Here is a 55152-nt window from a genome sequence, read left to right on the forward strand (position 1 = left end):
TGGTTACGCCATGATCCTGCCGCGCTACCGCATCGCCGCTTCGCATATCCCTGGCGCCGGCAAGGGCCTGTTCCTGGACGAGGCGGTGCGTGCCGGCAGCATCGTCACCGCGCCCGACGCGATCGACCGCACGTTCCGCCACGCCGAGCTCGACGCGCCGGAACTGGCCAGGCTGAAATACGCCAGCGCGCGCTGGTTCGAGGACCGCTACACCGTGTCGCCGGACTGGCCCGACGAGTGCTACATCAACCACAGCTTCCGGCCCAACGGGCTGTGGCACCTCGGCTTCGTGTTCGCGCTGGCCGACCTGCCCGCCGGCAGCGAGATCACCGTGGACTACCGCCACCTGCTGCCGCCCGGCGAGGCGGAGGATTTTACGGATGCGGCCACTGGTGAGAGAATAGTCGGCTTGTCCTGGACGGAAAGCCTCGCTTCGAGCACCCGCGCACTCGCCGCCCTGCTCGACGGCACGCAGCTTGCTTCTGATTTGGCATGATCGACATACCCACCCTTGAGACGGCGCGCCTGCGCCTGACCGCGCTCACCGAGCGCCATTTCGACGACTACGCCGCGATGCTGGCCGACCCCGCCAGCACCCGCTGGATCGGCGACGGCCAGCCGCTGGACCGCACCAACGCCTGGCGCTCGCTGGCGATGCTGCTGGGCCACTGGCAGCTGCGCGGTTGCGGCATGTGGGCGCTGGAACTGAAAGGCACCGGCGAATTCGTGGGCCGCGCGGGCCTCATGTACCCCGAGGGCTGGCCCGACCTGGAACTGGGCTGGATGCTCAAGCCCGAACACCGCCACCACGGCTACGCCACCGAGGCGGGCGCGGCGGTGCTCGATTTCGCCTGGAATCACCTGCACGCGCTGCGCGTGATCAGCCTGGTGCGCGTTGGCAACGAGGCCTCCGACCGCGTGGCCGGGCGCCTCGGCGGCGAGCATATCGAGGACATGGATTTCTACGGCAGCGACACCCACGTGTTCGCCTACTACCCGCCGCATCGGGAGAGCCGGCGCGTGGCTTGCGGCTGATTCGACCTTTGCCGGTGTGCGATGCCTCATGCTTCCGGGGGCGTCTTGCGCGCCTCGCGATCGGGCTCGCCTGTGGTGGAGGTTTTTGGGTGCCTGGCGCTCCGGACCAAGCGGTTTCGGGCGCCTGCCGGCGACCGAGTTACCTCTCTTTGCTGGCCCACGCCGCCGCAGGAGCGGCGGCGAACGGCGAAGCCGGCCCGTAGGGCGGAGGGCAGGATGCCCGGAGTCAAGAGAGGTAACCCAGAGAAATGGCCTGGTTCGATCCGCCGGAACTACTAGCAGGCTGTGTCGAGGGCTTTGGAACCGCTCCCGCCTATGCGATAGACGTGGCGGCCACCCCGCGACGTATCTGGGAACTGAGGGGGCAAAGCCTCGCGGCGCGTAGCGCCGCTTTGGCTTTGCCCGGCTCTCGCTTTCGCTTCGCTCTGGCCGTTGCGGTTGCTTCTGTGCGCTGGGAGCGCGCTGCTGTTCGGGGCCCCTGGGCGGCGGTGAGGTGGGGACGACAAGGCCGCGCAGCGGACATCGCCATGGAAGGCGATGCCTTTTCGCGCGGGCAGGAGCCCGCTCGAAAAGCCCGGCCACACCTCACGCACTCGCAGGGCAGGATGCCCGGAGAGCGCCGCCCCGGGGTGGCCTTTCTCTTTGGTGACTTTCTCTTTGGCCACGCAAAGAGAAAGTCACTCGGCCGCCGGCAGGCGGTCGAAACCGCGTTGTTCCTAGCGGAAGGCGGACGAAATCGCCGTCTCTGGCAACAGGCGGACGAAACCGCTCAGCCACTTGCGCAAGCGACGCAAGAAAGCCTCACCGCGTGCGCGCCAACCGCGCCAGCGCAAACAACCGCGCGACGCGCATCCACGCCATCGCCAGCACGATCAGCTGGCTGAGCAGCAGGCCCAGCCAGAAGCCGCCATCCACCGCCGTGGTATGGATGCGCGCGATACCCAGCGCCGCCGCGATCGCCAGACCCGTCGCGCTCACCACCAGGTAGAACAGCAGGGTCTTCAGCGGCCGGCGCAGCAGCTGCATGAAGCCGCGGCCGAACGCCCGGGTTGCCGAGCGCAGGCCGGCATCGGCGATGAAGGCCGCACGGGCGGATTCCACGATCGCCTGCGCTAGCGCGAACACTGCCAGCAGCGCCCAGTTCACGCCATGCGCCCAGGCATCAGCCTGCGACTCCAGCACCGCCTGCGCGGCGCGGCGCTCGGCCAGGTGCATGCCTGCGCCGGCCGCTGCAGCCACCACGGCATACGGCAGCAGCGACCACAGCATCACGCGGAACATGCGGCCGTACTCGATCCAGCCGTTCTGCAGCAGGGCGCCGAAACCCGGGATGCGCGCGGCGCGCCCGCTGCCCACCGCCATGCCGTCGAGGAAGGGCGACAGGAGCAGCGTGAGCAGCAGCCCCAGCAGCGCGGCCCCGCCCAGCCAGGCGGTGTGCCCGGACAGCGCCCCCAGCGTGTCGCCGAACATCAGCGGATCGAAGCGGCGTGCCCAGGCGCCGGCGTGCACCGAGTGATCGAGCAGCCCGCCAAGCGTGCGCCACAGCGGCAGCGCCACCACGCTGGCCGGCAGCAGCATCAGCAGCAGCCACAACAGCAGCAGACGCCATTGCAGGGCGGCGCCCATCGCGGAGAACAGGGCGCCGAAGCCGGCGCGTGGGGCAGTCGTCCTGGCCATCATCACAGCGTCACCAGCGTCGAGTAGAGGGCTTGCAGCACCGCGGCCACGTCGGCCGTCCAGCGGCGCGAGGCGGCGCCGTCCGGCTTGGTCGCGTAGCTGTCGTTGAGCTTGTCGGCGTCGAGATAGGCTTGCCGCCCGGGATCGAGCTCGGCGGAAACCACCTTGCTCGGCCTGGTGAAGTCGAAGCGTGCCCAGCGGCGGTCGTCGTTCCAGCGCACGTCCTCATGGCTGCCGTCGGCAAAGGTGACGTGCAGCGTCTCCGGCACGCGGGCGCCGTCGCGCAGCACCGTCACCGTGCTGTGCCAGGGAAACGGTCCGCCGCTGCCGGGCTTCGCGCCGGGATGGGCCTTCTTCCAATCCGCGCGCTGCCTGGCAACCTGCTTGTCCAGCGCCCGCTGGTCGACCTCCTCCCGCTTGCCGTCCTGCCAGCTCACGCCGGCCTGGGGCAGCACTTCCTGCACGTCGATATCGGCCACACGGTCGTCGATGTGCCGGGTGCCGTACACCTCCTGATCGAAGATCGCGTTCACCGCCTTCGCATCCCCCGAACCGTCGATCAGCGCCTGGCGCAGGTCGGCCACCGAGGGATGGCGGAAGTGCCAGCGCCGGTAGTAGAGCCGGATGGCCTTTTCCATCGCCGGCTCGCCGATGCGCTGCTCCAGGTCGTGCATCGCGGTGGCGGTGCGCGCGTAGACCGTGCCGTAGCTCGAGCTGGAGAGCCGGTCCCAGCTGTTCTGCGCCAGCGGATCCTCGGGCCGCCGCAGTTCGGCACCGAGTCGCTCCATCTGGAACCCGCTCATCGCCGGCGCGATGCCCAGCCATTTCATGAGCGGCGAGGCGACCACGAGATCTTCATGGCGCGCACGCATCATGCGGTCGTCCCAGAACTCGTTCATGCCCTCGTCGAGCATCGGCTCCTCGAACTCGTTCGAGGCGAGGATGCCGTAGAAGTAGCCGTGGCCGAATTCGTGGATGTTCACGAAGTCGCTCATGTACTGGCTGGTGGTGCCCGGCTCCACCTTCTTGTAGCCCTCGGAGGTGAAGAAGGTGGGGTACTCCATGCCGCCCGCCTCCTGCGCGTTGTACGGCGGGATCACCGCGGTCACGGTGCGGTACGGGTACGGCGCGATGGTCTGCGAGAAATAGCCCAGCGAATCGATGGTGGATTTCAGCGTGGGTGCGGCGCTGGCCGCGTATTCGGGCGGATAGATCACCCGCACGGCTACCGTCGGGCTGCCCGCGCCGGTGTAAGTGCCATCCAGCGTCCTGTAGCCCTTCGCGGCCGCCCAGGCGAAGTCGTGCACGTCACCCTGCACGTAGTGGTACGTGGTGCGGCCGTTCGCTGTCTGCGGCGCGCCCTGCAGCCGGCCCACGGCGCCCACGGTGTAGTCGCTGGGCACGTCGAGGCGCACGTCGTAGCTGCCGAAATCGGCGTAGAACTCGCTGTTGAAGTGGAACTCGTGCACGTTCCAGCGCACCGTGGTGGCGCCACGCTCGCCGGGCAGCTCCAGCACGCCGATCTTGGGGAACCACTGGCCGACCAGGTTGAAGTCGCCCCACCAGCCGGTGCGTTCCACCACGCGCGGCAGCTGGCTGAGGAAACCGATGTCCAGCGCCAGCGTGCCGCCCGCGGGCACCGGCCGGGCAAGGTCGATGCGCACCACGGTGTGGTCGGTGGCCGGACCGCCGTCGGGATGCACGAAGCTCCATTCCAGCGCCGTGCCGTCCTGTGCCACCTGCTGCAGGCGGATCCAGCCCCACTGGCCCCGCTTCAGCACCGCGTTGCCGCGCGAGCGGCCGTGCGCGGTGAGCACCTTGCGTTCGGTGAACCAGGTGCTGCCGTCGTTCTCGAAGGCGTTGAGGTAGAGGTGGAAGTAGACGTGGCTGACCGCGCGGTCGCTGCGGTTGCGCCAGGTCATGTGCTCCTTGCCGGCCACCTGGTGCTTGGCGGCGTCGAGGCTGGCATCGATGGCGTAGCTCACCACGCGGTCGGAGAGCGTCGCTTCCTTGCCGGTGCGCTCGCCGCCCCAGGCATCGGGCGCGCTGGGCGTGGTGACGGTGGTCCGGTGCGCCGGTGCGAACGGGATGGGCGCCGGCGAAGCCGATGCCGTGGCGGCAACCGCCGGTGCCGCCACGCTCCTCGCCACGGCCGGTGCCTGCTGCGCGAAACCCGTACCGGCTCCGCACCAACCCATGGCCAATGCGGCGAGCCACAGCCCGCACCTGTTCCTGCTCGATCCCATTTGCGCTCCCCCACGCATTGATCTTCCCAGACTGCGCTCCGACCCGGCTTGTCGTCATAGGCCAGAGGTCATATATCGGGGGCATCCACCCCACTAAGCTGCCGGACTGGCGCTACGTGGCAAGCTGCACGGCATCCCCGCGAAGAATCCCGAACCGCATGCGCATTCTCCTAGCCGAAGACGACCCCTCCATCGCCGAAGGCATCTGCGCGTCGCTGCGCCACAGCAGCCACGCGGTCGACCACGTGGCCAGCGGCCAGTTGGCCGATGCCGCGCTGCGCGACCACGACTACGACCTGCTGGTGCTGGATCTCGGCCTGCCGCAGCTGGACGGCAGCGAAGTGCTGCGCCGGCTGCGCACCCGCGGCGCCGGCGTGCCGGTGCTGGTGGTGACTGCGCGCGACGGGCTGGACGAGCGCATCCGCGTGCTCGACCTCGGCGCCGACGACTACCTGGTGAAGCCGTTCGCGCTCACCGAGTTCGAGGCGCGGGTGCGCGCGCTGCTGCGCCGTTCCAGCAGCCGGGGCGTGCCCGAGCTGAAACTCGGCCGGTTGCGCCTGGACCTGCCCGGCCACCGCGCCTGGCTGGACGAAGAACCGCTGGAACTCACCGCGCGCGAATTCGGCCTGCTGGAGGCGCTGGCGCTGCGCGCCGACCGCGTCACCAGCCGCGCCCAGCTGATCGAGGCGCTGTGCAGCTGGGACGAGGAGCTCACCGACAACGGCCTGGACATCGCGATCCACCGCCTGCGCCGCAAGCTGGAAGGCAGCGGCACCGGCGTGCGCACGATCCGCGGCCTCGGCTACCTGCTGGAAGAAACCGCCGAGGACGGCAAGCACGCATGAACCACGCCCCTGCCCGCCGCCCCAGCCTGCGCCGCCGACTGCTGGGTTTCCTGCTGATCCCGGTGGCGATCCTGCTGGTGCTGGACATCCTGCTCACCTACGGCGTGGCGCTCGGCTACTCCAACCACGTGCACGACCGCGACCTCGGCAACGACGCGCTGACGCTGGCCAAGATGATGGGCAACGAGCAGCTGGGCGGCGAGCTGACCCCGCAGGCGCGCTTCCTGCTGCAGTACGACCCCAGCGGCGACAGCTACTTCAGCGTGGTCAGCCCCCGGCACGGCCTGCTGGCCGGCAACGGCCACCTGCCGCGGCCGGCGCGGGTGCCGGCCGTGGGCGCCCCGCCCGAGCTGTTCGACACCCACCTGGACCACCGCCCGTTGCGTGCGGTCACACTGAGTACCGCGTCGAGCAACCATCCCGACGACACCCTGATCATCACCGTCGCCGAGACCCTGCACGACCGCCACGTGCAGGCGCGCAACATCCTGCTGCTGGCGATCCTCACCCAGGCGCTGCTGATCGTCTGCGTGCTGTCGCTGGTGTGGTTCGGCGTCACCCACGGCCTGCGCGTGCTCGATCCGCTCACCCTGCGCCTGGCCCGCCGCAACCACGAGCTGACGCCGATCGGCGGGCCGGACGTGCCGCAGGAGATCCTGCCGCTGACCCGCACCATCGACGCGCTGTTCGCCCGCCTGCGCGGCATGCTGGCGCTGCACGACCGTTTCATCGCCGACGCCGCGCACCAGCTGCGCACCCCGCTGACCGGGCTCAGCCTGCATGTGGAACGCGCACTGGCCGACCCCGATCCCGCGAACGTGCACGACGCGCTCACCCACATCCGTCGGCTCACCCAGCGCGTCGCGCGCACCACCGCGCAACTGCTGGCGCTGACCCGCGCGCAGGCGCCGTCGACCGACGCGGTCGAGCACCTGCCGCTGGAACTCACCCGGCTGATCCCCGAGGCGGTGGCGCAGCGCGTGCACGAGGCGTTGGCGGCCGGCGTGGATCTCGGCTACCAGGGGCCTGAGCAGGCGCTAAGCATCGACGGTCATGCTGCCAGCCTGCACGACCTCCTGGACAACCTCATCGACAACAGCATCCGCTATGCCGGCCGCGGCAGCACCGTCACCGTGAGCCTGGAGGCGCGGCCCGACGGTGGCGCCAACCTGCTGGTCGAGGACAACGGCCCCGGCGTGCCGCCCGCGCTGCTGCCGCGGCTCAGCGAGCGATTCTTCCGCGCTCCGGGAACCAACGAGGAAGGCAGCGGTCTGGGGCTGGCGATCGTGCAGCGCATCGCCGAACGCCACCGCGCCGAGGTGATCTACCGGCTCGGCGAGGAGCGCGGCCTGTGCGTGGAGGTGCGTTTCCCGCCACCGCGGGTCCGCGATGCCGTGCCGCGTCCCGAAACCGCAGCCGTTCGCTGACAGCCCCGGCGCTTGGCCTGTATCCTTGCGCGGACACGCACGGTCGCCATCCGCGCCTCCACCATTCACCGTTTCCCCTGACCTGACCGTGGCCCTGATCCCCATCGACAACAAAGGATGTCGCTCCGGCTTCGCGACCCGCGGTGGCCGGCATGACTGAGGCAGGCTCCGGACTGTACCGTCGCTGGCGTGCGACCCTGCTCGGCGCGGCGGTCGCGCTCGCCGGCTGCTCGGTGGCGATGCCGAAGCTGGACCCGCCGATCCCGGCGCAGTGGCAGCACGCGATGGCGGCCCAGGCGGCCGCGCCCACCGACCTGCACAGCTGGTGGCGCGCCTTCGACGATTCCGCGCTGAACGCGCTGGTCGACCAGGCCCTGGCGCACAACCTGGACGTGGCGCAGGCGGTCGAGCGGCTGCGTGCCTCGCGCATCCTGCAGCGCCACGAAGGAGCGCACTACCTGCCGTCCCTGCACGCGCGCACCGAGCAGACGATCGACCCGGACGCCAGCGCCTCTTACCTGGTCACCGGCTTCGATGCCAGCTGGGAATTCGGGCTGTTCGGCCGGGCCCAGGGTACCCGCCGCGAGGCGCAGGGCGCACTCGACGCCAGCATGGCCGACCTGCAGGCGGCGCGCGTGTCGCTGGTGGCCGAGGTGGTGCGCAACTGGATCGAACTCCGCACCGCCCAGCGGCAAGAGCAACTGCTGCAGCGGGTCGGCGAGATACGCGGCCACCAGCTCGACCTGCTCAAGGTGCGCCAGCGCCTGCAACTGGCGCCGCCCGGCGCGGTGGACCAGGCGGCAGCGGCGGCGGCGCAGGCCGAAGCCGCGCTGGCCGCACCGCGCCAGGCCGCCAATGCCGCCGCGCAGCGCCTGGCCGTGCTGCTGGGCCGCAACCGCCCCGATCCCGCCTGGCAGCAACCCGGTCCGCAGCCGCGACTCGGTGCGTGGCAACTGCCAGGCACGCCGGCCGAATTGCTGCGCACCCGCCCCGAGATCGCCCGCGCCGAAGCCGACGTGCTGCGTGCCGCCGGCGAACTGGGCGTGGCGCATGCCGACCGCTTTCCCAGCGTGGGCCTCGGCGCCTCGATGATCTGGGCCACCGACCTCAACAACAACAAGAAGCACACCGTCTCCAACGGTCTGATCTCGGTGGGGCCGCTGTTCGACATGCCGCTGTTCGACTGGGGCCTGCGCGCCGCCGCCGAGCACGCCAAGTCGCATGAGCTGAAGGCCGCCGTGCTGGCCTATCGGCAAGCCGTGCTGCAGGGTGTTTCCGAGGTGGAAACCGCACTGGGCACGCTGCAGCAGCAACAGCAGCGCGAACGGCGCAGCCTCGAGGCCTGGCAGGCGCTGCAACGCGTCGACGGCGCCCTGCAGACCCGGGTGACGCTGAAGCTGGACAGCCCGCTGGCGCTGGCCGACGGCCGGATCGCCGCCGACCAGGCCGCGCTCGAACTGGCCGACGCGCGCGCCAGCCGCAGCCTCGCCTATGTGGCGTTGTTCAAGGCGCTGGGCGGCGCGCCGCTGCCGGCGGACGAAGCGCCGGCCGCACCGGACGGCAAGGCCACCGGGGCGGCACACTGATGGTGGCCCTGGCGCGCAAGACGCTGGTCTACGAATGGCGGCGCTTCCTGCCCGCCATGCTGGCGGTGGGCTTCGCCGGCCTGCTGCAGCTGCTGCAGCTGGCACTGGTGCTGGGCATCTTCGGCGCCACCAGCGTCTACATCACTGGCTCCTCCGCCGACGTGTGGATCGGCTTCCCCGGCACCCAGAGCGTCGGCTCCGGCCGCTCGATCGACGCCAACGTGGAATCGCGGGTGCTGATGGATCCCGCGGTGACGCGGGTCGAACCCTACGTCTGGGTGGACGGCGACTGGCGCGGCGCCGGCGATACCGGCGGCGTGTCGGTGTTCGTCTCCGGCATCGATCCGTCTGCCGACGGCCTGATGTTCGCCAAGGTACTGCCGCCCGGGCTGCGCGCACGCCTGGCCGAGCCCGACGCGGTGATCGTGGATCGCGCCGACCTCGACAAGCTGGGCGTGGCGCTGGGCCAGACCGCCACCGTCAACGGCCACCGCGTGCGCGTGGTGGGCGTCAGCAGCGGCCTGCGCGGCCTCGGCGGCATCAACGTGATCACCTCGCTGGACACCGCGCGAACGCTCGACACCGACGCCGCTGACAACGGCCCCACCTACTTCGTCGCCAGGCTGCGCGATCCCCAGCAGGCCGAAGCGGTGGCGCAGCGCCTGCGCGGCAGCAACGCGTTCGGCCCCTACACCACCTGGAGCGCCACCGACTTCGCGAACCGTTCGGTGCGTTACTGGCTGTTCGACACCGGTGCCGGCGCGGGCGTGCTGTTCCTCGCAGGCATCGTGTTCCTGGTCGGCGCGGTGATCACCAGCCAGACCCTGGTCGGCGCGGTGCAGGGCTCGGTGCGCGAATACGCCACGCTCAACGCGCTGGGCGTGGGCGTGGGCGCGCTGCGCAAGGTGGTGCTGGAACAGGCGTTCTGGGTGGGTGCGCTGGGCCTGCTCGGCGCGACCGCGCTCGGCGTGCTGCTGCTGCTGCTGGCGCGCAGCCAGGACGTGCCGGTGGTGCTGGGACCGCTGGCCGCGATCGCCTGCATTGCGCTGGTGATGGGCCAGGCTGCGGTTTCGGGCATGGCGGCCATGCGCAGCATGCGTCGCATCGATCCGGCCACCCTGCTGAGATGAGCACGATGGCCCACTCCCCCGCCACGACGCCGCGCGTCCCGATCCTGCGGGCCGAGGCGGTGTGCAAGGCCTTCGATTCCGGCCGGCAGCACACGCGGGTGCTGGATCACCTCTCGCTGAGCATCGATCCCGGCGAGCTGACCCTGATCTCCGGCCCGTCCGGCTGCGGCAAGAGCACCCTGCTCGCGGTCCTCAGCGGCCTGCAGAAGGTGGACAGCGGCCGCGTGCACGCACTGGGCAGCGAGCTGGGCCAGCTCGACCTGCACGCGCTGGAACACTTCCGCCTGCAGCACACCGGCTTCGTGTTCCAGGGCTTCAACCTGTTCCCCGCGCTCACCGCGCTGGAGCAGGTGGAGCTGCCGCTCAACCACATGGGCCTGTCGAAGCAGGAGGCCCGCGAACGGGCGCGCCACTCGCTGGAAGAGGTGGGCCTGTCCCATCGCATCAAGCTGCGTCCCTCGGAACTGTCCGGCGGCGAGAAACAGCGCGTGGCGATCGCCCGTGCGCTGGCCAAGGAACCGGAGCTGCTGTTCGCCGACGAGCCGACCAGCGCGCTGGACTCCGCCAACGGCCAGATCATCATCGACATCCTGCACACCATCGCCCACACCCATGGCACCACGGTGCTGTGCGTGAGCCACGACCCCCGCCTGGTCGCCCACGCCGACCGCGTGCTGGCAATGGAAGATGGCCGCATCCTCAGCGACCGGCGCCCCGGCGGCGCCCCCAAGGAAACCCCGCCATGACGCCGACCGCCTACCGTCCGTCTTCGTCCGCGCGCCTGGTGGCGCTGCTGCGGCCCGCCGGATGCGCGCTGGCCGCCGCGCTGCTGCTCGCTGCCTGCTCGAAGCATGCGGAGCCGGCTCCCACGAGTGCCGCCGCCAGCAACTACGCCGCGGTGGCGCGCGGCCGCGTGGACATCGAGGGTGGACTGCTCTCGCTGGCGATGCCGCGCGAAGGCGTGCTGGCCAGCGTCGCCGTGCACGAAGGCGAGACGGTGAAGCAGGGCCAACTGCTGGCCGCGCTGGACACCCGCCCCGCCCGGCTGGCAGTGGACGCCGCCCAGGCGCAGCTGGAGCAGACGCAGGCCCAGCTCAGGCTGCTCGCCATCAAGCAGGCCGCCGCCAAGCTGCGCGCGCAGCGCCTCGCCGCCGCCGCCGCCGCGGGCGCGGGCGACGGCCAGAGCGCGGACGACGCCCGCGAAGCCAGCAACCAGCTCGACGCCGAATACGGCGCCGACCAGGCCGCGGTGGACATGGCCGCGCAGAAGCTGGCCGAGGCGAAATACGAGCTGGCGCAGCGCAGCCTGCGCGCCCCGTTCGACGCGGTAGTGGTGCACGTGGCGGCGCAGCCCGGTGCCAGCGTGTCGCCCACCTCCGGCGCGCTGTTCACCCTGCTGCCGGACAAGCCGCGCATCGTGCGCGCCGAGCTCAACGAGAGCTTCGTCGCCGCCGTGCATCCGGGCATGCGCGCCGAGGTGGTCGCCAACGACGACGCCGAGAACGGCCACTGGAGCGCCCACGTGCTGCGCATCGGCCAGGTCTACGGCCCGGCCACGCTGGAAAACGACCCGCAGATCCGCGCCAACGCGCGCACGGTGGAATGCGTGCTGGCCTTCGACCAGCCCGAGCAGCAGTTGCGCATCGGGCAGCGGGTGATCGTGCGGTTCCTGCCTGGCGGCGCGCGCTGATTCGCTCCGCGCTTCTGGGATAGGGGAGGCCTTGTCGCACGCGACAAGACGGCTTTAGGCGCCTGCCCGCAAGGGACAGAGCTGTTTCGAGCGCCTGCCGTTAGGAACAATGCGGTTTCGGACGCCTGCCGGCGCCCGAGTCCCTTCTCTTTGCTGGCCCACGCCACCGCAGGAGCGGTGGCGAACGGCGAAGCTGGCCCGAAGGGCGGAGGGCAGGATGCCCGGAGTCAAGAGAAGGAACAAGAGAAATGGCCTGATTCAATCCGCCGGAACTACAAGCCCGCTGTGTCGAGGGCTTTGGAACTGCTCCCGCCTATGCGATTGACGTGGCGGCCACGCCGCGACGTATCTGGGAACTGAGGGGGGGGGGCAAAGCCTCGCGGCGCTTTGCGCCGCTTTGGCTTTGCTCTCGCTTTGCTCTGGCCTTGCTGTCGCTTCGCTCTGGCGGTTGCCGTTGCTTCTGCGCGCTGGGAGCGCGCTGCTGTTCGGGGCCCCTGGGCGGCGGTGAGGCGGGGACGAAGAGGCCGCGCAGCGGGCGCTGCCATGGAGGGCAGCGCCTTTTCGCGCGGGCAGGAGCCCGCTCGAAAAGCCCGGCCCCGCCCCACGCACTCGGAGGGCAGGATGCCCGCAGAGCGCCGCCCCGGGGTGGCCTTTCTCTTTGGCGACTTTCTCTTTGGCCACGCAAAGAGAAAGTCACTCGGCCACCGGCAGGTGGACGAAACCGCCTTGTTCCTGGCGGCAGGTGGACGAAACCGCTCTGTCCCTTGCGGGCGCTCGAAGCCGCTTTTGTCCCCGTGCGGCAGGCGGACGAACCGGCCCTGTCGCTGGCGATAAGCAGACGGAAGACTCCCGCGCCCCTGGCCGAAAGACTGAGGAAACCGCCCCCCACGAACATGCATATCTGAAAAGCCGCCGATGCGGCTCGCATCGTCTCGGGTATCGCGCGTGATCCAGCAAACCGATTTCTTCTTCGAAGGCGGCCGCAGCGGGGTGCTGCTGATCCACGGTCTCACCGGCACGCCGATGGAGATGAAGCTGCTCGGCAAGGGGCTGAACCGTGCCGGCTACACCGTGCACGGCATGCAGCTGGCCGGCCATTGCGGCGACACCGAGGACCTGCTCGCCACCGGCTGGCGCGACTGGTACTCCAGCGTGGAGCAGGCCGCCGATGCGCTGCGCGAAAAGGTCGACCATCTGTTCGTGGGCGGCCTGTCGATGGGCGCCCTGCTCTCGCTCAAGCTCGCCGCCGACCGTCCCGACCAGATCGCCGGCGTGGGCGTGTACGGTGCCACGTTCCGTTACGATGGCTGGAGCATCCCCAAGCTGGCGCGCATGTCCTTCATGCTGCCGCTGCTGAAGAAGCTCGGCATCGGGCGCAACCGCAGCTTCATGGAGCAGCCGCCCTACGGCATCCGCGACGAGCGCCTGCGTGCGCAGGTCAGCAGCGCGATGCTGGGCGGCGACAGCGCCGCCGCCGGCCTGCCTGGCAACCCCTGGTATTCGCTGGCCGAGATGTACCGCCTGTCGGCCACCGTGCGCCGCCAGCTCGCGCAGGTCACCGCACCCTGCCTGGTGGCGCATGCCAGCGAGGACGACGTGGCCAGCATCAGGAACGCCGAACTGGTGGTGCGCGAGGTCAGCGCGCCGGTTGAGCTGCTGCTGCTGGACGACAGCTACCACATGATCACCATCGACCGCGACCGCCGCACCCTGGTCGAGCGCTCCGCCGCGTTCTTCGACCGCATCGCCGCGGCCGACCTCCCGCAACGCGTCGCAGCCTGACATGCCGACGGGCTCCATCTCCCCGCTCGTCGCGCTGCTGTGGGTGCTCAATGTGGTGCTCGACACCGGCGGCCAGCTCGCGTTCAAGGCGGCAGCCGGCGACAAGGACGCGGGCGACGGCTTCGCCCGCTGGAAGCACATGGCCTCGCGCCCCTGGCTGTGGCTGGGCATAGCCAGCTACGTGATCGAATTCCTGGTGTGGATCGCCTTCCTCTCGCTGGTGCCGCTGTCCGAAGGCGTGCTGCTGGGCTCGATCAACATCGTGGCGATCATGGTGGCCGGACGCTTCCTGTTCGGCGAGAAACTCACCCGCCTGCGCGTGGCCGGCATCCTGCTGGTGACGCTGGGCGTGGCGATCGTGGGGGTGGCCGGATGAAGCGCGGCTGGTTCTATCTCATCGGCTTCGCGCTGCTGATGGGCTTCGACACCCTGGCGCAGATCAGCTTCAAGTACGCCGGTACCCGCGCGCTGCCGGTCACGGCGGATGTGGCCTGGCTGCTGCGGGTGTTCGGCGCTCCGTGGATCTACGGCGCCATCGTCGGCTACGTGGGTGCCTTCTTCACGTGGATGAGCCTGCTCAAGCACGCGCCGATCGGCCCCGCTTTCGCCGCGTCGCACCTGGAAGTGGTCTCGGTGATGCTGCTGTCGGTGTGGCTGTTCGACGAGCACCTCACCCTGCCGCGCGTGCTGGGCGCCGTCGCCATCGTCGCCGGCATCGTGTGCCTCGGCTTCGCCGAAAGCCGCGAGCACGAGCCCGAAGCGGAAGGCGGCCAGGCGCAGGCCTGAACCTGCACCTCGCCACGCGCATGCTGCCCCGCCGCCGTCACGAACTGCCGCCGACCGCCGGCCTGCCGCTGCAGCTGGCGGACCTGCTCCCCGGCGCGCCGACGCTGGCCGCCGACGTCGCCGCGCAACTGGGCACGCCGCCGCTGCAACTCGCCTGCTCCGGCACTGCCGCGCTGCTGATCGCACTGGCCGCGCTGCACGAACTCAAACCCGCGCGGCATCGCGTGGTGATGCCCGCCTACACCTGCCCGCTGGTGCCGCTGGCCGTGCGCCAGGCTGGGCTGGAACCCGTGCCCTGCGACCTGCGCCCCGACCACTACGACATGGAGCCGCATGCGCTGCGTGCCGCCTGCGACGAGCGCACGCTGGCGATCCTGCCCACCCATCTCGCCGGTCGCGTCGCGGACGTGGACGACGCGCTGGCCGTGGCCAACAACGTGGGCGCCTACGTGATCGAGGATGCGGCGCAGGCGCTGGGCGCACGGCGCGACGGCAGCAGCGTGGGCCTCGCCGGCGACCTCGGCTTCTTCAGCCTCGCCGCGGGCAAGGGCCTCTCCATCTACGAAGGCGGCCTGCTCGCCGCGCGCGATCCCGATCTGCGCGAACGGCTCGCGCGCACCGCCGCGCGCATCGCGAAACCCAGCCCGAGCTGGGAACTGCGCCGCAGCGCGGAGCTGCTGGGCTATGCGGCGCTGTATCGCCCGCATGGCCTGCGCCTGGCCTACGGCAACCCGCTGCGTCGCGCGCTGCGCCGCGGCGATCCGGTGGCCGCGGTCGGCGACGACTTCGCCCTGCCGCTGCCGCTGCATGCGGTGGGCCGCTGGCGCCAGGCCGTGGGCGCGCATGCCGCCCGGCGCCTGCCCGCCTTCATCGAGCAATGCGGCGTCCGCGCCCGGCGCCATCTGCCGCGCCTGCGCGCGATCCCCGGCGTCGCCGTGCTGGACGATCCCGCCGGGGCGCACGGCACCTGGCCGTTCTTCTTCCTGCTGTTGCGCGACCAGCGGCACCGCGACGCCGCGCTGGAGCAGCTGTGGCAGGCGGGCTACGGCGTCAGCCGCCTGTTCATCCACGCCCTGCCCGACTACGCCTACCTCGACGGCATCGTGCCGAAGGCCGACGTGCCGAACGCCCGCGACTTCGCCGCGCGCAGCCTCAGCATCGGCAACAGCGCGTGGCTCGCCGATGCGGACATTGACGCGGTCTGCGGTGTGCTCGAAGCCGTCGCCTGAGGCTTCGTGCCCGTGCAAGCGGGCACGACGTCAACGAACCGCCATCGCACGGGCAGGATTCAACCGCCGCGCTCCGCGATCGCATCGAGCAGCTGCAGGTTCAGGGCATGCTGCTGCGCCTGCCAGCCGGCGAGCCTGGCGGTGTCGATCTCGGGCTGCTCGTCCATCGCGGAGAGCTTGCGTTTCCACCAGGTCTCATAGCGGTAGTGCGAGACCTCGCCGTTGATGTCGCTGCCGGCCAGGCCTTGCTGCAGGCTGTCGATCAACGCCAGCGCATGGGGGAGCAGCAGGCGGCCCTGATCCCAGTTGGTGCGTGCCACCTCGGGCGCGAACGCATCCTTGTCGATGGTGAGGTAGCTAGGAAGCCGCTGCGTGCGCTGCTGTTCGACGAAGCCATCGACCAGCGCATCGGGCGTGTCGAAACCGCGGAACGCACGCGCGATGCCGAGCCGCCGCGCCCAGCCGGTGTCCACGCCCATGCTCCAGTAGGTGAGCTTGCCGCGCAGCAGCGGCATGAGGTAGTTCTCCCACGCATGGCCCGCGCCGATATCCTGCGAGGTGATGCCCAGCACGTGCACGTGCTCGACGAACGGCAACGCGGCCACGCGGCGCACCCACGAGCCGCAGTGCACGCCGAACGGAAAGCGCATGTTGTCGGGATGGTTGTCCAGCACCACCACCTGGATCGGCGTGGCCGGCGCGAGCCGCGCGATCAGCGGCCAGCTGAGGTGATGGAAATCGCCCGAGCCGGTGAAGACCGTGCCGTGGCGCACTGGCAACTGCGCGTCCAGCAGCGCGCGGAAACGGCGCATGGTGGCGAGCGAGCAGCCGAAGCGGATCGCCTCCTGCCATTCGGCCAGCGGCAGCACGAGGCCGCCCGGCAACGGCCCCACCGAGCCGTCGATGTCGAGCACCACGGGGCACCGCATGGAGGTGTTCATGTACGTCTCGCCGGATGGCATGGCTGTCGATCTCCGCCCCCTGCCTGCGGGGGGACGTCGGAAGCGGGTTCGCTGCGCAGACCCGAAGCAGCCCCCGCCAGCCCTCTCCCGCAGGCTGGGGAGGGAGTCCGGACCGGGGCGGTGGCGCACGACCTAGTCATGATCCTTCTCCGCCTGCTCCTGCCAGCTGCGGTCGCTTTCGAAATGCCCACCCAGCCTGCGCAGCAGGATACGCAGCAGCGGGTTGCGCGCGTACACCGCATGGCGGGTGAAAGTGAAGCTGGCGCCGAGGAAGGATTTCACCTCCGGGTCGGTCCAGCCCGCCACGTAGTGTGTCAGGCCGCGTTCGCGCGCGTAGCCCAGGTTATGCATCCAGCTCACGAAGTACAGGTTGTGCTCGCGTGCTTCCGGGTAGGCCATGCCGATGTACTTGTCGACCAGCTTGCCGCCATGCTCGTAGCAGAGGTTCCAGCCGATCATCTTCCCTTCGCGCCGGTAGACGAAGACCACGCCGCCGCTCGCGGCGTCCCGCAGCACGCGGCGGAAGAAATCCAGGCTCAGCCGGTCGAAGTGGACCTCGCTCTGCGCATATACGTTGTCGAACAGCGCGTAGTACGCCGCCAGCGTGGCCTCGTCGTCGAAACGCGCGTCGCCGGTGCGCACCGCCTCGATGTCCAGGGCCGTGCGCGAGCGCAGCTTGCGGCGGATGTTCTTGCGGCGGCTGTAGCTGAGCCGGGCGAGGTATTCGTCTTCCGTGGCGAAGTCGATCGGCACGTACGCCAGCGCCTGCCCCTCCAGCAGCACGAAGCCCGCCGCCTCGCAGGCGACGGCAAAGGCGCGCGTATGGGCGTTCGCAGCCTCGTCGAGCAGCGGCGAGTCCCGCGCGATGTCCTTGACGACGAGCAGCTTGCACTCGCGCCCCCATGCGGCTTTCAGTCCCCGCGCCAGTTCGTCCGGCGCCACGTCGCCCGGCAGTGGCGCGTACTCGGACACGGTGGTGCCCGCGAAACGGGTGCGCCAGGTGAGCAGGCGCCGCCAGTACCGCGCCAGCGGCAGCGCGGCCACGCGGCGGCGCACCGCGTCGTCGGCCGTGGTCAGCAGGTCGAACGGCGCCACGAAGCCCGGCATGCCCTGCGGCGAGCGCGCCACCGTGAAGCCGATCGGCGGCTCGTCCATGAACGCCGCGAGCAGCGCGTCCGGCTCCAGTTGCGAAATGAAAGGCATGAGTAAGCGGCTTTGCCTAGACTATGGGGGTCGCCCGCACCGGCTCGCCGGTTCGGGTGCGCCCATTGTCGCCTGCCACCAAGGATCCGTCATGACCGGAACGACCCAGCAGCAAGTGTTCGAGATCATCGCCAAGCAGGCCAAGGTCGACGTCGGCACCGTCAAGCCCGAATCCACGTTGAAAGACCTGGGCATCGCTTCGCTGGAGGCAATCGAGCTGATCTTCGACATCGAGGAGCATTTCGACATCCACTTCCCCGAGCAGCAGGGCGCCAATTTCGACAGCGACACCGCGCAGAGCCTGGTCGACGCCGTGCAGAAGGCGCTGGACGACAAGGCCGCTGGCGGCGAAGGCGGCCAGTAATGCCCACGATCCACACGCGCAGGGTCGTCGTTACCGGCATGGGCGCGATCAGCCCGCTGGGCGTGGGCGCGCGTGCGCTGTGGCAGGGTCTGCGTGAAGGGCGCAGTGCGATCGGCCCGCTCCGCCACAAGGACAGCGAGGTGCTGCGCGTGAAGATCGCTGCGCAGGTGCCGGAGAGCTTCGACCCTGCCACCGGCATCGACGAGCGCACCCTGCCCCTGCTCGACCGCACCTCGGAGTTCGCGCTGCACGCGGCGCGCGAGGCCATCGCGCACTCGGGCATCGACTTCACCCGCGACGGCCTGGGGCTGCGCACGGCCGTGGTGGTGGGCACCGGCGTGGGTGGCGAAACCACCCAGGACGAGCAGAGCCGCCGCCTGTACGCGGAGAAGGCCAGCCGCACCCATCCGCTTACGATCGTGCGGCTGATGACCAACGCCTCGGCCAGCCAGATCAGCATCGCCTGGGGCCTGCGCGGCCCCACCTACGCGGTCGCCAGCGCCTGCGCCTCGGCCAACCACGCCATCATCCAGGCCGCGCACATGATCCGCTTCGGCATGGTCGAAGCCGCCGTCACCGGCGGCACCGAGGCCTGCCTAAGCTACGGCGCACTGCGCGCGTGGGAAGCGATGCGCGTGCTCGCCGACGACACCTGCCGCCCGTTCAGCGCGAACCGCCGCGGACTGGTGCTGGGCGAAGGCGCCGGCGTCTTCGTGCTGGAATCGCTGGAGCACGCGCGCGCGCGCGGCGCCACCATCCTCGCGGAGCTCGCCGGCACCGGCATGACCGCCGATGCCAGCGACATCGTGATGCCCAGCGCGGAAGGCGCTGCCGCCGCGATGCGCCAGGCGCTGGAAGAAGCCGAACTGAATTCCGCCGACGTGGACTACATCAACGCCCACGGCACCGGCACCCAGGCCAACGACGTCACCGAGACGCGCGCGATCCGGCTCGCCTTCGGCGCCCACGCCGACCGCCTCGCGGTGTCCTCCACCAAATCCATGCACGGCCACGCACTGGGCGCTTCCGGCGCACTGGAGCTGGTCGCCGCGATCGGCGCGCTGCGCGACGGCGTGGTGCCGCCCACCGCGAACCTGGACAAGCCCGATCCCGCCTGTGACCTCGACTACGTGCCGAACGTGGCGCGCGAGATGCCAGTGCGCGCGGTGCTGAGCAATTCGTTCGCGTTCGGGGGATTGAACGCGGTGCTGGCGTTGAAGCGGGCACCCTAGGGCGCCCAGCCCTACCCATTCGCGCTGAGCGTGGCTTGTGACAGCAAGCGAAATCGAAGCGACCTCGGCGGGTGATGTGCTGGCACAGGCAGAAATCCCTTCCGCGCAAGCAGGGGGAGAGAAACAGGGTTATCGCGAGTACCCGCCCCTCACCCCAACCCTCTCCCCAGAGGGGAGAGGAAGAAAAGCGAAAGGCCCGGCGGTTTCCCGCCGGGCCTTTCGTTTGTAGCGGGCGAGCGACGATCAGCCCTTCTTGGCCTTCGTCAGCAGTTGATCCAGCAAGCTCATCGCCAGGTCGATCTCCTCGTGGGTGATGTCCAGCGAGGGCGCGAAGGTGATCACGTTCTTGTACCAGCCGCCCACGTCGAGCACCAGGCCGATCTTCTTGCCGTTGTGCTCCAGGTCGCCGGCGAGGCCGATGTCGACCATCTTGTCGAGCAGGGCCTTGTTCGGGGTGAAGCCGTCATCGGTGCAGATCTCGGCGCGCAGCGCGAGGCCGAGGCCGTCGACGTCGCCGATTTCCTTGTGCTTCTTCTGCAGCCCGCGCAGGCCTTCGAGGAAGTGCGCGCCCTTCTTCGGCACGGTGGTCTCGTAGTCCAGCTCGTAGCCCATCTTGATCACTTCCAGACCCAGCGAGGTGCCCAGCGGGTTGGAGTTGAACGTGGAGTGCGTGGAGCCCGGCGGGAACAGCGTGGGGTTGATCAGCTCCTCGCGCGCCCACAGGCCGGACAGCGGGTTCAGACCGTTGGTGAGCGCCTTGCCGAACACCACGATGTCCGGTGTCACGCCGAAGTTCTCGATCGACCACAGCTTGCCGGTACGCCAGAAGCCCATCTGGATCTCGTCGGACACCATCAGGATGCCGTACTTGTCCAACACCCGCTTCAGGCCCTTGAAGAACCCCATCGGCGGGACGACGTAGCCACCGGTGCCCTGGATCGGTTCGACGTAGAACGCGGCGTATTCGCACTGGTTGGTCTTGGGGTCCCACACGCCGTTGTATTCGGTTTCGAACAGGCGCTCGAACTGGCGCACGCAACTGTCGGAATACTCTTCCGCGGTCATGCCCTTGGGGCGGCGGAACGGGTACGGGAACGGCAGGAACATCGCGCGCTCGCCGAAGTGGCCGAAGCGGCGGCGGTAGCGGTAGCTGGAGGTGATCGACGAGGCGCCCAGGGTGCGGCCGTGGTAGCCGCCCTCGAACGCGAACATCAGGCTCTTGCCGTTGCAGGCGTTGCGCACCAGCTTCAGCGAGTCCTCGATCGCCTGCGCGCCGCCCACGTTGAAGTGTACGCGGCCATCAAGGCCGAACTTCTTCTTCGCGTCCAGCGCGATGGTCTTGGCCAGCTCGATGCGGGTCTGGTGCAGGTACTGGCTGGCGACCTGCGGCAGCACGTCGATCTGCTTCTTCAGCGCATCGTTGAGGCGCTTGTTGCCGTAGCCGAAGTTGACCGCCGAGTACCACATCTGCAGGTCGAGGAACGGCGTGCCGGCAGTGTCGTACATGTAGCTGCCTTCGCCGTGGCGGAAGATCTTCGGCGGGTCCACGTAGTGCACGGTGTCGCCGAAGGAGCTGTACTTGGCCTCGTCGGCGAGCAGTTGCGCGTCGTCGATGAAACCGACGGCGTTCTTGTCGATGTTCATGTGTCGGGTTCCGGGGGACGGTTGCGGAGGGTGTTGCGAGGAAGCGCAGCGGCCGCTCAGGCCGCCGCCGCCTCGTGATAGCGCGCGTGCTGCGCCAGCGTGCCGTCGAGCAGGCGCGGCAGGTATTCCAGCGCGTCCTCGAAGCCGGTGATCGGCATGTACGGGATGCCGGCGGCGCGGCAGTGTTCGATCAGGCGGTGCTTGGCGAACACGAAGTCCACGCGGTCGGCGGCGCAGAAGTCCGAAGCACCGTCGCCGATCAGCAGGGTCTTGGCACCCGTGGTGCGGGCCTGCGCCACGCAGGCGCACTTGCAGGTGCCGCTGCGGCAGCCCTCGGCCTGGAACGGCGAGGTGAGCTGCCACTGCTTCGGCGGTGTGGCGGGTGCAAGGTGGTTCGCGGCCAGCGGCAGGTCGTCCAGGCCGTAGCGGCCGAGGATCTGGTGGATCGCGTAGTCGAGGCCGTCGCTGACGATGCGGATCGGCACGTTGAGTTCGCGAGCCTTCGCCACGAAGCCCGGGAAGGCATGGTCGATCCACAGCTCGCGCAGGTGCTCGTCCAGCTCGGCACGGCTCATCTGCAAAAGTTCGACCTGGCCGGCCATGCATTCGCGCGAGCCGATGCGGCCGGCGCGCCAATCCTGCTCCAGCACTTCCCAGCCCGGGCGGCCGAAGCGGTCGAGCAGCGAGTCGATCACGTCCTCGACGGAAATGGTGCCGTCGAAATCACACAGGATGGTCCAGCCGGACACGGGCATCGATGGCGCACTCACAGCAGTCATGGGAGTCACGGTAGGCAGGCTGCCTTTCGGCGCCCTTTCCCCCGGCCCGACGCGCCGGAGCGCTGACCCGATCGCGTGCGGCAGGTCGCAGCACCACGGCGACCCCGGGGGCACGCGGGCCATCCGGCCCACAACCGGCAGCCAAACCCGGGCTGAGCGGGCGCATTGTCTTTGACAACCGGACGCGCGGACACCCGTTAAGCTGACCCGGTCCCCTGTCCTGCCTGCCCATGTCCGTCGCCCGCCCGCGCCTGTTGTTCGCCCTGCTGTGCCTGTCGCTGCCGCCCTGCGCCCTGGCCGATTCCGACAACGTGTCGACACTGGCGGTCGGCGCCGGCATGCAGCACATGCCCGGCTGGGTCGGGGCACGCACGCATCGCAGCGACCCGGTCCCGTTCGTGGACATCGAGCTGCCGCAGTACGGTTTCAGCCTGTCCACCGAGGACGGCCTGCAGTACGACCTGGTCCGCGGTGCGCACCTGCATGGAGGCCTCTACGGCGGCTTCCAGTGGGGCCGCGACCACGACGACCTCGGCACGCTGGCCGGCAAGGTTCCCACCCTGGCACCGCGCGCCACCGGTGGCGGTTTTCTGGAGTGGGATTTTGATCGGCAGCTGGACGCCGGCATGCGCCTCAGCCACGACGTCAACGGCGCGGGCGCCTACCTGGAGTTCTATGCCGGGTGGAATCCGCCCAGGCTCGGCCTGATGGAGCAGTCGCTGGAACTGCGCTGGCAATCGATGAACGGCGCAGCGATGCGCCGCTTCTTCGGCCTGAAGCCTGCCTCGGCGCAGGCGCTGGGCGTGCCGGTATGGCAACCGGGCGCGGGCAGCGAACTCGCCACGCTGGAGTACGACCTGTTCCTGCCCACCGGCAAGCACACCGGGCTGGCCGCCTCGCTCGAATACGGCTACGTACTCGGCCACGCCGCCGCCAGTCCGCTGGTGCGCCGGTACGGCTCACGCAGCCAGCTCACCGAGTCACTGGCCTTCGTCTACCATTTTTGATGCGCGCCGCGCCGCCAGCAGCACGGCGGCCAGCATCACCAGGTGCGCCGCGATGGAGAGGCTGGCGCCGCCGTGTGCGCTGCGCAACGCCACCGGCAGCAGCGACGCCTGCAGGCCGTTGCCCAGATTCCAGCCCCAGTGCAACCCCACGGCAGCCCACAGGCTGCCGCTGCGCCACAGCGCCGTTGCGTAAGGCAGGCCGAAGGCGAACAGCATCAGCCATTCCTGCGGCCCGTTGCCCAGCCGGTAGATGTGGTTGAGCACGAAGATCGTGGCGGAGACCAGCACGAACAGCGTGCCGCTGCGCCAACGGATGCCGGCGGCGCGGTACCAGTAGCCGCGCGTGAGGATGTCCTCGGCCAGCGAGGGCACGAAGGTGGCCAGCAGCAGCATCGGCAGGGCTGGCAGCAGGCTGGCCAGCGTAGCCGCCGGCGCCTGCGCGTCCGCCACGTACACGCCGAGCCGCAGCCCCAGCCACACCGCGGCGAACTTCGCCAGCACCGCCAGCAGCAGCCCGCCGGGCAGCCATCGCCACCCGCCATCGCCGCCCAGCGCATACGCGCCGAAACCACTCCAGCCCAGCCAGCGCGACAACGGCCACGCCACCAGCACGCTGGCCGTCATCAGCACGTCGCGCACCGCGGCGTTGTGCAGCCAGCGCATGCCCACGCCCTCGGCGGACTGGTACAACAGCCACGGGATGGCGAACGCCAGCACCACACGCCACGCACGCCTCATCGCTCCCCCCTTGGCCTGGCCCCGCTCCATGACGAGGCGGGCCGTCAACGGTCGTCGCGCGTCCAGATCGCGCCGTCTTCCTCGCGCACCGGGAAACTGGCCACCGGCTCCACCGCGGGCGGCCGCGTCACCGCGCCGCTGCGCAGGTCGAAGCGCGCACCGTGACGCGGACACTCCACCTCGAAGCCGAACACCTCGCCGCCGGCGAGGTCGCCGCCGTCATGGGTGCACACGTCCTCGATTGCATAGAGGTCGCCGTCGATGTTGTAGACGGCAATCGGCGTGTCGCCGTCAAACACCACCTTGAACTCGCCCGGCAGCACTTCGCTGCGCGTGCCTACCCGCACCCAACCCTCGTTCGCCAGGCTCATGCCGGCACCCCGGCAAACTCCTTGCGCAGCACCTCGAACCGCAGGTCGTCGCGTCGCGGGATGCCGAAACGCTCGTCGCCGTAGGGGAACGGCTGGAATTCGCCGGTACGGCGATAGCCGCGGCGCTCGTACCAGGCGATCAGTTCCGCGCGCTGCACGATCACCGTCATGTGCATCGCGCGGCACCGCCACTCCTCGCGCGCGATGCGCTCCGCCTCGGCGAGCACGGCCCTGCCCAGGCCGCCGCCCTGCCGGGCGGGATCGACCGCGAACATGCCGAAGTAGCCGCAGTCGCCGCGCCGCTCGACGTGGCAGCTGGCCAGCAGCACCCCGTCGCGCTCGGCCAGCAGCACCATGCTGTCGGCCTGGTCCAGCAGCGCCGCCACGCCGGCGGCATCGGTGCGCTGGCCGTCCAGCAGGTCGGACTCGGTCGTCCAGCCGCGGCGGCCGGACTCGCCGCGGTAGGCGGATTCGACCAGCGCCACCACGGCGGGAACGTCGGCCAGGACGGCCGGGCGGAAATCGGTACGGACAGGTGCGTGCATGCGGGCATGGTAGAGCGTGACGCCGTGGCTGGCGACCCGGCCATCGTCGCCGACATGCGCCGGCGCATCCATGACCCTGGTCAGGGTTGCCGCCCTCGCGGATCTGCCCTGGCGCGCAGTTTCGCGGGTTCTTTCCCGCGCGTCCGCCACACGGAACCGCGCCGCATCGAGGACCACCTGCAACCACCGCCGTTGCACGAAACCGCTGGCCGCTCGCCGCCGCCCCGCCGTTCGCCACCGGCGTGGCCGCCGCGTCACCCGGCCCGTTCGACGTCCGCGAGCCGGACAAGAAAGGTCAACGTCGCCTGGACTGCGAGGACGTCGTCAGGTCGCGATCCGTTTTCCCCTCCCGGATCGTCCTTGGTGCATCCCAAACAGAAGGAGGTATGCCATGTCCGACGAATCCGTTGTCCTGATCAACCTGCTGAAGGTCGAACCCGGGAAGCAGGATGCGCTGGTCGCGCTCCTGAAGCAGAACATCGACAGCGTGATCCGCACGCTCCACGGCTGGAGGAAGACCCGGCTGATCGCGGCCGCGGACGGCGCCGGCGTCGTCATCTACTCCGAGTGGGAGAGCCCCGCCGCCGTGGAAGCGATGCGCAGCGATCCGCGCATGAAAGCCTGCTTCCCGCAGATCAGCGCGTTGGCGAGCCTGGAGTCGATCATGGGGTCGACAGTGGCGAGCGAAGCCCGTTGACGGCGCCCCGCCAGGATCCGCATCACGCAACCCAACGAGGAGAACCGCCGTGGCCAGGATGTTGGTGATCTACCCTACGCCGAAGGATCCTGAGGCATTCGACCGCCATTACTTCGACGTCCATGTGCCGCTCGCCTGGAAAATTCCGGGCCTGAGGAGATACGAGGTGAGCGACGGCCGCATCGCGACTCCGGTGGGCGCCTCCGGCGTCCACCGGATAGGTACCCTGCATTTCGACGACCTCACCGCGATCGAAAAGGCATTCGCAAGCCCGGAGGGGCGGGCCGCCGGGGCGGATCGACGGCTTTTCGCCCCCGACGATTCGGGTGTCCAGATGTTTCTTTTCGCCAGCAGGGACGTTTGAGCAGCCCCGCGACGGCAACAAACCAAGAGAGCTCATCCATGTCGGCAAGCAAGACGGTTTTTGTCCTGATCCACGGCGGTTGGCACAACCGTTCGGCGTGGGACCGCGTTGCACCCTTGCTCGAAGCCGGTGGCTTCGAGGCCCTGACGCTGGATCTTCCCGGTGCCGGAGCTCATGCCCTCGCGCCGGCATCGCTGGATTGCACACCGTTCGACCCCGTCGCGTTCGCCACCGAGCGGTCGCCAAACGCCGGCGTGACGCAAGACCAGCGGGCACAGGCGGTGGTCGCACTGGTAAAGGAGGCCGCCTCGCGGGGCAAGGGCGTGCTGGTCGGGCATTCGGCCGGCGGCATGACGATTTCGGCGGTTGCCGAGCAGGTGCCGGCGCTGTTGCACGCGGTGGTGTATCTCGCCGGCTTCATGGTGCCAAACGGCACGACTCTGCTTGAAATGCTCCAGCACGAAACGCTGTCTTCAGCATTGGCGCCGCGGCTGTTCGTGGGCAATCCCGCCACCATAGGCGCCACCCGGATTCATCCCGGTTCGACCGACCCCGCCTACCGGTCGCTGCTCAAGGCCGCGTTCTACCACGATGTGAGCGCGGCGGATTTCACGCACGCCGCATCACAACTCCATTGCGACGAATCAAACGCTGGCGCGTTGGCGCCATCGGCAGTCACCCGGGAGCGATTCGGCTCGGTGCCGCGCCACTACATCCGCTGCACGCAGGATTGCGCCATCCCCTTGGCCGGCCAGGATCACATGATTGCGGCGATGGACGCCGCCATCGGCAACAAGACAATCACCCATACCCTGGAGAGCAGCCACTCGCTCTTCCTGTCGCAACCGGCCACCCTCGCGCGAATACTCGCCGACATCCCATCCTTGGCGCGTCGGGTCGCACCGACACAGCAGGTTCCGACATGAACACGGACGCATTCGAGGATCGCCTGAACGCGCTGCGCCCGCGCCTCCATCGCTACTGTGCGCGCATGACCGGATCGGCGATCGATGGCGAGGACGTCCTGCAGGACGTGCTCGTCAAGGCCCTGCACGCGCGGGCCCAGGGCGCCGGCGTGGACAATCTCGAAGGCTGGCTGTTTCGCATCGCCCACAACACGAGCCTCGATTTCCTGCGCGCCCGCTCGCGGAACGCGATCATTCCGCTCACCGAGGACATCGAGGCGGCGCCGATACCCGAGGCGGACATCGTCACGGTCAGCTTTCAGACCTTCCTGCAGTTGCCCGAGCTCCAGCGCTGCGCGGTGATCCTCAAGGACGTACTGGGCCATTCGATCGACGAGATCGCAGGCATCGCCGGGTGTTCTCCGGCGGCCGCCAAGTCCGCGCTGCAGCGCGGGCGCGTCGCGCTGCGCCGACTCGCACAGGCACCCGAAGACAGCCGGCTGCCGCTGATGTCCGACATGGCCCGGCGGAAGATCGCCGCCTACGTGGATCTGTTCCAGAGCGGCGATTTCGATGCGATCCGCGCCATGCTCGCCGACGACGTGAAGCTCGACCTGGTGAACCGCCTGCAACTGCAGGGAAGCGACAAGATCGCCCCCTATTTCACGCGCTATGCGGAAGTGACGAAGTGGCGGTTCGCCCTCGGCGCGGTCGAAGGACAACCGGCGATGCTGGTCTTCGACAGCACCGGCCCGATGGCGAGTCCCGCTCACTTTGTGCTGATCGACTGGGCGGAAAGCCGGATCGCCCGGATCCGGGATTTCCTGTTCGCTCCCTATGTGCTCGAAGCCATCGACTGGATGAGGCTGGGCCAGGAGAGCGCGGGGAACATCGGGCACCCGTGGGAGAGGTGATGACCAGTGGACGCGGCTTCCGCCACCGGGAAGCGGCGCGGGTGTCGTAGCGGCAAGATGCGCGTGCCCCACTGGAGGCACGCGTCGATCGGCGCCGGGCCGGCGTGATGCGAGGGATCGCCCCGTCGATGTGGCCCGCCCTTCCGTGCCGCCCACTCCGGCACCGGCCTGCGGCGGTCCGAAATCGCCCACGGCGAATTTGTCGAGCCGAGTTTCTCCGCCAGATACACAAAACGCCCCACGAGGGGGCGTTTTGTGTATCTGGCGGAGAGAGAGGGATTCGAACCCTCGATAAGGCTTTTGACCCTATACTCCCTTAGCAGGGGAGCCCCTTCGGCCACTCGGGCATCTCTCCGGATTTTTGATGCTGCGTCAGGGCCGGCAAGGATAACCGCCGGCTGGCTCGAGGTAAAGCCCGGATGCCGCGATCAGTGTTCGTCGGCGCCGCCCGGAGCGGAGCCGGAGTCGTGCTCGCCCTTGATGCGCTGGTAGATCTCTTCGCGATGCACGGCGACATTCTTCGGCGCATTGATGCCGATGCGCACCTGATTGCCTTTCACGCCCAGAACGGTGACGGTCACCTCGTCGCCGATCATCAGGGTCTCGCCAACCCTGCGGGTCAGAATCAACATGATTACTACTCCATTAATTCCTGGTTCCAGACCGCAAGTGACGGCGCCTCACCCCTGAGCCTCCATCACCGCAGCTCGACGATCAACCCGTCGAAGGCCCTACCGCCTTCCCGGCTCTACATCCTGCTACCTGCCGCGGCACCCAATTGCTTGCATGGCTGGCGCCTATCGGCATTCAAGCGATACTAGCGAGCATCCATCACCGGCGCAACGCGGAGCACCATGACCTGTGGCAGGGGCCGGGTTGACGCAATGCTCAGATTGACAACTGGCCGGATGTCCACGACGTCAGGCCCGCGAGGATCGTCGGCAGTCCGGGTACGTCCACGCCGCCGCCCTGCGCCATGTCGGGACGGCCGCCGCCCTTGCCGTCGATCTGCTTCGCCACGTGCGACACCACGTCGCCCGCCTTGATGCGGCCCAGCGCGCGGCCGTGCACGCCGGCGATCAGCGCGACGCGACCGTCCGCGGCGCCCGCCAGCAGGATCACGCAGTCGCCCAGTTGCTGCTTGAGCTGGTCCACGCTGTCGCGCAGCGCCTTGGCGTCCAGGCCCTCCAGCCGCGCGGCGACCACCTTGATGCCGTCGACGTCGTGCGCGCTGCCGGCGAGTTCCGCGATGGCGGAGCCGGCCGCCTTGGCCCGCAGCGATTCCAGTTCGCGCTCAAGCTTCTTCTGCTTGTCGAACAGCTGGCGCAGCTTGTCGACGGCGTCGTCGCCGCTGCTGGAGAGCAGCTGCGACAGCTCGCCAAGGCGGCGCTCCTCGTCGGCCACGAACGCCAGCGCGCCGTTGCCGGTGACAGCCTCGATGCGGCGCACGCCGGAGGCCACACCGGACTCGGCCACGATCTTGAACAGGCCGATGTCGCCGGTGCGGCTTACGTGGGTGCCACCGCACAGCTCGGTGGAAAACTCGCCCATCTTCAGCACGCGCACTTCATCGCCGTACTTCTCGCCGAACAACGCCATCGCGCCGTAGGCGATCGCATCGTCGTAGGCCATGTGGCGCACTTCGGCCTCGTCATTGCGACGCACCTCGGCGTTGACCAGCGCCTCCACCTCGGCCAGCTCCCCGCGACTCAGCGGCTTGTGGTGGGCGAAGTCGAAGCGCAGGCGCTCGGGCGCCACCAGCGAACCCTTCTGGGTGACGTGGGTGCCCAACACCTTGCGCAGCGCGGCGTGCAACAGGTGGGTGGCGGAATGGTTGAGTACGATGGCCTGGCGACGCGCGACATCCACCTGCGCGTCCGCGACGTCGCCGGCCTTGAGCGGTTGCGCGCCATGCCAGCTGCCGGCATGGCCGAAGAACACGCCCCCCATCTTCAGCGTGTCGGTTACGGCGAAGCGACCCGCGCCGTTCGACAGCGCGCCGGTGTCGCCCACCTGGCCACCGGATTCGGCGTAGAACGGCGTGCGGTCGAGGATCACGAAGCCCTGCTCGCCTTCGCCGAGCTGGTCGACCTGGCGACCGTCACGCACGATGCCCAGCACCTTGCAGCCCTGCGCCGCCAGCGCCTCGTAACCGAGGAAGGCGGTAGGCGCGAGTTGGCTGGCGAGTTCCGCCGGCATCTGGCCCTTGGCCTCGAACTTGCCCGCGGCGCGGGCGCGTTCGCGCTGCTCGTTCATCGCCTGCTCGAAGCCGGCCATGTCCACGTCGAGGCCGCGCTCGCGCGCGATGTCGGCGGTAAGGTCGACCGGGAAACCGTAGGTGTCGTAGAGGCGGAACGCGTCCTCGCCGGCGATGGTCTTGCCGCCGAGCTTGCCGGCCACCTCGTCGAACAGGCGCATGCCGTGTTCCAGCGTCTCGCCGAAACGCTGCTCCTCGGTGCGCAGCGCGTCCTCCACGAAGCCCTGCTTTTCCTTCAGTTCCGGATAGGCCTCCCCCATCTCCTCGACCAGCGGTTGCACCATCTTCCAGAAGAAGTCGCCGCGGACGCCCAGCATCCAGCCGTGGCGCAGGGCGCGGCGGATGATCCGGCGCAGCACGTAGCCGCGACCCTCGTTGGACGGCAGCACCCCGTCGACGATCAGGAACGAGCAGGCGCGGATGTGGTCGGCGATCACCCGCAGCGACTGGTTGGCCAGGTCCTTCGTGCCGGTGAGCTGGGAGGCCACGCGAATCAGGTGCGCGAACAGGTCGATCTCGTAGTTGGAATGCACGTGCTGCAGCACGGCGGCGAGGCGCTCCAGGCCCATGCCGGTATCCACGCAGGGCGCGGGCAGCTTGGACAGCGTGCCGTCGGGTGCGCGGTCGAACTGCATGAACACCAGGTTCCAGATCTCGATGTAGCGGTCGCCGTCCTCGTCGGGTGAGCCGGGGGGGCCACCGGCCACCTCGGGACCGTGGTCGTAGAAGATCTCGGTGCAGGGACCGCACGGGCCGGTGTCGGCCATCTGCCAGAAGTTGTCCGAGGCAAACGGCGCCCCCTTGTTGTCGCCGATGCGCACGATGCGTTCGACCGGCACGCCGACCTGCTGGTGCCAGATGTCGAAGGCCTCGTCGTCGGTGTGGTAGACGGTGACCCACAACTTCTCGGCCGGCAGCTTGAGCACCTGGGTGAGCAGTTCCCATGCCCAGGCGATCGCCTCGCGCTTGAAGTAGTCGCCGAACGACCAGTTGCCCAGCATCTCGAAGAAGGTGTGGTGGCGCGCGGTGTAGCCCACGGCATCCAGGTCGTTGTGCTTGCCGCCCGCACGCAGACAGCGCTGCACGTCGGCCGCACGCACGTAGGGCAGTTTCTCGCTGCCCAGGAACACGTTCTTGAACGGCACCATGCCCGAGTTGGTGAACAGCAGAGTCGGGTCGCTTGCCGGCACCAGCGAGGCGGAGGGCACGATGGCGTGGCCTTTCGCGCGGAAGAAGTCGAGGAAGGTCGAACGGATGTCGGCGGTTTTCATGCGTGGCTGCGTTGGCGGCGAAAAAAGCACGCCAAGACCGTGCCGCGATCAGCGTTCCTCGTCGGCGTCGTCCACTTCGGCGTGGGTTGCGTATCTTACCGTGGCGGCGGCAAAGCCGCGGCGCAGGAGGAATTGTGCCCGTTTGCCCTGCTCAGCGCGATCCGTGGGGGGTTTGCCGCCGTAGTGGCGGCGCAGCTGGGCAGCTGCGTTGGCGTTCCAGTCCACGCCCGCCTCGTCGAGCAGACGGCGGATGGCGGCATCGGACAGGCCGTGGGTTTTCAGCTCCATGCGAATGCGCAAGGGACCGTAACCCTGGGCGGCGCGGTTGCGCAGAAGCACGCCGGCGAAACGCTCATCGTCCTGGTAGTGCTGGTCGCTGAGCCTGGCCAGCGCCGCGTCGGCTTCGTCGCCGGCATAGCCGTCCTGGTCGAGCTTGCGGCGCAGCTCGCGGCGGGACTGCTCGCGGCGCGCCAACAGGCCCAACGCCTTGTCGTAGGCACTCGGCCGCGACTTGCCGGGGCTTTCGTTCCGCCGCTTCATCTCCGGCTCCCGCATCGCGCGCCGTCCGCATCCCGATCGATGGGACGGCCGGCATGATCCTGGTCAATACGCGTCTGAGGCGCCGGCACACAATGATCCGACGATACCCCCATGCGCGGAGACCGGCGTCCCATGTCGAAGGATTTCCCATCGATCACCAAGGATGTCTCCTCGAACCTGAAGATCCTGCGCGCGGACATCGGCGACACCATGCAGGGCTTTTCGGCGATGGCCCAGGCCGCTTGCCGCAATGGAGTCCTGGACAAGAAGACCAAGGAGCTCATCGCCCTGGCGCTGGGCGTGGCCGCGCACTGCGACGCCTGCCTCGGCTTCCACGCCGAGGCGCTGGTGAAACTGGGCGCGACGCGCCAGGAAGTGGAAGAGACGCTGGGAATGAGCATCTACATGGGCGGCGGTCCGTCGCTGATGTACGCAGCGGACGCGCTCGCGGCCTTCGAACAGTTTACGGCGCTGGCGAAAGGCACCTGCTGAGCGGCAAGCCGGCGGTCCACGACCAGGCATGGACCGCCGCGCGAATCAGGCTTGCTCCTCGACTGCCTCCTCGACCGCGACGCCCTTGCCGCTGCCCACCAGCAGGCGGGCGCGCAGTTCGCGGTCGATCTCGTCGGCGATGGCGGGGTTGTCCTTGAGGAACTGGCGCACGTTCTCCTTGCCCTGGCCGATGCGGTCGCCCTTGTAGCTGTACCAGGCGCCGGACTTGTCGATCAGGTTCTGCGCCACGCCCAGCTCGATGATCTCGCCTTCGCGCGAGGAGCCCTCGCCGTAGAGGATCTCGAACTCGGCCTGGCGGAACGGCGGCGCCACCTTGTTCTTGACCACCTTGACGCGGGTTTCCGAGCCGATCACTTCCTCGCCCTTCTTCACCGCGCCGATGCGGCGGATATCCAGGCGCACCGAGGCGTAGAACTTCAGCGCGTTGCCGCCGGTGGTGGTCTCGGGATTGCCGAACATCACGCCGATCTTCATGCGGATCTGGTTGATGAAGATGACCAGGCAGTTGGACTTCTTGATGTTGGCGGTGAGCTTGCGCAGCGCCTGGCTCATCAGGCGGGCATGCAGGCCGACGTGGGAATCGCCCATCTCGCCTTCGATCTCGGCCTTGGGCGTGAGCGCGGCGACCGAGTCGACCACCACCACGTCCACGGCACCGGAGCGCACCAGCATGTCGGCGATTTCCAGCGCCTGCTCGCCGGTGTCGGGCTGGGAGACCAGCAGGTCGTCCACGTTGACGCCCAGCTTGGCGGCGTAGCTGGGATCGAGCGCGTGCTCGGCGTCGACGAACGCGGCGGTGCCGCCGTTCTTCTGGCAGTTGGCGATCACCTGCAGGGTGAGCGTGGTCTTGCCCGAGGATTCCGGACCGTAGATCTCGATCACGCGGCCGCGCGGCAGGCCGCCCACGCCCAGTGCGATGTCCAGACCCAGCGAACCGGTGGACACGGTGTCGATCGCCTCGTTGGTGCGATCGCCCATGCGCATCACGGCCCCCTTGCCGAACTGCTTTTCGATCTGGCCGAGGGCGGAGGCGAGCGCCTTGCGCTTGTTGTCATCCATCGTCTTGGTTCCGGTTGGGCTGTGATTGGAGGGCATGATGCCCGGCTCGCGTCTCACGGGCTGCGATCTGAGAGCCTGTCTGCGGAGACCGCAAGCAGGCCCTTGAGTATCCCATACCGGTCAAGCCGGCCAGACAGCCTGCGGCGCCTCACTCCGTCAGGGTTTTCCGCAATCCGGTGAGCGCCGCGGCCACGGTCTGCCGGCGCACCGCCTCGCGATCGCCATCGAAATGGAACAGTTGCGCGTGGGCGTAGCCGCCGCGGCGCTTCCAGGCGATCCATACCGTGCCGACCGGCTTGTCCGGCGTGCCGCCGCCGGGACCGGCGATGCCGGTGACCGCCACCGCCACCCCCGCACCGAAGCGGGCCAGTGCGCCGGAAACCATTTCCAGCACGGTTTCCTCGCTCACCGCGCCGGTATGTTCCAGCGTGCGCGGATCCACGCCGAGCAGCGCCTGCTTCGCCTCGTAGCTGTAGGTCACCACGCCGGCATCGAACCAGGCGGAGCTGCCGGGCAGATCGGTGAGCGCCTTGGCGATCCAGCCGCCTGTACAGGATTCGGCGGTGACCAGCATCAGGCGGCGCTGCTGGACAGCGGCCGCAACCTGTTCGGCCAGCTCCGTGAGCGCGACGTCGGCGGGTGCAGGAAAATCCATGGGAAAGCCCTTCGGGCAGCGCATCGATGCGCGGCTGCCTGTTCTACCCCTTCCGCACCGGTGGTGCCAAGCCCGGCCGGGGCGTCCCCTCCCGATGCCCGGGAGGCAGGGCCTCGATCAGGGCCTGCGTCAGCGGCTTCATGTAGTAGCTGCCGAGGGGAACGGCATGGACGTGCACGCCGTGCCGCGACAGCGCCCCGGCGACGAGGGGACCGACGGCGGCCACCACGGTGCGCGACAGCGCCTCGTCCAGGCTCGCGCCCTGCCCCCTGGCGTCCGCCAGGCGAAACAGGCGCTCCACCTGCTGCAGGCTGGTGAACGCCATCGCGTCGATCTCGCCTCGGCGCATGCGTTCGACCATGTCCCATACGTCGGCGTCGTCGGCCGCGTCGGCGTAGCGGTAGGGAGCCACCGGGAGTGCCACGGCATCCGCCGCGGCGAGAAAGGCCATCAACGGCGCATTGGGCTCGCTGCCGTACAGCTGCACGCCGACGCGCCGGCCGCGCAGATCGAAGTCGCGCAGGCAGGCGATCACGCCGGACGTGGTGGCGGGCTCGGCGACCGCGTCCGGCCGCAGGCCCAGTTCGCGCAGCACGCGGCCCGGCTTGGGGCCACGGGCAACCACGCGCACCCGCCCCAGGCGCCCGACGAAACCGTCCCGCAGTCCGGGACCATGCCGGTCCGCCACCGCGAGCAGGCGGCGCAGACCTTCGCCGGTGAACAGCAGCAGATCGTCGCAACCGCCGTCGCGGAACATGCGCAGCCACTCCAGCACGGGCGCGGGATCGGGTGCGTCGCGGATGTCGACCAGGGGACAACGCAGCACGCTGGCCCCGCGGCGCTCGAGCAAGGCCGCAAACACGTCGAGCTCGCGCGACTCGGGAACGGCGATGCGACGCCCTGCCAGCGGCCGCCCCGGCTCGACGGGCCGGCTCACCGGATGCGCTCCGCCAGCGACAACGCCCCGGCGTGGAATGACGACCCCGCCATCAGGCCAACGCCACCAGGCCGGCGCACTCGCGCGGACCGCGCGGGGAACGTCCATCCACCAGTGCGCCGAACCATGCGTGCTCCCGGGCATGGGCCGCCACCTCGCCGATGATCAGCAGCGCCGGCGTGGCGACGGCGTGGACCCTGGCAAGCTCCGGCAGCTCGCCGAGGGTGCCGGCGATCACGCGCTGTCCCGGCAGACTGCCGTTCTCGACGATGGCCACCGGCGTCTCCGCCGGGCGGCCATGCGCCCTCAATCGCGCCGCCAGCGCCGCCACCCTCTCCACGCCCATGTAGACGGCAAGCGTCTGCCGCGGATCGGCCAGTGCCCGCCCGTCCAGCGTGTCGGTGGCGTCCTTGCCGTGGGCGGTCAACAGGCAGACCGAGCGGGCATGGTCGCGATGGGTCAGCGGAATGCCGGCATACGCCGCGCACGCCACGGCGGCGGTGACGCCCGGCACCACTTCACAGTCGACACCGTGGCGCCGCAGGAAGGCCAGCTCCTCGCCGCCCCGGCCGAACACGAACGGGTCGCCGCCCTTCAGGCGCACCACGCGCCGCCCCTCCCGCGCCTGCGCCAGCAGCAGGCGATGGATCTGCTCCTGCGGCATGTGGCGTCCGCCGCAGCGCTTGCCCACGTCGATGCGTTCCGCATCGCGGCGCGCCATCGCCAGAATCCTGTCGCCCACCAGCTGATCGTGCAGGATCACGTCGGCCTGGCCGAGCGCGCGCAGCGCCGCCAGCGTCAACAGGCCCGGATCACCGGGGCCGGCGCCGACCAGCACCACCGATCCCTTGCGCGGCGGTACCCCGCCGGCGCGCAGCGCATCGAGCAGTGCGCGCTCCGCTTCCGCGGCGCGGGCGCGCCGCAGCAGCGTCAGCACCGGCCCGTCGTGCAGCCAGTCATAGAAACCGCGACGCTCCGCGAGATCGGGAAAGCGCCCGGCGATGCCGGCACGATGACGTTGCGCCAGCGCCACCAGCGCGCCGATGGCGTGGTCCAGCTCGCGTTCCAGCGTCTCGCGCACCCGGCTCGCCAGCGCCGGCGCCGCACCCCCCGTGGAGATGGCCACCATCACCGGTGCACGATCGACCACCGCCGGCACATGGAAGCGCGACAGTGCGGCGTCGTCCACCACGTTCGCCAGGACGCGCCGCACGCCGGCATCGGCCGCGATCCGCGCGTTGACCGCGCGCTCGCCGGTGGCGGCGATCACCAGCCACACATCGTCGAGCCAGCCGGGCTCGTACTCGCCCTGCAGCCACGCCACCTCGCCGTCCTGCGCCAGCCGCGCCAGGCCGGCATCGAGCGTCGGCGCCCCCACGCGCACCTGCGCGCCCGCGGCGCGCAGGGCGGCGACCTTGCGCCCGGCAACCTTGCCGCCGCCGACCACCAGCACCGGCAAGCCCTTCAGATCGGCGAATAGCGGATACAGCTTCATGGGTGTATGGCCCTCCAGTTGCCTCCCTGCCGTTTCATGCCTCGGACGTCGCGCGCGCTTCGGCGATCAGGCGCCGCAACTCGGGGATGCAGGAGCCGCAGTTGCCGCCCGCGCGCAGCTCGGCGGTGACCTGCGCCGGCAGGTCCAGGTCGTTGCGGCGGATCAGCGCGAGGATGGTGTTGCGCCCGACGCCGAAGCAGGAGCACACCACCGGCCCGGGATCGCCGCCGCCCCCCGGCGGCTCGCCCGACAGCAGCGCGAGCCGGTCGGCCTCGCCCAGCCGCTCCTGCGCGAACAGCGACGACAGCCACTGACGCGACGGCAGGTGCGGCTGCCCGGCGAGGAACAGGCAGGATTCGACGCGGCCATCGCGCAGATGCGCCGCGCGATAGACGCCGCTGTCGCGGTCCTCGAATTCCAGCCAGTCGGCATCCGCGCCATCCGCACCCAGCCATGTCTTCGCCCATGCGCCGCAGTCCGCGGGGCGCTCGCGATGCGCCAGCTCGTAGCGCAGGAAGCGATCGCCGCGGATCAGCGTCCAGTAGCTCAGCGCCGAGGCCGGCAGCGGCCGCCGGGCCAGCGCGAAACCGTGCCAGCGCACCGCGAACGCCTCGACGCGTACCGGCGTGTGCTTGAACTCGGGCTCGCCGGACACCGGGTCCACCGCCGGATTCACCACGCCACCGACGCGCGCGTCCGAGGCGAACTGGTCGCTCCAGTGGATCGGCACGAACACGTTGCCCGCCAGGATGCCGCCGCCGTGGCGCACCCGGCCCACCATCGAACCCCAGCGCGAACCGACCCGGGCCAGCATGCCCTCGCGCACGCCGCAGCGCAGCGCGTCGTGCGGATGCATGTCCACGAACGGTTCGCCGATGTGGCCGTTGAGGCGCGGCGAGCGCGCGGTGCGCGTCATCGTGTGCCACTGGTCGCGAATGCGGCCCGTATTGAGCACGAGGGGATATTCGCGGTCCACGGCGTGCGCCGGCGGACGCGAGGCGGTGACGACGAAGCGCGCGCGACCGTCGGCATGGCTGAACACGCCATCGGCGAACAGCCGGGACGTGCCGGCGCCCTCCCCCGTCACCGGCCACTGCACCGGAGCGAGCGCGTCGTAGGCCTGCCGGTCCAGCCGCGCCAGTGCGCCCAGATGCAGGCGCCGGCGCGCCGCCGGCGCGCCATCGGCCGCCGGCTCGTGGTTGCGGAATGCGGTGAGCCGGGCATGCTCGACAAAGATCTCGTGCGGATGGTCGAAGTCGAAGCCGCGCCCGAACCCCATCCGTCGCGCCACCTCGCACACCGCCCACCAATCCGCCCGCGCCTCGCCCGGCACCGGCAGGAACGGCCGCTGCCGCGAGATGCGCCGCTCGGAGCTGGTCACCGTGCCGTCCTTCTCGCCCCAGCCCAGTGCCGGCAGCAGCACATGGGCGCAGGCGTTGGTATCGGTGTGCCCGACGATGTCCGAGCACACCACCAGTTCGCACGCGGCCAGTGCGGCGCGCACCTTGTCGGCGTCGGGCAGGCTCACCGCGGGGTTGGTCGCCATGATCCAAAGCGCCTTGATCCGTCCCTCGCCCACCGCGTCGAACAGTTCCACCGCCTTCAGCCCGGGCTTGTCCGCGATGCGCGGCGATTGCCAGAACGCCTGCACGATGTCCCGGTGCACCGGATCGCCCAGCTCCATGTGCGCCGCCAGCATGTTCGCCAGCCCGCCGACTTCCCGTCCGCCCATTGCGTTGGGCTGGCCGGTGATGGAGAACGGCCCCATGCCCGGCCTGCCGATACGCGCGGTGGCGAGGTGGCAGTTGATGATGGCGTTGACCTTGTCCGTGCCGCTGGTGGACTGGTTCACGCCCTGCGAGAACAGGGTGACGGTTTTTGCGTGCCGCGCGAACAGGCGATAGAACGCCGTCACGTCGCTCGCCTGCAGTCCGCACTGCCGCGCCACCTCGGCCGGGTCGCCCGCCTCGGCCTCCGCCGCCGCGAGCGCCTGGTCGAAACCTTGCGTATGCGCGTCGATGAAGGCCGGATCGATCACGCCATGCCGGAACAGGAACGACAGCAAGCCGTTGAACAACCGCACGTCGGTGCCGGGCCGGATCGGCAGATGCAGGTCGGCGCCTTCGCAGGTGGCGGTGAAGCGCGGATCGATCACCACCACGCGCGGCCCGTCGCGGCCGTCGCGCGCACTCGTCACGCGCTGGAACAGCACCGGATGGCACCACGCGGCATTGGAGCCGACCAGCACGACCAGCTCGGCCTGTTCCAGATCCTCGTAGCAGCCGGGCACCACGTCCTCGCCGAACGCGCGCTTGTGGCCTGCCACGGCGGAGGACATGCACAGGCGCGAATTGGTGTCGATGTTGGCGGTGCCGAGATAGCCCTTCGCCAGCTTGTTGACGACGTAGTAGTCCTCGGTCAGCAGCTGCCCCGAGACATAGAACGCCACCGCATCGGGCCCGTGTTCCGCGACGACGCGCGAAAAGCCGTCGGCCACCCGCTGGATCGCCACGTCCCACTCCACGCGGCGAAAGCCGCCGTCCGGCCCACGCAGCATGGGATGCAGCAGGCGCCCATCCGGGCCGACGGTATCGCCCAGGGCCGCGCCCTTGACGCACAGTCGCCCATGGTTGGACTCATGCGCCGGATCGCCCGCCACCCGTGCGCCGGTGCCGTCCGCGCTGGCCAGCACGCCGCAGCCGACGCCGCAATAGGGGCAGGTCGTGCGCACGGCATCGCTCATGGGCCGCGCTGCCCCACCTGCACGCATTCGCCCTGCCGCCGCACCGGCCAGGTGCGCACAGCCAGTTGCGGCACCTCCAGGCAGGCACCGGTGCGCAGGTCGAAATGCTGCTTGTAGATCGGCGAGGCGACCACCACGCGCTCGCCGAGGCTGCCGACCAGGCCGCGCGACAGCACCGCCGCGCCCGAGCAGGGATCGAGATTGTCGATCGCATACAGCTCGCCGCCGACGCGGAACACCGCCACCTGCTCGCCGTCCACCAGGGCGCAGACGCCGGCGTCCGGCACGATGTCGCCGAGGGCACAGACCGGGATCCAGCGGGCTTCTTCGCGATTCATGACGTCACTCCGTCTCGACCACCACCGGGATGCCGCGGAACGCGCGCTTCTCCTGCGTCGTCGCCGGGCGGATCTGTCCGCGCTCCGGCACGAACGCCACCTGGTCGTCGCCGGCGTCGCTGTTGACGAAATGGCGGAAGCGGGCGCGCACGCGCGGGTCGTTCACCGCCTTCTTCCACTCGCACTCGTAGCTGTCGACCACCTGCCGCATCTCCGCCTCGAGCTCGGCGGCGACGCCCAGCCTGTCGTGGACGATCACGTCGCGCAGGTAGTCCATGCCGCCTTCGAGGTTGTCGCGCCACGTGCTGGTGCGCTGCAGGCGGTCGGCGGTGCGGATGTAGAACATCAGGAAGCGGTCGATGTAGCGGACCAGGGTTTCGCCGTCGAGGTCGCCCGCCAGCAGTTCGGCATGGCGCGGCTTCATGCCGCCGTTGCCGCAGACGTACAGGTTCCAGCCCTGCTCGGTGGCGATGATGCCCACGTCCTTGCCCTGCGCCTCGGCGCATTCGCGCGCGCAACCGGACACGGCGAACTTCAGCTTGTGCGGCGAGCGCAGGCCCTTGTAACGGTTCTCCAGATTGATCGCCTGGCCCACCGAATCCTGCACGCCGTAGCGGCACCAGGTGGAACCCACGCAGGACTTCACGGTGCGCAGCGACTTGCCGTAGGCATGGCCCGATTCGAAGCCGGCGGCGATCAGCTCCTCCCAGATCGGCGGCAGCTGCTCCAGCCGCGCGCCGAACATGTCGACCCGCTGCCCGCCGGTGAGCTTGGTGTAGAGGCCGTACTTGCGTGCGATCCGGCCGATCGCGATCAGCCCGTCGGGCGTCACCTCGCCACCCGGCATGCGCGGCACCACCGAGTAGCTGCCGTCCTTCTGGATGTTGGCCAGGAAGTAGTCGTTGGAATCCTGCAGCGAGGCGTGTTCCTGCTGCAGCACGAATTCGTTCCAGCACGAGGCCAGGATGCTGGCCACCGTGGGCTTGCACACATCGCAGCCCAGGCCCTTGCCGTGGCGCGCCAGCAGCTCGTCGAAGCGGCGGATGCGCTCCACGCGGACCAGGTGGTACAGCTCCTGCCGCGAGTAGGCGAAGTGTTCGCAGAGATGGTTGTCCACGGCCAGTCCGCGGTGCTTCATCTCCGCCTTCATGATCTGCGTGACCAGCGGCACGCAGCCGCCGCAGGTGGTGCCCGCCCGCGTCGCCTGCTTCAGCGCATCGATCGAGGTGGCGCCCGCCGCCACGGCGCCGCACAGCTGCCCCTTGCTGACGTTGTTGCACGAGCAGATCTGGGCCGTCGCCGGCAGCGCGTCCACCGCGAGTCCCGGTTTCGCCTTGCCGCCCGCCGCCGGCAGGATCAGCGACTCGGGCGACTCCGGCAGCTCCATGCCGTTCAGCACCATCTGCAGCAGCGTGCCGTAGTCGGCGGCGTCGCCCACCAGCACGCCGCCGAGCAGGCGCTTGCCGTCCTCCGATACCACCAGCTTCTTGTAGACCTGCCGGTGCCCGTCGCTGAACTGGTAGCTGCGGCTGCCCGGCGTGGCGCCATGCGCATCGCCGATGCTGGCCACGTCCACGCCCATCAGCTTGAGCTTGGTGGACATGTCCGCGCCGGCGAACTCCGGCAGTTCGGGCGCCTGCCGCCGGGTCAGCAACGCGTTCAGGTGGCTGGCCACCACGCGCGCCATCTCGTAGCCCGGCGCCACCAGGCCGAACACCTTGCCGCCCCATTGCGCGCACTCGCCGATGGCGTAGACGTCGCGATCGCGCGTGCGGCAGAAGTTGTCGACCATGATGCCGCCGCGCTGGCCCACGCCGAGCTCGCTCTGCCGCGCCAGTTCGTCGCGCGGCCGGATGCCGGCGGAGAACACGATCAGGTCGGTCTCCAGGTGGCTGCCGTCGGCGAAGCACATGCGATGGCGCAGCGTTTCGCCATCGGCGATCTGCAGGGTGTTCTTGCCGGTGTGCACGACCAGGCCGAGATCCTCGATGGCCTTGCGCAGCATCTGCCCGCCGACGTCGTCCACCTGCACCGCCATCAGGCGCTGGGCGAACTCCACCACGTGCGTCTCCAGCCCCATGTCGCGCAGCGCCCTGGCGCACTCCAGGCCCAGCAGGCCGCCGCCCACCACCACGCCATGCCTGGACCGGCCGCCCCACTGCGCCAGCGACTCCAGATCGTCCAGCGTGCGGTACACCAGGCAGCCGGGACGATCGTTGCCCGGAATCGCCGGCACGAACGGCGCCGATCCCGCGGCGATCACCAGCTTGTCGTACGGAACGACGTCGCCGTCGCTGGTGGTCACGCGTTTCATCGCGCGATCGATACCCGTCGCACGGATGCCGAGGCGCAGGTGCATGCCGGCCCGCTCGAAGAAGCCTGGCGCCACCAGCGACAGGTCGTCGGCGCTCTTTCCGGCGAAGAATTCCGACAGGTGCACGCGGTCGTACGCCGGCCGCTTTTCCTCGCACAGCACGGTGACCTCCAGGTCCGGCGGTTGCAGCGCCGCCAGCTCCTCCAGCAGCTTGTGGCCCACCATGCCGTTGCCCACCACCACCAGCTTCATCGCCATCTCGATGACCTCCTCGTCGAATCAGTCGATGGCCAGCGCCGGCGCGGCGATGCCATCCTGCTGCAAGGCTTCCCGGTAACGGCGCTCCTCGTCGGCCACGTGCTCCCGGCTGAAGCGCACGGCGAGCGCGCACAGCGAGCCGGCGATGACGAAACCACCGAGCGCCATGAACGTGTGCTGCACCGAGCCGGTGTATTTCTGCAGGAATCCGGCCGCCACCGCGCCGACGTTTCCGCCGGCACCGACGATGCCCGCGACGCCCCCCAGCGCCCTGCGATCGATGAACGGCATCAGCGCATAGGTCGCCCCGCACGCCATGTGGGTGAACAGACCGAAGGCGAGCATCGCGGCCACCGCCGTCCCGGCGGCCTGCGCGTTCGAGAACCACAGGAGCCCGATGCCCTCGCACAGCATCAGCGCGCACAGCAGGTGGGCGCGCGACAACAGGCCCCGCCTGCGCGCCAGCCGGTCCGAGGCGATGCCGCCCAGGGCTCGCGCGAACAGGGCGAGCAGGCCGAAGGCGCCGACGGCGAGACCCGCGCTGCGCAGGCCCCATCCGAAACGATCCACGTAATAGGACGCCGCCACGCCATGCACGAACAATTCGATGCCGAAGCAGCCCGCATAGGTGACGAACAGCATCCACACGCGGTAGTTGCCGGCCGCCCGGCGAAACGCCGCCCAGCCCCCCTGCTTGCCATCGCCGGCCGCGATGCCGCGCGCGCGCAGGGCGCGGAAGTCGCCCGCGGGACAGTCCTGCGTGAACTTCCAGTACAGGATGCCCACGATCGCCATCAGCACGCCGGGCAGCAGCATCGCGACGCGCCAGCCCTGGCTGCGATCAAGGCCAAGCGCAAGCAGGCCGGCGATCACCAGCGGCATCGCGGCCTGTGCCGCGCCGCCGCCTGCGTTGCCCCAGCCAGCCGAGGCCGCGTTGGCGGTGCCCACCACGTTGGGCGCGAACATCACCGAGGTGTGGTACTGCGTGATCACGAAGCCCGCGCCCACCACGCCGATCGCCAGTCGCGCGATCAGGAACGAGGTGTAGCCCTGCGCCAGCGCGATGCCAAACACCGGAACGGATCCGAGCAGCAGCAAGCCCGCATAGGTGCGCCGTGGCCCCAGCCGATCGCACAGCGGCCCCACCAGCAGGCGTCCGAAGATGGTCGCGACCACGGCGGCGATGGTGGTGTTGGCGACCTGCCCGGGCCCGAGCCGGAATTCTTCGCGCACCAGCGGCATCAGCGGCGCCACCGCGAACCACGCGAAGAAGCAGACGAAGAACGCCAGCCAGCTCAGATGGAATGCGCGCATCTGGGGCGTGCGCCACTGCAACAGTTCGATCCGCGTCGCCTTGCCCGACATGGCACCTCCTCACCGAAGATGACGAATCGCCCCTGCGCGCCTCGCGGTGCCGGCCATGGGCTGTCCATTTGCTGCGTAGCAACACGCATGCCACCAGGCAGGCCCGCCGAAAAACGGGGGCTTGCGGCATTCGGCGGAGTAACCCTGGCGATCCGCTGCACCAGCCCCGGACTAATGCCTGCCTCCTTGCACCATCGCAGTGCGGCAAATGCCGCCGGGGACAGCGAGGGTCGCGAGCGGCCGCCGCTCAACAAGCCGGTACCGAACCGCTAAAGTGACTGCCTTTGACCGGCGCTGCGGCGCCGGCCGGCAATCTCAGGACACCGCGCAGGAATGGCCGAGAACAGCACCGAACACACCCCACTCATGCGCCAGTACCTGGGCGCCAAGGCCGAGCACCCGGACGTGCTGCTGTTCTTCCGCATGGGCGACTTCTACGAGCTGTTCTACGACGACGCGCGCAAGGCGGCACGCCTGCTGGACATCACGCTGACCCAGCGCGGCCAGTCCGCGGGCCAGCCGATTCCCATGGCGGGCGTGCCCTATCACGCGGTCGAGAACTACCTGGCGCGGCTGGTGCGCCTGGGCGAGTCGGTGGCGATCTGCGAGCAGATCGGCGATCCGGCGCTCGCCAAAGGCCCGGTGGAACGCAAGGTGGTGCGCATCGTCACCCCGGGTACGGTGACCGACGCCGCCCTGCTCGAGGAGCGCCGCGACAATCTGCTGATGGCGATCAGCGCCGGCGCACATGGCGCCTACGGCCTCGCCTGGGTCGACCTCGCCGGCGGCCGCTTCCTGCTGAGCGAAGTGCCGAGTGCCGAAGCGCTCGCCGCGGAACTGGCGCGCCTGCAGCCGGCGGAGACGCTGGTGGGCGAGGACGTGGCATGGCCCAGGTTCGTCAGCTCCCTGCCCGGCGTGCGCAAGCGTCCGCCGTGGCATTTCGACGGCGATGCGGCGCGACGCGAACTCAACCGTTTCTTCGGCACGCGCGATCTCGGCGGCTTCGGCGTCGACCGCATGCCGCTGGCGATCGCCGCGGCCGGCTGCCTGCTCGGCTACGTGGAAGAAACGCAGAAGAGCGCGCTGCCGCACCTGTCCGGCATGGCGGTGGAAAGCGCGGGCGAAACCATCGCGCTCGATGCCGCCACGCGCCGCAACCTCGAGCTGGATACGCACCCCAGCGGTCGCACCGAACACACCCTGCTGGGCGTGCTCGACGAATCGGTGACACCGATGGGCGCGCGCCTGCTGCGCCGCTGGCTGAACCGTCCGCTGCGTTCGCGTGAACTGCTGCGCGGCCGCCACCAGGCCATCGGCGCCCTGATCGACGGCCGCCGTTACCAAGCGCTGCGCGAACAGCTGCGCGGCATCGGCGATCTCGAACGCATCCTGGCCCGCGTGGCACTGCGCTCGGCGCGCCCGCGCGATCTGTCCACGTTGCGCGACGGCCTGCGGGCCGCCCCCTATATTGGTGCGCTCGTCCATGACCGCGAAGATCACGAAGCGGGAGTAACTGGTGCGATCGTCCCTGATCGCGAAGATCACGAAGCGGCCATCCTTGGCTGCACTTTCCGGGGAGCGTCGCCCTTGCTGGGCGATCTCGTGGAGCGCATCGGCGACCACGCTGCAACCGCCGCCCTGCTCCAGCGCGCCGTCGTCGAGCAACCGCCGGTGCTGCAACGCGACGGCGGCGTCATCGCCGACGGCTACGATGCCGAGCTGGACGAACTGCGCCGACTCTCCACCCACGCCGACCAGTACCTGGTGGAGATGGAGGAACGCGAGAAGGCCGCCAGCGGCATCCCCACGCTCAAGGTCGGCTACAACCGCGTGCACGGCTACTACATCGAGATCAGCAAGGCCCAGTCGGACAAGGCGCCCACCCACTACACGCGCCGCCAGACCACCAAGAACGCCGAACGCTACATCACCGAGGAGCTCAAGCAGTTCGAGGACAAGGTGCTGTCGGCGAAGGAACGCTCGCTGATGCGCGAGCGGGCGCTGTACGAGGCGCTGCTCGACACGCTGATCGAACGGCTGGAGCCGCTGAAGCGGGCCGCTGCCGCCATCGCCGAACTGGACGTGCTGGCCACTCTCGCCGAACGCGCCGAGACGCTGGACTGGAGCGCCCCCGAACTCGCCGACGAGCCTGGCGTCGCGATCGAGCGCGGCCGCCATCCGGTGGTGGAGAAAGTGCGCGAGGAGCCGTTCGAGCCAAACGATCTCGTGCTCGACGACGCCCGCCGCATGCTGGTCATCACCGGCCCGAACATGGGCGGCAAGAGCACCTACATGCGCCAGAACGCGCTGATCGTGCTGCTCGCCCACATCGGCAGCTACGTGCCGGCCGCGCGCGCGGTGATCGGCCCGATCGACCGCATCTTCACCCGCATCGGCGCCGGCGACGACCTTTCGCGCGGCCAGTCCACCTTCATGGTGGAAATGAGCGAGACCGCCAGCATCCTGCACAACGCCACCGCGCAGAGTCTGGTGCTGATGGACGAGGTGGGCCGCGGCACCAGCACCTACGACGGCCTCGCGCTGGCGCGCGCGGCGGCGGTGCACCTGGCCACGGCCAGCCGCGCGTTCACCCTGTTCGCCACGCACTACTTCGAGCTGACGGAACTGGCCGGCGACTACCCCGCCATCGCCAACGTGCACCTGGACGCGGTGGAATACGGCGACCAGCTGGTCTTCATGCACGCGGTGAAGGAGGGCCCCGCCAACCGCAGCTTCGGCCTGCAGGTGGCGGCGCTGGCCGGCCTGCCGAAGGCGGTGATCGCCGACGCGCGGCGCACGCTGGCGGAGCTGGAGCGCGGCATGCACGCGCACGCCACCCAGGCGGCGCCCGCCGCCGACGCCTCGCCGCAACTCGGGCTGTTCGCGCCGCCCGCGCCGTCGGCGGTGGAGAACGCGCTGGACGGCATCGACCCCGACGCGCTGACGCCGCGCGAGGCGCTGGACGCGCTCTACCGCCTGAAGGGCCTGCGCTGAGGCAGCCTCAGTCCGTGCGCGCAGGATCGTCCGGCGACCGCGACGGCGCAGACACCTGATGGGCCTCGTCCGGCATCGCGATGTCGGGGATCGCGTCCCACTCGGCCTGGCTCACCCCGGCCGGCGGCAGGGCCTGCTCGACCGGCGCGCGTGCCGGCAGGCGGCCGGCCAGCACCAGCTGGCGGATGCGCTCGAACACCTCGCCGCGACCGAACGGCTTCTTCATGAAGTCGTCGGCGCCGTAGCGCTGCACGTAGAACTGCTCGGTGGCCTGCACGTTGCCGCTGATCATCACGATGGGAATGTGCCGCGTGTCCGGCTCGTGCCGCAGCGTGCGCAGCACCTCGAAGCCGGAAAGGCCGGGCAGCACGATGTCGAGGAAGACCAGCCCCGGACGCTCGTCCCTGGCGAGCGCCAGCGCGCTTTCGCCGTCGGCGGCCTTGATCACCTCGTAGCCGTCCTGGCCCAGCATCTTGCCCAGCACCGCACGGATCGTCGCCGAGTCGTCCACCACCAGCACCCGCGTGGCCATCGGTGCGCGCACGCGCGGTTCGCTGTGACGGCGCTCGCCGCCGCCCACCAGCCGCTTCAACAACCCGAAACCGGCCATCCCCTGCCCCCCCTTCGCCGGCGAAGGCGCCCGCGCCGGCGCAGTTTCGGTGCCGGCGCGGGCCGGCGCAAGCAGGTGGCCTCAAGGTTCCCCGCTGCAGTCCCGTGGCAAGGCCGCATGCCGAGTCCGCGTGTGGCCCCGCTCGCGAGCGTGGTGATGGTCAGGCCACGGCGCTGGTCACGGCTGCGTGCGGGAACGGCTCGCGCCATGCCGGCAGGGCCTGCAGCTGCCGATGCCAGCGCGCGATGTGCGCGAAGCCATCCAGCGGCAGCTGGGCCTCCTGCGCCCAGCCCAGCGGCGTGGAAGCGGCGAAGTCCGCCACGCCGAGGCGGTCGTCCACCAGCCATTCGTGTGTGGCCAGGTGCGCGTCGAGGTTGGCCGCGAATTGCCGGAAGAACGCTTCCGCCTCCGCCACCACCGCCGCATCGGGCTCGCCCATGCCCAGCAGCGGCTTGATCAGGCGCTCGAAGTACAGCGTGCCGCCATGCCGCGAAAAGTGCGCCTGGTTCCACGACAGCCAGCGCAGCGTCTCGACCTGCGCCGCGGGCGCGGATGGCCACAGGTCCGAGCCGGCCCGGGTCGCCAGGTGCACCATGATCGCGTCGGCCTCCCACAGGCGCAGCGCACCGTCGACCAGCAGCGGCACCTTGCCGTTCGGGTTCAGCGCGAGATACGGCGGCTGGCGGTGTTCGCCGTGGGCAAGGTCGACGCGCAGGTAGTCGACCGGCGCACCCAGGTATTTGGCCACCGCGCAGGCTTTGCGGGGATTGAAGGTCTCGGCGTAGTACAGCTTCATGGCTCACTCCTCGGTGTTGGAGGAGTGCAGTCTGCGCCGCATCTAGATATGTTCAAGAACATATTCAGCGCCGGCGCTACGCTTTGCCGGCACCGGAGGAGACCCGTATGCCGTACAGCGCCGACCACAAGCAGCGGACCCGCGCACGCATCGTCGAATGCGCCCGCATGCTGTTCAACCGCAAGGGTTTCACCGAGGTGTCGATCGACGAGATCATGGCCAGCGCCGGCCTCACCCGCGGCGGCTTCTACAACCACTTCAGGACCAAGGAAGAACTGTTCGTGGAGGCGGTGGCCGCCTACCAGGAGTTCAACCCGCTCGAACGCTGGCCGGGCCTCGACTTCGATCCGCAGCGCTGCGGCAGCGCGTTCGCCCGCCAGATGGTCGATGCCTATCTCTCGCGCGAACACCTGGACGACATCGAGGGGCACTGCCCGATGATCGCGCTGCCGTCCGACGTGGCACGCGCCGGCCCCGGCGTGAAACACGCCTATCGCGGGCTGCTGGAACGCATGGCCGGCCTGCTCGCGCGGAACGCCGACGCGTCGGTCGATGCGCAGGCCGCGCGCCGGCGCGGACTGGCGCTCGCCGCGCTGTGCGTGGGCGGCATGGTGCTGGCGCGCACCATCGAGGACGAAGCCTTCCGCGAGGAGATCCGCGCGGCGGCGCACGCCACGGCGCACGCGCTGATCGACTGACGCAGGTGCGGAGATGCGGAACGGGCGCTCAGGCCGCCATGCCCGAGACCACGTCGTGCATGATCTCGACCGGCGCGGGCGTTGCCGCAACGAGCGGCTCCGCGGCGCGGGCGGGCAGGCGGCCCGCACGCACCAGCACATCGATGCTGGCCTGCACCTCGGCACGGCCGAACGGCTTCTTCATGAAGCCGTCGGCGCCGTAGCGCTGCACGTAGAACTGCTCGGTGGCCTGCTGGTTGCCGCTGATCATCACGATCGGGATGTGCGCGGTGAGCGGGTCGTGGCGCAGCGCGCGCAGCACCGCGAAGCCGTTGATGCCCGGCAGCACGATGTCGAGGAAGATCAGTTCGGGCAGCTCGGCCTTCGCCAGTTCCAGCGCATGCTCGCCGTCGGCGGCCTTCCGCACCGCGTAGCCGTCCTGCTCCAGCATGCGGCCCAGCACCGCGCAGATCGTGGGCGAATCGTCCACCACCAGCATGCGCGTACCCACCGGCGCCTGCCGCCGGCCGCTCGTCCGCGGCGCCGACGCGTCGGCGCCACCCAGCCATCGCTTGAAGAATCCCATGCTGCTCATCGTGAGGCTCCCCGAAGCCATCCCCGTCCAGAGAAAGTCGCGGACTTGGCGCGACCTGTCGTTGCTGCGGATGGTGCGGCAGAATCGCGGCGCAATCTGCGATGCACTGCTCAGAGCCCGTGGAACATGCGCGTTTTGCGGGTTTTCAGCGTACGTCCGCCGCATGCGCGTGCATGTTCCCCTGCGACAGTCGCTTGCTCGACCTCACACGCGGACTCAAATGCCGCCCTGTTCGTCCTTCAACCGACGCAGTTCCCTGCGCGCGTGCTTGTCCGGGCGCTGGCGTGGCGCCTGCACGCCGACCAGCCGACGCTGCTCGCGTCGGGCCTCGCGGGCCTGCCGGCTCGCCTCGCTCTCGCGGTACAGCGCCTGCGCCGCGCTGGCCGGGCCGCGCCTGTCCACCAGCGCCAACACCTCGACCTCCAGCCGCTCGTCGCCACGGCCGATCTTCAGCCTGTCGCCCGCATGCAGCAGCTTTGCCGGCTTGCAGCCGGCGCCGTTGACGTCGATCTTGCCGCCGTCGATCGCCTGCTTGGCGAGGCTGCGCGTCTTGAAGAAACGCGCGGCCCACAGCCACACGTCGGCGCGCACTTCGGCGGGGGCATGGTCGTGCGGATCGTTCATCGCCCGCATTATCGCCCCATTCCCGCGACGCCTCGCCGGGGACCGCACCCGCCTCTCGCTGCTCGTTCGGCCGCCGGGGCGTGACGGTGCGGCAGCGGGCCATCAGGCCCAGCGGCTCACGTCCCCAGCAGCCAGTTGCCCAGCGGCACCGTCAGCAGCGACAGCACGATGCCGGCGCCGAGCACGGTGTTCGCCAGTTCCGGGTCCAGCCCGTATTCGTCGGCGAGGATGGTGGCCGACACCATCGGCGCCATCGCTGCCTGCAGCACGCCCGCGGTGAGCGTGAGTCCGCCCACGCCGGCCGCCACGCCCAGCGCCCAGCACAACGCCGGTGCCAGCAGCAGCTTCCAGCCCAGCCCGCAGGCCGCTGCGCCGAGTTGGCCTCGGCCCGCCTGCAGGCGGAACTGCAGGCCCACCGAGAACAGCGCCAGCGGCGTCAGCGTTTCCCCCAGCGGCCCGAACACGCCGTCGAGCGCGGCAGGCCAGCCGCCCAGCCGGCCGGCAACGATGCCCGCCACCAGCGCGACGAAGGCGGGAAACGTGGCGATGCGGCGCGCGATCCGGCGCGGGTCGGGCGCACGCCCCGCGTACAGGCAAGCCACCACCACGCCCACCGACGCCAGCAGCGGGAAGCAACCGAGCTGGTCGGCCACCACCGCGAGCGCTAGCCCGGCCTGCCCGTGCAGCGCCTGCAGCAGCGGATAGCCCATGAACGAGGTGTTGCCCAGCCCGCAGACCAGGATCAGCGCGCCGATGCGCCCGCGCGACCAGCCCAGCCGCGGCCCCAGCCACGCGAACAGCAGCCAGGCGCCGAAGAACACCAGCCACATCGCCGCCACCGGGAACCAGAGCCGCGCGTCGAACCGCAGCCTGGGGATCAGTTCCAGCACCAGTGCCGGCAACGCGATGTTGAGCACCCACCAGTTGAGCCCGTGCACCATGCCGGCCGGCGGATGCGCCCAGCGACGCACCATTGCGCCCAATGCCAGACAGACGAACAGCAGCAGCAGCGCACTCATCATCGGGCTTCGCAGAGGCCAGCGCCTCATTAGACGCGATCCGGCCGTCAGCCGGAAGTCCGTCGCGTGGCGCCGCCGCCGTGCGAAAATGGCGCATCACCGAACCGCGCGAGCACCATGAGTTCCAAACCCTACGACTTCCGCCAGTTCCAGGCCGAGCTCGCCGCGCTCGACCAGGACCGGCCCGAACCGAAGCGTGAGCCGAAGCCCGAACCCGGCCCCAGGCCGAAGCCCCTGGGAAGGAAAGCCGCCGAAGCCGAACGCCTGTCCCGCGCCCGCGAGGAGTTCCTCGCCCTGCGCGAGCGCCACCGGCTCAGCGTGGCCGACGTGGTGGCATTCTTCCCCGAGGAGGAGGGCATCGCCTATCTGCAACAGCTGCTCGCCGCCTCGGAGAGGAAACCGCGACGACGCAAGAGCGCGGCGAACGCCTGAGGGAGAACCGCTTGACCCTGCCATGGGCGCGGAGTAGAAGCGAAAGTCCCCCGTCAGAAGGAGATTGACATGAGGACGCCACTGCTTCCCCTCATCGTCGTCGCGCTGCTGGCCAGCGCCAGCGCGGTCGCCGACGACTCGATGTCGATCAACCAATTCCCCCACAAGGTCGAACCGGTGCTGGTGCGCGTCGACGCGCACGGCAAGGTCACCGAGGCGTCGCCGGCCTATGCGCTGCCGGCGAAGATGACCCGCCTGCTGAACGCCAATCTCGGCGAAATGATCCGCAGTCCGGCTACCGACAAGCACGGCAAGCCGGTGTCGAGCCAGTTCATCATGAACGTGGCGCTGCAGACCAAACCGACGGGTTCGAACGACTACGACGCCTACTTCACCTACGTCTCGGCCAAGCCGGTACCGCCCGGGTCGTGGTACTGGGTGCACCTCGACGGCGACCGGCTGGCCTTGGCCAGCCAGGGCGGCATGTACCGTCGCGGCCCACGTCCGCGCCTGCCCGTGCAACACGAGCACGACGGTTATCGCACCAGCATCAGGAGCAGCAGCCAGCCCGTGCCGGCGGTGCAGAATCCGCCGCCACGCACGCGCTGAGTCCGCATGCAACGAAGAAAGGCCCGTCGCACGCGACGGGCCTTCTGCCATCTGCGCCGTGCGGCTTTGCCGCGGACTCAGTTGCCCAGCAGCACCCGGTTCACGCGCTGCACGAACGCAGCGGGGTCGGCCAGCTGCGCACCCGCGGCGATCTCGGCCTGTTCCAGCAGCAGGTTGGCGAGGTCCTTCGCCCTGCCCTCGTCGGCCTCGTTTGCCACCCGCTTCAACAACGGGTGGCCCGGGTTGATCTCCAGCACGGGCCGGCTCTCGGGCAGCTCCTGGCCGGCCTCGCGCAGCAGGCGGGCGAGATGCGGCGCCATGTCGTAGTCGTTGAGCGCGAGGCAGGAGGGCGAATCGGTGAGGCGGGCGGAGACCTTGACGTCGCCCACGCGCTCGCCGAGCAGCTCCTTGAGCTTCTTCAGCAGCGGCTCGGCCTCCTTCGCGACCGCCTCCTGCTGCTGCTTCTCGGCCTCGTCCAGCGGCAGTTCGCCCTTGGCCACGTTGCGCAGCTTCTTGCCCTCGTACTCGGCGAGGTAGCCGACCATCCACTCGTCGATGCGGTCGAACATCAGCAGCACCTCGATGCCCTTGGCGCGGAACGCCTCCAGCTGCGGGCTGCCGGCAGCGGCGGCGTAGCTGTCGGCGGTGACGTACCAGATCGCATCCTGGCCCACCGCCATGCGGCCGATGTAGTCGTCCAGCGAGACGTTCTGCCTGGCGCCTTCGCCCTTGGTCGAGGCGAAGCGCAGCAGCTTGGCGATGCGCTCGCGGTTGCTGGCGTCCTCGCTGATGCCTTCCTTCAGCGTGTTGCCGAAGGCCTTGAGGAAGGTGGCGAACTTCTCCGGCTCGTCCTTGGCCAGCTTCTCGATCAGGTCCAGCACGCGCTTCACGCAGGCCGACTTGATGCGCTCCAGCTGGCGGTTGTGCTGCAGGATCTCGCGGCTGACGTTGAGCGGCAGGTCGTCGGCGTCGACCACGCCGCGCACGAAGCGCAGATAGTTGGGCAGCAGCTCCTCGGCCGCGTCCATGATGAAGACGCGCTTGATGTAGAGCTTCAGCCCCTTGCGCTCGTCGCGCCCGCCCATCATCAGGTCGAACGGCGGCTGCGCGGGAACGTAGAGCAGCGTGGTGAAGCTCTGGCTGCCCTCGACGCGGTTGTGCGTCCAGGCCAGCGCATCGTTGAAATCGTGGCCCAGCGACTTGTAGAAGCCTTGGTAGTCCTCGTCCGAAATCTCCGACTTGGGCTTGGCCCACAGCGCCGACGCATCGTTGGCGGTCTCCCACTCGTCGGTCGGCTTGCCGTCCTTTTCGACGGGAACGCGGATCGGGAAGGCGACGTGGTCGGAATACTTGCGGATCAGCGACTTCAGTTGCCAGCCCTTGAGGAACTCGTCCTCGTCGGCCTTGAGGTGCAGGACCACCGCGGTGCCGCGCGCGGCCAGTTCGACCTGCTCCAGCGCGTATTCGCCCTTGCCGTCGCTCTCCCACTTCACGCCCTCGCCCGCCGGCGCGTCGGCGCGGCGGGTGAGCACGGTGACCTTGTCGGCCACCACGAAGGCCGAGTAGAAGCCCACGCCAAACTGGCCGATCAGGCGCGCGTCGGCCTTCTGCTCACCGCTCATCGCCTCCAGGAAGCGGCGCGTGCCGGAGCTGGCGATGGTGCCGATGTTCGCCACCACCTCGTCGCGCGTCATGCCGATGCCGTTGTCGCGCACGGTGATGGTGCGCGCGGCCTCGTCCCAGCTCACGTCGATGTGCAGTTCGCCGTCGCCGCCCAGCAGCTCGGGCTTGCCGATGGCCTCGAAGCGCAGCTTGTCGCAGGCGTCGGAGGCATTGGAGATCAGCTCGCGCAGGAAGATCTCCTTGTGCGAGTACAGCGAATGGGTGACCAGGTGCAGCACCTGGGCGACTTCGGCTTCGAATTTGCGGGTTTCGGTGGTGGTCATGGGTGTGACGTCCAGTCTTGCGTTGATGGCCTTGCCGTCATGCCGGCGCGGGCCGGAGGAGTTCCACGCTGGCGAAACCGGTCATCCGGCAGCTGCAGCGTCCGAAGCGCCGGATGCTTCGCACGGCACCCCACCGGACGCCGGCCTGCGCCGGCACGACGGGCGAAAATTCAGTTCGTCGCGCCTTGCAGCGCGGCGATGCGCTCGTCCAGCGGCGGATGGCTCATGAACAGGCGCTGGAAGCCCTGCGCCAGCGGGCCGGAGATGCCGAACGCGGCGAGCGTCTTCGGCAGGGTGTTCTCGCCGTGGTCGCCCTGGAGCCGCTGCAGCGCGGAGATCATCGCGCCGCGACCGGCCAGGTGGGCACCGGCAGCGTCCGCGCGGAACTCGCGCCAGCGCGAAAACGCCATCACGATCATCGAGGCGAACAGTCCGAACACCAGCTGCAGCACCATCACCGTGACGAAGTAGCCGATGCCGGTGCTGCCGCGGTTGTCGTCGCGGCCGCCGGACAGCCAGCTGTCCACCAGCCGCCCCACGATGCGCGCGGCGAGGATCACCAGCGTGTTCAGCACGCCCTGGATGAGCGTCATGGTCACCATGTCGCCGTTCGCGACGTGGCCGATCTCGTGGCCCAGCACGGCTGCGACCTGTTCGCGATCCATCTGTTCGAGCAGGCCGCTGCTCACCGCCACCAGCGCGCTGTTCTTCGTCATGCCGGTGGCGAAGGCGTTCATTTCCGGCGCCTCGTAGATCGCCACCTCGGGCATGCCGATGCCGGCGTTCTGCGCGTGGCGGCGCACGGTTTCGACCAGCCAGCGCTCGGCCTCGTTCGCCGGCTGCTCGATCACGTGTGCACCGGTGGTCATCTTCGCCATCCACTTGGACATGGCCAGCGAGATGAAGGCGCCGCCCATGCCGAACACCGCGGCATAGATCAGCAGGCCGGTACTGCCGCCGAAACCTTGGGCTGCGGCCATCTGGTCCACGCCGAGCAGGCGGCAGACGATGCCGAGCAGGAGCAGGACGGCGAGGTTGGTACCCAGGAACAGGAGGATGCGGCGCATGGCTGTCTCTTTGGCAGTCACGTGGAAGATCAGGCAAACGCGATGGGGGTGGGGGCGCCGGTGCCTGGTTTCAAGCGCCCGCACCCCTCGCCAGCCGTGCTCCGGACAGGCAGACTGCCGCGGATGGATTACCGCGGACGCTTCGCCCCTTCCCCCACCGGCCGCCTGCATTTCGGCTCGCTGGTCGCCGCGCTCGGCAGCTGGCTGCGCGCCCGCCAGGCCGGCGGCCGATGGCTGTTGCGCATGGAGGACATCGACCCGCCGCGCGAGGTTCCCGGCGCGGCGGCCGCGATCCTCGCCGCCTTGCCGGCCTTCGGTTTCGCGGCGGACGGCCCGGTGCTGTACCAGTCGCAGCGCCGGGCCGCCTATGATGCCGCGTTCGCGCGCCTGCGCGAGGCCGGCGCGGTGTTCCCCTGCTGGTGCAGTCGCAGCGGGCTGGCCGCCGGTGCAGCGCCGCACCGCGACGGCCGCTGCGTGGCGCCACCCGATCCGCGGCGCGAACCGGCCTGGCGGCTGCGCGCCCCGGACCTCGAGATCGCCTTCGACGACGTCGTGCAGGGTCCGCAACGGCAGAACCTGCGCGAAAGCGCGGGCGACTTCGTGATACGCCGCGTCGAGGGCCTGTATTCCTACCAGCTGGCCTGCGTGGTGGACGATGCGCACCAGGGCATCACCGAAGTGGTGCGCGGCTGCGACCTGCTCGACTCCACGCCGCGGCAGATCCACCTGCAGCGCCTGCTCGGCCTGCCCACCCCGCACTATCTGCACCTGCCGCTGGCGCTGGATGGCGCCGGGCGCAAGCTTTCCAAGTCGGAGCAGGCCTGGCCGGTGGATCCCACCGTCCCCCTGCCGGCGCTGCGCCGTGCGCTGGCCTTTCTCG

General features: G+C 69.7%; 52 protein-coding genes and 1 tRNA gene (1 of these 53 cut by a window edge). 25 read left to right on the forward strand and 28 right to left on the reverse strand.

From position 1 onward, the window contains the following. Positions 1-10: 10 nt before the first annotated feature. Both ACQGNW_RS17190 and ACQGNW_RS17195 read left to right on the forward strand, forming a co-directional pair. Complete coding sequence (locus ACQGNW_RS17190; protein ID WP_426664602.1) at positions 11-496, forward strand: SET domain-containing protein-lysine N-methyltransferase; 486 nt, start codon at positions 11-13, stop codon at positions 494-496. Further along, a complete protein-coding gene (locus ACQGNW_RS17195) occupies positions 493-1035 on the forward strand; it encodes a GNAT family N-acetyltransferase (RefSeq protein ID WP_426664603.1) in 543 nt (180 codons plus the stop codon). Before ACQGNW_RS17190 ends, ACQGNW_RS17195 begins: the two co-directional genes overlap by 4 nt. An 801-nt stretch (positions 1036-1836) precedes the next feature. Here the strand turns inward: ACQGNW_RS17195 and ACQGNW_RS17200 are convergent. Beyond that, entirely contained in the window at positions 1837-2712 is an 876-nt protein-coding gene (locus ACQGNW_RS17200) for a hypothetical protein (RefSeq protein ID WP_426664604.1), read from the reverse strand. Between the two features lie 2 nt (positions 2713-2714). Beyond that, on the reverse strand, positions 2715-4910 hold the full coding sequence (locus ACQGNW_RS17205) for a M1 family metallopeptidase (protein ID WP_426664605.1): 2196 nt from the start codon (positions 4908-4910) through the stop codon (positions 2715-2717). Between the two features lie 206 nt (positions 4911-5116). Here ACQGNW_RS17205 and ACQGNW_RS17210 point away from each other — a divergent pair, with 206 nt between their 5' ends. The 10 genes from ACQGNW_RS17210 to ACQGNW_RS17255 all read left to right on the forward strand — a co-directional run bounded on the left by ACQGNW_RS17210 (position 5117) and on the right by ACQGNW_RS17255 (position 15433). Beyond that, positions 5117-5803: a response regulator gene (locus tag ACQGNW_RS17210; protein WP_426664606.1), complete on the forward strand. Its 687-nt coding sequence runs from the start codon at positions 5117-5119 to the stop codon at positions 5801-5803. Beyond that, the gene (locus ACQGNW_RS17215) at positions 5800-7230 is read left to right on the forward strand and encodes a sensor histidine kinase (RefSeq protein WP_426664607.1); all 1431 of its coding nucleotides are present in this window, start codon (positions 5800-5802) and stop codon (positions 7228-7230) included. Before ACQGNW_RS17210 ends, ACQGNW_RS17215 begins: the two co-directional genes overlap by 4 nt. 152 nt (positions 7231-7382) lie before the next feature. After that, a complete protein-coding gene (locus ACQGNW_RS17220; protein ID WP_426664608.1) occupies positions 7383-8816 on the forward strand; it encodes an efflux transporter outer membrane subunit in 1434 nt (477 codons plus the stop codon). Beyond that, positions 8816-9946 (forward strand): ABC transporter permease, encoded by a 1131-nt coding sequence (locus tag ACQGNW_RS17225; protein ID WP_426664609.1) that lies wholly within the window; start codon positions 8816-8818, stop codon positions 9944-9946. The genes ACQGNW_RS17220 and ACQGNW_RS17225 overlap by 1 nt, the downstream gene beginning before the upstream one ends. Before the next feature lie 5 nt (positions 9947-9951). Further along, positions 9952-10692, forward strand: coding sequence for an ABC transporter ATP-binding protein (locus tag ACQGNW_RS17230; RefSeq protein WP_426664610.1), 741 nt, complete (start codon positions 9952-9954; stop codon positions 10690-10692). Next, the gene (locus ACQGNW_RS17235; RefSeq protein ID WP_426664611.1) at positions 10689-11636 is read left to right on the forward strand and encodes an efflux RND transporter periplasmic adaptor subunit; all 948 of its coding nucleotides are present in this window, start codon (positions 10689-10691) and stop codon (positions 11634-11636) included. The genes ACQGNW_RS17230 and ACQGNW_RS17235 overlap by 4 nt, the downstream gene beginning before the upstream one ends. Before the next feature lie 945 nt (positions 11637-12581). Then, positions 12582-13418, forward strand: coding sequence for an alpha/beta hydrolase (locus tag ACQGNW_RS17240; protein ID WP_426664612.1), 837 nt, complete (start codon positions 12582-12584; stop codon positions 13416-13418). A gap of 1 nt (position 13419) precedes the next feature. Continuing rightward, a complete protein-coding gene (locus ACQGNW_RS17245; RefSeq protein WP_426664613.1) occupies positions 13420-13794 on the forward strand; it encodes an EamA family transporter in 375 nt (124 codons plus the stop codon). After that, positions 13791-14204, forward strand: a complete 414-nt coding sequence (locus ACQGNW_RS17250; RefSeq protein ID WP_426664614.1) for a DMT family transporter — start codon at positions 13791-13793, stop codon at positions 14202-14204. The genes ACQGNW_RS17245 and ACQGNW_RS17250 overlap by 4 nt, the downstream gene beginning before the upstream one ends. 20 nt (positions 14205-14224) lie before the next feature. After that, positions 14225-15433 (forward strand): DegT/DnrJ/EryC1/StrS family aminotransferase, encoded by a 1209-nt coding sequence (locus ACQGNW_RS17255; protein WP_426664615.1) that lies wholly within the window; start codon positions 14225-14227, stop codon positions 15431-15433. A 59-nt stretch (positions 15434-15492) separates the two neighbouring features. Here the strand turns inward: ACQGNW_RS17255 and ACQGNW_RS17260 are convergent, their stop codons facing one another. Together ACQGNW_RS17260 and ACQGNW_RS17265 are read right to left on the reverse strand one after the other, a co-directional pair. Then, on the reverse strand, positions 15493-16362 hold the full coding sequence (locus tag ACQGNW_RS17260) for an arginase family protein (protein WP_426664789.1): 870 nt from the start codon (positions 16360-16362) through the stop codon (positions 15493-15495). A gap of 165 nt (positions 16363-16527) precedes the next feature. After that, on the reverse strand, positions 16528-17598 hold the full coding sequence (locus ACQGNW_RS17265; RefSeq protein ID WP_426664616.1) for a GNAT family N-acetyltransferase: 1071 nt from the start codon (positions 17596-17598) through the stop codon (positions 16528-16530). Positions 17599-17689: 91 nt separating this feature from the next. On the opposite strand from ACQGNW_RS17265, the gene ACQGNW_RS17270 reads away from it, so the two are divergent. Continuing rightward, on the forward strand, positions 17690-17962 hold the full coding sequence (locus ACQGNW_RS17270; protein WP_426664617.1) for an acyl carrier protein: 273 nt from the start codon (positions 17690-17692) through the stop codon (positions 17960-17962). Then, on the forward strand, positions 17962-19194 hold the full coding sequence (locus ACQGNW_RS17275) for a beta-ketoacyl-[acyl-carrier-protein] synthase family protein (protein WP_426664618.1): 1233 nt from the start codon (positions 17962-17964) through the stop codon (positions 19192-19194). Before ACQGNW_RS17270 ends, ACQGNW_RS17275 begins: the two co-directional genes overlap by 1 nt. Positions 19195-19437: 243 nt before the next feature. Here ACQGNW_RS17275 and ACQGNW_RS17280 read toward each other — a convergent pair whose 3' ends face one another. Then, the gene (locus tag ACQGNW_RS17280; RefSeq protein WP_426664619.1) at positions 19438-20838 is read right to left on the reverse strand and encodes an aspartate aminotransferase family protein; all 1401 of its coding nucleotides are present in this window, start codon (positions 20836-20838) and stop codon (positions 19438-19440) included. A 56-nt stretch (positions 20839-20894) separates the two neighbouring features. Further along, complete coding sequence (locus tag ACQGNW_RS17285; RefSeq protein ID WP_426664790.1) at positions 20895-21593, reverse strand: MtnX-like HAD-IB family phosphatase; 699 nt, start codon at positions 21591-21593, stop codon at positions 20895-20897. Positions 21594-21847: 254 nt separating this feature from the next. Here ACQGNW_RS17285 and ACQGNW_RS17290 point away from each other — a divergent pair, with 254 nt between their 5' ends. Then, complete coding sequence (locus ACQGNW_RS17290; RefSeq protein WP_426664620.1) at positions 21848-22624, forward strand: MipA/OmpV family protein; 777 nt, start codon at positions 21848-21850, stop codon at positions 22622-22624. Here the strand turns inward: ACQGNW_RS17290 and ACQGNW_RS17295 are convergent. Genes ACQGNW_RS17295 through ACQGNW_RS17305 form a run of 3 tightly spaced genes read right to left on the reverse strand, consistent with a single transcriptional unit; the run spans position 22598 to position 24278 of the window. Continuing rightward, the gene (locus tag ACQGNW_RS17295) at positions 22598-23362 is read right to left on the reverse strand and encodes a CPBP family intramembrane glutamic endopeptidase (RefSeq protein ID WP_426664621.1); all 765 of its coding nucleotides are present in this window, start codon (positions 23360-23362) and stop codon (positions 22598-22600) included. The two genes, ACQGNW_RS17290 and ACQGNW_RS17295, sit on opposite strands and share 27 nt — an antisense overlap. Before the next feature lie 44 nt (positions 23363-23406). Further along, positions 23407-23733, reverse strand: a complete 327-nt coding sequence (locus tag ACQGNW_RS17300; protein WP_426664622.1) for a non-heme iron oxygenase ferredoxin subunit — start codon at positions 23731-23733, stop codon at positions 23407-23409. Then, positions 23730-24278, reverse strand: a complete 549-nt coding sequence (locus tag ACQGNW_RS17305) for a GNAT family N-acetyltransferase (protein ID WP_426664623.1) — start codon at positions 24276-24278, stop codon at positions 23730-23732. The genes ACQGNW_RS17300 and ACQGNW_RS17305 overlap by 4 nt, the downstream gene beginning before the upstream one ends. Before the next feature lie 391 nt (positions 24279-24669). Here ACQGNW_RS17305 and ACQGNW_RS17310 point away from each other — a divergent pair, with 391 nt between their 5' ends. Genes ACQGNW_RS17310 through ACQGNW_RS17325 form a run of 4 tightly spaced genes read left to right on the forward strand, consistent with a single transcriptional unit; the run spans position 24670 to position 27158 of the window. Then, positions 24670-24975: an antibiotic biosynthesis monooxygenase family protein gene (locus ACQGNW_RS17310; RefSeq protein WP_426664624.1), complete on the forward strand. Its 306-nt coding sequence runs from the start codon at positions 24670-24672 to the stop codon at positions 24973-24975. Between the two features lie 58 nt (positions 24976-25033). Next, entirely contained in the window at positions 25034-25339 is a 306-nt protein-coding gene (locus ACQGNW_RS17315) for an EthD family reductase (RefSeq protein ID WP_426664625.1), read from the forward strand. Between the two features lie 38 nt (positions 25340-25377). Next, on the forward strand, positions 25378-26265 hold the full coding sequence (locus ACQGNW_RS17320) for an alpha/beta fold hydrolase (RefSeq protein WP_426664626.1): 888 nt from the start codon (positions 25378-25380) through the stop codon (positions 26263-26265). After that, positions 26262-27158, forward strand: coding sequence for a sigma-70 family RNA polymerase sigma factor (locus ACQGNW_RS17325; protein ID WP_426664627.1), 897 nt, complete (start codon positions 26262-26264; stop codon positions 27156-27158). Before ACQGNW_RS17320 ends, ACQGNW_RS17325 begins: the two co-directional genes overlap by 4 nt. Positions 27159-27420: 262 nt before the next feature. On the opposite strand, the gene ACQGNW_RS17330 is transcribed toward ACQGNW_RS17325, so the two are convergent. The 4 genes from ACQGNW_RS17330 to ACQGNW_RS17345 all read right to left on the reverse strand — a co-directional run bounded on the left by ACQGNW_RS17330 (position 27421) and on the right by ACQGNW_RS17345 (position 31226). Continuing rightward, a tRNA-Ser gene (locus ACQGNW_RS17330) sits at positions 27421-27513 on the reverse strand. Between the two features lie 73 nt (positions 27514-27586). Then, on the reverse strand, positions 27587-27790 hold the full coding sequence (gene csrA / locus ACQGNW_RS17335) for a carbon storage regulator CsrA (protein WP_426664628.1): 204 nt from the start codon (positions 27788-27790) through the stop codon (positions 27587-27589). Positions 27791-28046: 256 nt separating this feature from the next. After that, entirely contained in the window at positions 28047-30686 is a 2640-nt protein-coding gene (alaS, locus tag ACQGNW_RS17340) for an alanine--tRNA ligase (RefSeq protein ID WP_426664629.1), read from the reverse strand. A gap of 48 nt (positions 30687-30734) precedes the next feature. Further along, positions 30735-31226: a regulatory protein RecX gene (locus ACQGNW_RS17345; protein WP_426664630.1), complete on the reverse strand. Its 492-nt coding sequence runs from the start codon at positions 31224-31226 to the stop codon at positions 30735-30737. 132 nt (positions 31227-31358) lie between these two features. On the opposite strand from ACQGNW_RS17345, the gene ACQGNW_RS17350 reads away from it, so the two are divergent. Next, positions 31359-31718: a carboxymuconolactone decarboxylase family protein gene (locus ACQGNW_RS17350; protein WP_426664631.1), complete on the forward strand. Its 360-nt coding sequence runs from the start codon at positions 31359-31361 to the stop codon at positions 31716-31718. A 45-nt stretch (positions 31719-31763) separates the two neighbouring features. Here the strand turns inward: ACQGNW_RS17350 and recA are convergent, their stop codons facing one another. The 8 genes from recA to ACQGNW_RS17390 form a co-directional block, all read right to left on the reverse strand. Further along, the gene (recA, locus tag ACQGNW_RS17355; RefSeq protein ID WP_426664632.1) at positions 31764-32798 is read right to left on the reverse strand and encodes a recombinase RecA; all 1035 of its coding nucleotides are present in this window, start codon (positions 32796-32798) and stop codon (positions 31764-31766) included. Positions 32799-32946: 148 nt separating this feature from the next. Continuing rightward, positions 32947-33453, reverse strand: a complete 507-nt coding sequence (locus tag ACQGNW_RS17360; RefSeq protein ID WP_426664633.1) for a CinA family protein — start codon at positions 33451-33453, stop codon at positions 32947-32949. A 43-nt stretch (positions 33454-33496) separates the two neighbouring features. Further along, positions 33497-34390, reverse strand: coding sequence for a uroporphyrinogen-III synthase (locus ACQGNW_RS17365; RefSeq protein WP_426664634.1), 894 nt, complete (start codon positions 34388-34390; stop codon positions 33497-33499). A 52-nt stretch (positions 34391-34442) separates the two neighbouring features. Next, the gene (cysG, locus tag ACQGNW_RS17370; RefSeq protein ID WP_426664635.1) at positions 34443-35885 is read right to left on the reverse strand and encodes a siroheme synthase CysG; all 1443 of its coding nucleotides are present in this window, start codon (positions 35883-35885) and stop codon (positions 34443-34445) included. Between the two features lie 34 nt (positions 35886-35919). Beyond that, a complete protein-coding gene (locus tag ACQGNW_RS17375; RefSeq protein WP_426664636.1) occupies positions 35920-38628 on the reverse strand; it encodes a molybdopterin-dependent oxidoreductase in 2709 nt (902 codons plus the stop codon). Next, complete coding sequence (gene nirD, locus ACQGNW_RS17380; RefSeq protein WP_426664637.1) at positions 38625-38966, reverse strand: nitrite reductase small subunit NirD; 342 nt, start codon at positions 38964-38966, stop codon at positions 38625-38627. Before nirD ends, ACQGNW_RS17375 begins: the two co-directional genes overlap by 4 nt. A gap of 4 nt (positions 38967-38970) precedes the next feature. Further along, positions 38971-41538, reverse strand: coding sequence for a nitrite reductase large subunit NirB (nirB, locus tag ACQGNW_RS17385; RefSeq protein WP_426664638.1), 2568 nt, complete (start codon positions 41536-41538; stop codon positions 38971-38973). A gap of 21 nt (positions 41539-41559) precedes the next feature. After that, positions 41560-42903 carry an MFS transporter gene (locus ACQGNW_RS17390; protein WP_426664639.1) on the reverse strand — a complete coding sequence of 448 codons (1344 nt, stop codon included), beginning with the start codon at positions 42901-42903 and terminating at the stop codon, positions 41560-41562. A 333-nt stretch (positions 42904-43236) separates the two neighbouring features. On the opposite strand from ACQGNW_RS17390, the gene mutS reads away from it, so the two are divergent. Next, a complete protein-coding gene (mutS, locus tag ACQGNW_RS17395) occupies positions 43237-45897 on the forward strand; it encodes a DNA mismatch repair protein MutS (RefSeq protein WP_426664640.1) in 2661 nt (886 codons plus the stop codon). A gap of 7 nt (positions 45898-45904) precedes the next feature. Here the strand turns inward: mutS and ACQGNW_RS17400 are convergent, their stop codons facing one another. Both ACQGNW_RS17400 and ACQGNW_RS17405 read right to left on the reverse strand, forming a co-directional pair. Beyond that, the gene (locus tag ACQGNW_RS17400; RefSeq protein ID WP_426664641.1) at positions 45905-46507 is read right to left on the reverse strand and encodes a response regulator; all 603 of its coding nucleotides are present in this window, start codon (positions 46505-46507) and stop codon (positions 45905-45907) included. Positions 46508-46667: 160 nt separating this feature from the next. Then, on the reverse strand, positions 46668-47303 hold the full coding sequence (locus ACQGNW_RS17405) for a glutathione S-transferase family protein (RefSeq protein ID WP_426664642.1): 636 nt from the start codon (positions 47301-47303) through the stop codon (positions 46668-46670). A 107-nt stretch (positions 47304-47410) separates the two neighbouring features. Between ACQGNW_RS17405 and ACQGNW_RS17410 the strand changes: the two genes are divergently transcribed. Beyond that, positions 47411-48001 carry a TetR/AcrR family transcriptional regulator gene (locus ACQGNW_RS17410; RefSeq protein WP_426664643.1) on the forward strand — a complete coding sequence of 197 codons (591 nt, stop codon included), beginning with the start codon at positions 47411-47413 and terminating at the stop codon, positions 47999-48001. Between the two features lie 28 nt (positions 48002-48029). Here the strand turns inward: ACQGNW_RS17410 and ACQGNW_RS17415 are convergent, their stop codons facing one another. From ACQGNW_RS17415 to ACQGNW_RS17425, 3 genes are all read right to left on the reverse strand, one after another. After that, positions 48030-48575, reverse strand: coding sequence for a response regulator (locus ACQGNW_RS17415; protein WP_426664644.1), 546 nt, complete (start codon positions 48573-48575; stop codon positions 48030-48032). A gap of 216 nt (positions 48576-48791) precedes the next feature. Further along, positions 48792-49199: an RNA-binding S4 domain-containing protein gene (locus tag ACQGNW_RS17420; protein WP_426664645.1), complete on the reverse strand. Its 408-nt coding sequence runs from the start codon at positions 49197-49199 to the stop codon at positions 48792-48794. Between the two features lie 116 nt (positions 49200-49315). Next, on the reverse strand, positions 49316-50218 hold the full coding sequence (locus ACQGNW_RS17425; protein ID WP_426664646.1) for an AEC family transporter: 903 nt from the start codon (positions 50216-50218) through the stop codon (positions 49316-49318). Between the two features lie 117 nt (positions 50219-50335). Here ACQGNW_RS17425 and ACQGNW_RS17430 point away from each other — a divergent pair, with 117 nt between their 5' ends. Then, positions 50336-50650 (forward strand): 2-hydroxyacyl-CoA dehydratase, encoded by a 315-nt coding sequence (locus tag ACQGNW_RS17430; protein ID WP_426664647.1) that lies wholly within the window; start codon positions 50336-50338, stop codon positions 50648-50650. 69 nt (positions 50651-50719) lie between these two features. Further along, positions 50720-51259, forward strand: a complete 540-nt coding sequence (locus ACQGNW_RS17435; RefSeq protein WP_426664648.1) for a hypothetical protein — start codon at positions 50720-50722, stop codon at positions 51257-51259. 77 nt (positions 51260-51336) lie between these two features. On the opposite strand, the gene htpG is transcribed toward ACQGNW_RS17435, so the two are convergent. Beyond that, positions 51337-53205 (reverse strand): molecular chaperone HtpG, encoded by a 1869-nt coding sequence (gene htpG / locus ACQGNW_RS17440; RefSeq protein WP_426664650.1) that lies wholly within the window; start codon positions 53203-53205, stop codon positions 51337-51339. Positions 53206-53375: 170 nt separating this feature from the next. Then, positions 53376-54272: a protease HtpX gene (gene htpX, locus ACQGNW_RS17445; protein ID WP_426664651.1), complete on the reverse strand. Its 897-nt coding sequence runs from the start codon at positions 54270-54272 to the stop codon at positions 53376-53378. Positions 54273-54395: 123 nt separating this feature from the next. Between htpX and gluQRS the strand changes: the two genes are divergently transcribed. After that, on the forward strand, positions 54396-55152 hold the 5' portion of the coding sequence (gene gluQRS, locus ACQGNW_RS17450; protein WP_426664652.1) for a tRNA glutamyl-Q(34) synthetase GluQRS. Its footprint extends 110 nt past the window's final position; the window shows 757 of its 867 coding nt (coding positions 1-757); it begins with the start codon at positions 54396-54398; its stop codon lies off the right edge, out of view.

It is taken from the genome of Rhodanobacter aciditrophus (assembly GCF_050026795.1).
Lineage (GTDB): Bacteria > Pseudomonadota > Gammaproteobacteria > Xanthomonadales > Rhodanobacteraceae > Rhodanobacter_A.

Bases quoted from the DNA above. Each gene is read 5' to 3' on its own strand.
- ACQGNW_RS17190 (WP_426664602.1), top strand. From the start codon at position 11: ATGATCCTGCCGCGCTACCGCATCGCCGCTTCGCATATCCCTGGCGCC.
- ACQGNW_RS17195 (WP_426664603.1), top strand. From the start codon at position 493: ATGATCGACATACCCACCCTTGAGACGGCGCGCCTGCGCCTGACCGCG.
- ACQGNW_RS17200 (WP_426664604.1), bottom strand. From the start codon at position 2,712: ATGGCCAGGACGACTGCCCCACGCGCCGGCTTCGGCGCCCTGTTCTCC.
- ACQGNW_RS17205 (WP_426664605.1), bottom strand. From the start codon at position 4,910: ATGGGTTGGTGCGGAGCCGGTACGGGTTTCGCGCAGCAGGCACCGGCC.
- ACQGNW_RS17210 (WP_426664606.1), top strand. From the start codon at position 5,117: ATGCGCATTCTCCTAGCCGAAGACGACCCCTCCATCGCCGAAGGCATC.
- ACQGNW_RS17215 (WP_426664607.1), top strand. From the start codon at position 5,800: ATGAACCACGCCCCTGCCCGCCGCCCCAGCCTGCGCCGCCGACTGCTG.
- ACQGNW_RS17220 (WP_426664608.1), top strand. From the start codon at position 7,383: ATGACTGAGGCAGGCTCCGGACTGTACCGTCGCTGGCGTGCGACCCTG.
- ACQGNW_RS17225 (WP_426664609.1), top strand. From the start codon at position 8,816: ATGGTGGCCCTGGCGCGCAAGACGCTGGTCTACGAATGGCGGCGCTTC.
- ACQGNW_RS17230 (WP_426664610.1), top strand. From the start codon at position 9,952: ATGGCCCACTCCCCCGCCACGACGCCGCGCGTCCCGATCCTGCGGGCC.
- ACQGNW_RS17235 (WP_426664611.1), top strand. From the start codon at position 10,689: ATGACGCCGACCGCCTACCGTCCGTCTTCGTCCGCGCGCCTGGTGGCG.
- ACQGNW_RS17245 (WP_426664613.1), top strand. From the start codon at position 13,420: ATGCCGACGGGCTCCATCTCCCCGCTCGTCGCGCTGCTGTGGGTGCTC.
- ACQGNW_RS17250 (WP_426664614.1), top strand. From the start codon at position 13,791: ATGAAGCGCGGCTGGTTCTATCTCATCGGCTTCGCGCTGCTGATGGGC.
- ACQGNW_RS17255 (WP_426664615.1), top strand. From the start codon at position 14,225: ATGCTGCCCCGCCGCCGTCACGAACTGCCGCCGACCGCCGGCCTGCCG.
- ACQGNW_RS17260 (WP_426664789.1), bottom strand. From the start codon at position 16,362: ATGCGGTGCCCCGTGGTGCTCGACATCGACGGCTCGGTGGGGCCGTTG.
- ACQGNW_RS17265 (WP_426664616.1), bottom strand. From the start codon at position 17,598: ATGCCTTTCATTTCGCAACTGGAGCCGGACGCGCTGCTCGCGGCGTTC.
- ACQGNW_RS17270 (WP_426664617.1), top strand. From the start codon at position 17,690: ATGACCGGAACGACCCAGCAGCAAGTGTTCGAGATCATCGCCAAGCAG.
- ACQGNW_RS17275 (WP_426664618.1), top strand. From the start codon at position 17,962: ATGCCCACGATCCACACGCGCAGGGTCGTCGTTACCGGCATGGGCGCG.
- ACQGNW_RS17280 (WP_426664619.1), bottom strand. From the start codon at position 20,838: ATGAACATCGACAAGAACGCCGTCGGTTTCATCGACGACGCGCAACTG.
- ACQGNW_RS17285 (WP_426664790.1), bottom strand. From the start codon at position 21,593: ATGCCCGTGTCCGGCTGGACCATCCTGTGTGATTTCGACGGCACCATT.
- ACQGNW_RS17290 (WP_426664620.1), top strand. From the start codon at position 21,848: ATGTCCGTCGCCCGCCCGCGCCTGTTGTTCGCCCTGCTGTGCCTGTCG.
- ACQGNW_RS17295 (WP_426664621.1), bottom strand. From the start codon at position 23,362: ATGAGGCGTGCGTGGCGTGTGGTGCTGGCGTTCGCCATCCCGTGGCTG.
- ACQGNW_RS17300 (WP_426664622.1), bottom strand. From the start codon at position 23,733: ATGAGCCTGGCGAACGAGGGTTGGGTGCGGGTAGGCACGCGCAGCGAA.
- ACQGNW_RS17305 (WP_426664623.1), bottom strand. From the start codon at position 24,278: ATGCACGCACCTGTCCGTACCGATTTCCGCCCGGCCGTCCTGGCCGAC.
- ACQGNW_RS17310 (WP_426664624.1), top strand. From the start codon at position 24,670: ATGTCCGACGAATCCGTTGTCCTGATCAACCTGCTGAAGGTCGAACCC.
- ACQGNW_RS17315 (WP_426664625.1), top strand. From the start codon at position 25,034: ATGTTGGTGATCTACCCTACGCCGAAGGATCCTGAGGCATTCGACCGC.
- ACQGNW_RS17320 (WP_426664626.1), top strand. From the start codon at position 25,378: ATGTCGGCAAGCAAGACGGTTTTTGTCCTGATCCACGGCGGTTGGCAC.
- ACQGNW_RS17325 (WP_426664627.1), top strand. From the start codon at position 26,262: ATGAACACGGACGCATTCGAGGATCGCCTGAACGCGCTGCGCCCGCGC.
- csrA (WP_426664628.1), bottom strand. From the start codon at position 27,790: ATGTTGATTCTGACCCGCAGGGTTGGCGAGACCCTGATGATCGGCGAC.
- alaS (WP_426664629.1), bottom strand. From the start codon at position 30,686: ATGAAAACCGCCGACATCCGTTCGACCTTCCTCGACTTCTTCCGCGCG.
- ACQGNW_RS17345 (WP_426664630.1), bottom strand. From the start codon at position 31,226: ATGAAGCGGCGGAACGAAAGCCCCGGCAAGTCGCGGCCGAGTGCCTAC.
- ACQGNW_RS17350 (WP_426664631.1), top strand. From the start codon at position 31,359: ATGTCGAAGGATTTCCCATCGATCACCAAGGATGTCTCCTCGAACCTG.
- recA (WP_426664632.1), bottom strand. From the start codon at position 32,798: ATGGATGACAACAAGCGCAAGGCGCTCGCCTCCGCCCTCGGCCAGATC.
- ACQGNW_RS17360 (WP_426664633.1), bottom strand. From the start codon at position 33,453: ATGGATTTTCCTGCACCCGCCGACGTCGCGCTCACGGAGCTGGCCGAA.
- cysG (WP_426664635.1), bottom strand. From the start codon at position 35,885: ATGAAGCTGTATCCGCTATTCGCCGATCTGAAGGGCTTGCCGGTGCTG.
- ACQGNW_RS17375 (WP_426664636.1), bottom strand. From the start codon at position 38,628: ATGAGCGATGCCGTGCGCACGACCTGCCCCTATTGCGGCGTCGGCTGC.
- nirD (WP_426664637.1), bottom strand. From the start codon at position 38,966: ATGAATCGCGAAGAAGCCCGCTGGATCCCGGTCTGTGCCCTCGGCGAC.
- nirB (WP_426664638.1), bottom strand. From the start codon at position 41,538: ATGGCGATGAAGCTGGTGGTGGTGGGCAACGGCATGGTGGGCCACAAG.
- ACQGNW_RS17390 (WP_426664639.1), bottom strand. From the start codon at position 42,903: ATGTCGGGCAAGGCGACGCGGATCGAACTGTTGCAGTGGCGCACGCCC.
- mutS (WP_426664640.1), top strand. From the start codon at position 43,237: ATGGCCGAGAACAGCACCGAACACACCCCACTCATGCGCCAGTACCTG.
- ACQGNW_RS17400 (WP_426664641.1), bottom strand. From the start codon at position 46,507: ATGGCCGGTTTCGGGTTGTTGAAGCGGCTGGTGGGCGGCGGCGAGCGC.
- ACQGNW_RS17405 (WP_426664642.1), bottom strand. From the start codon at position 47,303: ATGAAGCTGTACTACGCCGAGACCTTCAATCCCCGCAAAGCCTGCGCG.
- ACQGNW_RS17410 (WP_426664643.1), top strand. From the start codon at position 47,411: ATGCCGTACAGCGCCGACCACAAGCAGCGGACCCGCGCACGCATCGTC.
- ACQGNW_RS17415 (WP_426664644.1), bottom strand. From the start codon at position 48,575: ATGAGCAGCATGGGATTCTTCAAGCGATGGCTGGGTGGCGCCGACGCG.
- ACQGNW_RS17420 (WP_426664645.1), bottom strand. From the start codon at position 49,199: ATGAACGATCCGCACGACCATGCCCCCGCCGAAGTGCGCGCCGACGTG.
- ACQGNW_RS17425 (WP_426664646.1), bottom strand. From the start codon at position 50,218: ATGAGTGCGCTGCTGCTGCTGTTCGTCTGTCTGGCATTGGGCGCAATG.
- ACQGNW_RS17430 (WP_426664647.1), top strand. From the start codon at position 50,336: ATGAGTTCCAAACCCTACGACTTCCGCCAGTTCCAGGCCGAGCTCGCC.
- ACQGNW_RS17435 (WP_426664648.1), top strand. From the start codon at position 50,720: ATGAGGACGCCACTGCTTCCCCTCATCGTCGTCGCGCTGCTGGCCAGC.
- htpG (WP_426664650.1), bottom strand. From the start codon at position 53,205: ATGACCACCACCGAAACCCGCAAATTCGAAGCCGAAGTCGCCCAGGTG.
- htpX (WP_426664651.1), bottom strand. From the start codon at position 54,272: ATGCGCCGCATCCTCCTGTTCCTGGGTACCAACCTCGCCGTCCTGCTC.